Consider the following 44,953-nt stretch of genomic DNA (forward strand, 5'->3'; position numbering starts at 1 on the left):
CGGCGGCCCTCATCCACTGTCCGGCGTCCGCCTCCCCCCGATGCTCCAGCAGGTCGGCCAGCGCGTAGGCGCCGAGCGGGTGACCCTGCTCGGCGGACTGGCGCAGCCAGTACTCGGCGGCGGGTTCGTCGCCGCGTTCGCGGTGGTGGCGGCCCAGCGCATGGGCGGCGGCCGCGGATCCGGCGACGGCGGCGATCCGCCACCAGCCGGCCGCCTCCTCCGGGTAGCCGCGCTGATGCAGCAGGACACCCAGGTTGTTCGCGGCGGCCCGGTCACCGGCGGCGGTGGCCGCGCGCAGCTGGGGCTCGGCTCCGTCGAGGTCGCCACGGCGCAGCAACATGGCGCCGAGCACGCTCATCGACTCGACGTCACCCGCCTCGGCCTGGAGCCGGCGGCGCGCCTCCTCGGCGGCCTCGGCGGCCTCGTCGCGGGTCGGCTCCTCGCCCGAAGGCTGCACAAATCGCCCTGTCTCGAACAGAGTTGCCTTGTCCCCCATAACGTTCATCGTCGCACCACCTGCAACCTGGGTACACCACGTATACCGCAGACCGTGAGGTCACTTCAGCGTTTTGTCGACATGCCCACAGAACGACAAGTCAAACACATCTCGGCCAACTCCCCACAGCGGCACGGCGACCCAGTCCACCGGTACATGCGTTCGCCGCCCGTCCGGACACCGGAAGCCGTCCGGAGGGGAAGTGCTGGACCTGCCCCCGAACACACGAAGGCCCGGATCCCAAAAGGATCCGGGCCTTCGATTCCAGTAGCGGGGACAGGATTTGAACCTGCGACCTCTGGGTTATGAGCCCAGCGAGCTACCGAGCTGCTCCACCCCGCGCCGTTGTGACTCAACCGTACCACGGCGCGGAGCCGGTTCGATCATCCGCTCTGGATCACCCGCTTTTGATCATCCGTTCTTGATCATCCGCTGGGGCTGGATCTCCCGCTCGGACTGGGACCGCTGCTCACGGTGGTACTCGGACTGGCACTGGGGCTGGGGCTGGGGCTGCTGCTCGACGTCGTGCCCCCGCCGGTCTTGCCGGCCTTGGACTGTGCCTCCTCGGCCCGCCTGAGCGCGTCCTGCAGCTCGTCCTGCGCCTTGCCGTACGCCGTCCAGTCGCCCTTCTTCAGGGCCTCCTGGCCCGCTTCGAAGGCCTTCTGCGCATCGTTCAGAGCCTCTTGGACCGTGGGGTTGCCGGACGTCGGCGGTGTGGTCGTCCCGGTGTCCGAGGACCCCGTGTCCGAACTGTCCGTCCCGAACACCTTGTTGAGCGCCTCGTCGAGGGTGTTCTCGAAGGCGGTCCTGCCCTCGTAGGTCACCAGGACCTTGCGCAGCAGCGGGTACTTGACCCCGGCACCGCGTACGTAGACAGGCTCCGCGTACAGCAGGCCCCCGTCCAACGGCACGGTCAGCAGATTGCCGTACTCCACCTCGGAGTCGCCGCCCTTGAGGAGTTTGATGGCGGCGGCGATGTCCTGTTCGGAGTTGAACTTGCTCTGGACCTGTTTGGGTCCGTCGACGGTCGTACTGGTCGGCAGTTTCAGGATTCTGATCTTGCCGTAGTCCTTGGAACCGGCCTCGGAGTCGACCGACATGAACGCGCTGAGGTTGTCCCGGCCGTTGGGCGTGAACGTCGTCGACAGCGAGAACGCCTGCGAGCTCTGGTCGGGCATCTTCATGCTCAGGTAGTACGGCGGCACCGCGTCGCCCGAGTTGTTGGTCGGGTCGTCCGGCACCTGCCACACCTCGCTGCCGGTCAGGAACGTCTGGGCGTCCGTCACGTGGTAGCGGGTGAGCAGCTCGCGCTGCACCTTGAACAGGTCCTGCGGGTACCGGAGATGGTCCATCAGGTCCTGCGAGATGGCGCTCTTCGGCTGCACCGTGCCGGGGAAGGCCTTCATCCAGGTCTTCAGCACCGGGTCCTCGGTGTCCCACTGGTAGAGCTTGACCTCGCCGGTGTACGCGTCGACGGTCGCCTTCACCGAGTTGCGGATGTAGTTGACCTGGTTCTGCTGGGCGACCACCGCGCGCGAGTTGTTGGTCGCGGTCAGCGAGTCGGCCGTCGTGTCACCGAGGGTCGTACGGGACGCGTACGGGTAGCCGTTCGACGTCGTGTAGGCGTCGACGATCCACTGGATACGGCCCTTCACCACGGCCGGGTAGGCGTCGCCGTCGATGGTCAGCCAGGGGGCGACCGCCTCCACGCGCTCCTTGGGCGTGCGGTTGTACAGGATCCGCGAACCCTTGCCGATCGCACCGGAGTACAGGATCTGCGGCTCGTTGAACGCCACCGCGTACGCGGCCCGGTTGATCGGGCTGGAGAGGCTGACCCCGCTCTTGCCCTCGTAGCTGGTGGTCTTCTCGCCGTTGTCGTCGGAGTAGTCGATCTCCTTCTGGGGACCGCCGACGATCGAGTACGTGGTCGTCTTCTCGCCGTAGTAGACACGCTGCTGGTACGTGCCCAGGGAGCCCGTGGACGGCAGGTCGGACTCGGTGAAGACCGGCTGGCCCTGGTCGTCGGCCTCGGTTCCCTTGGCGGCGACCACGCCGTAGCCGTGGGTGTAGCGGAAGTGGTCGTTGATCCAGTTGTTCTTCGGGATGCCGGCCAGGTTCAGCTCGCGCAGCCCGATGACGGTGTCCTGGACCTTGCCGTCCTTGGTGTAGCGGTCCACGTCAAGGTTGGTCGGGAACGCGTAGTAGTTCCGCATCTGCTGGAGCTGCTGGAACGTGGGCGACACGATGTTCGGGTCCATGATCCGGATACTCGCCGTGGAGTCGACGTCGCCCCGGAGCTTGGTCTTGTCCGTGGTGGTGCTCTTGCCCGTGTACTCGGTGACCTGGGTGTCGTCGATTCCGTACGCCTCGCGGGTCGCCTTGAGGTTCTTCTGGACGTACGGGGCTTCCTTGGCCTGCTCGTTGGGCTGGACCTGGAACTTCTGGACGATCGCCGGGTAGAGGCCGCCGATCAGGATCGCGGACAGGACCATCAGGCCGAAGCCGATGACGGGCAGCTGCCAGGTGCGCCGCCACAGGGTGGCGAAGAACAGCAGCGCGCAGATGACGGCGATGCAGAACAGGATCGTCTTGGCCGGCAGATACGCGTTCGCGTCGACGTACCGCAGGCCGGTCCAGTTGTCGGTGGCCTTGAAGTCGCTGGACTTGACGGCGAGTCCGTAGCGGTCGAGCCAGTAGGCGACCGCCTTGAGGGCGACGAAGATGCCGAGCAGCACCGACAGGTGGCCGGTCGCGGCACCGGTGGCGCGCGCACCGGGGCTGGTGACGCGCAGCCCGCCGTACAGGTAGTGGGTGAGCGCGGCGGCGATCAGGGAGAGGATCGCGGTGGCGAAGCCGAACCCCAGCAGGAAGCGGTACCAGGGCAGGTCGAAGGCGTAGAAGGAGACGTCGAGGTGGAACTGCGGGTCCTTCTGGTGGAAGGGCACGCCGTTGACCCACATCAGCCAGGTGCGCCACTGTCCGGCCGCGGACGCGCCGGCGATCAGCCCGACGAGCGCGGTGACCGCGAGGAGCAGCCACTTCTTGTACGGCGCGATGCCCATCCGGTAGCGGTCGAGGCTCTGCTGCTCCATGGACATGGCACTCAGCGGGGGCCGCAGCCGGTGCGCCAGCCAGATGTTGAACCCCACGGCGGCCGCCATCAGCAGACCGAAGACGGAGAACAGCCCGATCTTGGTCCACAGGGTGGTGGTGAACACCGAGGAGTAGTGCACCGACCGGTACCAGAGCCAGTCCGTCCAGAAGCCCGCGAACATGGTGAACGCCATGCCGAGCACGGAAAGGACGCCCAGTGTCAGGAGCAGGGTCCGGACCCGCCGGGACGGACGTCCGGTCGCTCTGATCCGTGGCCCCGTCGGGCCTCCGCCGCGGTCCGGCATCTGGAAAGCCAAGGTGCGCACCTCGAAGTCGCTGTTGTCGCCGTAGATCTGCTGTTGATCCGCTTTTGTTCTGTCAGGCCCCCGTGTTCGGGGGCCGTCCGTGGCCCCCTGTGATCGCGGGGCCACACCTATGCAACTTACTCACGGCTTACTCGGTTCCCGATTCCGGCCATGAACGAGGCAGGATTGTGACCATGTCCAACACTCCCATGGCAGCGAACCCGCTCACCCGGGCCGTCCTCGAGATCGACGAGTACGCCTCCGGCCTCGGCTGGGACCAGCCCGCTCGCCTCTTCGCCCTCGTCGACACCGCAAGGCTGCGCACCCAGGAACCGGCCCTCGCGGCCCAGCTCGGTCTGGAGGACGAGTCCGCGACCACCGGTCTCACCCCGATCGAGCAGGACGAAGTGCCAACGGACAAGGCGCTGGACGAGTTCCTCGGCACCATCGCCTGGCCGGACGCGGTGGTCGGCTGCGCGCTCACGGTGGAGCGGCTGATGCTGCCGCCGTCCGCCGAGGCCCAGGTCCCCGAGGGGCTGAGCGAGGCCAGGCTGGCCAAGTGGGTGGCGAGCCACCCCGACCGCCAGGAGGTCCGGATGACGGTCGCCGTACTGCGCGACGGCAGCCGCGACTCGGCGGTACGCCTGCGTGAGAAGGACTCGCCGACGGAGGTCCTCACCGGCCCCGAGCTGGTCCCCGGCCTGGCGGACGCGCTGAAGGCGACGTTCGAGGACTGAGACCGGCTCGTCGAACGGCACCGGGGGCGCCCCTCGTCAGAAAGGGCGCCCCCGGCCGTGTACCCGCCGGCTCAGCCCTTGGTGGTGCACTTCGGCAGGGCGCCGGTGTCTCCGCTGCGGATGTCCTTGAGGGCACCGAGGGCGTCGTCGATGGTCTTGACCTTGACCAGGGTGAGCCCGCTCGGGGTGTCCTTGGCGGCCTCGGCGCAGTTGTCGGCCGGGGTCAGGAAGTACTGGGCGCCCTTGCTGCGCGCGCCGATGGTCTTCAGCGAGATGCCGCCGATCGGGCCGACCGTGCCGTCGTCGTCGATCGTGCCGGTACCCGCGACGAACTTGCCGCCGGTGAGGCTGCCAGGTGTGAGCTTGTCGTAGATCCCGAGCGAGAACATCAGCCCCGCGCTCGGCCCGCCGACATCGGCGAGCTTGATGTCGATGGAGAACGGGAACGTGTGATCGGTCCCGGCGGAGATCCCGACGATGGCGCGCTTCTGGCCGCTGTCGTCGGAGGTGGCGGTGGTGATGGTGACGTTCTGCGTCTTGGTGGCCGTCTTGTTCGCCTTCTCGGCGGCGGCCTGCTCCTTGACCGGGACCACGGTGAAGACGACCTTCTCGCCGGGCTTGTGCTTGGTCACCAGGGTGGCGACGTCGGCCGGCTGCTTGACCACCGTGCCGTCGACGGCCTTGATCACGTCACCGGCGTGCAGCCTGCCCTCGGAAGGCGAGCCCTTGAGGACCGTCGACACGATCACCCAGGACTTCACCGGTACGCCCAGCTCCTTCAGGGCGGCGACCTTCGCGCTCTCCTGGGACTCGCTGAACTCCTCGGCGTTCTCCTGGGTGGACTGCTGTTCCGTCTTGCCGTCCGGGTAGAGCGTGTCGTGCGGCACGACCTTGTTGTCGTGCGAGAGCCAGCCGTAGACCGCCTCGACAAGATTCATCTTGTAGTCGGCACTGGTGACCCTCACCGTGGTCATGTTCAGATGCCCGGAGGTCGCGTAGGTCTTGTGACCGGAGATCTGCAGCACCGGCTCGCCGTCGTGGTCCCCGAGCGTGTTCACGGTCGGGCCGGGAGACATCTCCGAGTACGGCACGTTGATGAGCACTCCGGCGCACAGGAGCGCGATCAGCATCAGAGTGGAGGCGAGCATCGTCGCGGTGCGGCGTGGCATGCGAAGACAGTACGGGACGGGTCTGTCAGCGCACCGTCAGGGCCACCCGTCACACGCAGCTCAGCCGCCGGAGCGGGACTTCTCCATGGCCTCGCGGAAGCGCGCGTACCCGTCGAGTTCCGGCCCGTCGCTGCGCGCTTTCCTCGTCCGGTTGGCCCAGCTGCCCCACAGACCGGCACCGACCGCCGCCACAAGCGGAATCAGCAACCAGACGAGCGCCGCCATGCCGACCTCCCAACCCCATGAGCGTCCGCGACTGACTGATCAGCAGATTAATCACCCGCACTGACAACGCTCACGCGAGGGGTAGGGTTACGCAAGCGGAGGCCGGACAGGGGCCCTTCAGCAGGCCCCGACCCATTCCTCCGTCCCATCCGAGAACTTCTGGTGCTTCCAGATGGGCACCTCGTGCTTGAGGTCGTCGATCAGCTTCCGACAGGCTTCGAAGGCGTCGCCCCGATGCGGACACGACACGCCGACGACCACGGCGAGATCACCCACCCGCAGGTCCCCCACCCGATGCACCGCGGCCAGCGCCCGCACCGGGTACTCGGCGACGACCTTCTCGGCGATCCGCCGCATCTCGCTCTCGGCACTGGGATGACACGAATACCCGAGCGCGTCCACGTCGGCGCCCCCGTCGTGATTCCGCACGGTCCCCACGAACAGCGCGATCCCACCGGCCGCGTAGTCCCCCACGGCCGCGAAGACCTCGTCCACCGAGAGCGCGCTCTCCCGAATCCCGATCAACTTCACGGGATCGACGGCGCCCCGCTCCCCAGGATGATCACTAACAGCAGCCATACCCCCCATCGTGCCGCAAGCCCACGACCACACGGAATACCGCTATCACCAAGCACACACACATACGGCTTCGGAGACTCCTACAGCACCGACGCCGACACCGGTCCGTCCCACCCCGTCCAACGTCCGAGGACGAACACCGGACGCCACCACAATCCACCCCGTCCGACGTCCGAAGACGAGAACCGGTCCGCACCCCCACCTTCTCAGCCCGTCCGGCGTTTGAGGACGAGGCCGTTCAGGCCGATGCGGGGGTGCGGGGGCGGCAGCCCCCGAAGCGGGCGGTCGAAGGGGGCCCACCCCCTGGAGGACGGGACGGGTAGGGGCGGCGGGGGCGAGAAACCCCTCAGATCCGCCGCCGCGCCTTCCGAGCCCGCCGCACCACGGCCGCCGCCCCCAGCAACGCGACCGTCGCCCCCGCAGCCCCCGCAGCCGTCGCGTCCTTACGACCGAGCCGCCGCCCGACAACGGTGTGCCGCCCAGCCACCTCCTCCAGCAACTCGGCCAGCACCTCCTCGTTCGTCCACCCCGGCCGCCACCCGGCGTCATGCAGCCGGCTCCCGCTCACCACCCACGGATACATCGTGTACGCGAGATCCCCGGCCGGCGACGGCGTCAGCCCGATCCGGTGCAGCCGTGCCGCCGCCCCCAGCGCGACCGCCGACGGCAGCTCCATCCGCCGGATCCCGCTGAGCTCCTCGACCTCCTCCTGCTCCAGCCACCCGTCACAGCCGACGGCGAGTTCCCCGTCGACCTTCTCCAGGACGGCGTACTCCAGGGCACTGCACAGATCCTCGACGTGGCAGAACTGCCAGGCGGGCCGCGACCCGGCGACGACAAGCAGGCGGGGCGACTCGAAATACCGGGTCAGCGCGGTGTCCGTCTCCCCGACGAGCACCGCGGGGCGCACGACGGTGACATTGAGCCCGGGGTGCGCGCGGGGCGCCCGGCGCGCAAGCCGCTCGATCTCCAGCAGGTCGCCCACGCCGGTGGCCTCCGCGGTGGCACGCAACTCCGCGTCCTCCGACAACGGCAGCTCGTTGTCCGGAAGCGCGCCGTAGACCATCGCGGAGGTGCACAGCACCACGCGATGCACCCCGGCGGCGGCGGCCGCGGTCAGCACGGTCTGCGTCCCCCGCACGTTGTAGGCCGTACGAGCGGCCGAATCGGTCTCCAGATCCAGGTCGAGCGCGAGATGCACCACCACATCGGCCCCACGGAGCTTGTCCGCGATGGCCGGATCCCGCACGTCCAGGATGTGCCACTGGGCGTCGGCGCACTCCCCGCGCCGCTCGTCGATGGCGATGACCTGCCTGATCTCCTCGGACGCGGCCAGCCGCTCGGTGAGCAGCGCGCCGACCCCGGTCGCGGCGCCGGTCACGGCGACGACGGGCCCGCGCACCGCGGGAGGGGTTGAATGGTTTCGCGCTGCGCGAACCTGCGGATCTGGGGAACTCACCGGGCGTCTCCAGCGGTTGTCTTCAGTACGAGCGTGCGTGACGCGTACGTACCAGGTGGCATCCATCCTGCCGCAGGCCGACTGTCGGCGAAGCACCGAGGCCCGATCGGGTCGGGGTGTCTACGCTGGGTGGTGTTGTCGGGCAGCCGCGCCGCCGGAGAGAACCGGTGGCCTTACCAGCCGAGGATTCCCGTGAGTGACACCCCATTCGGTTTCGGCCTTCCGCCGGAGGAGCCGGAAGACGGCGACGAGGGCAAGAAGAAGGACCAGCAGAGCGGTGGTGGGCAGGGACCGGCCAACCCGTTCGGTTTCGGCACGCCCGGAGCCGGCGGCTTCGGCGGCCCCGGCGCCGACAATCCGTTCGCTGCCATGTTCGGTTCGCTGAACCCCACCGACCTGGGCGCGGCCTTCCAGCAGCTGGGCCAGATGCTCTCGTACGAGGGCGGCCCGGTGAACTGGGATATGGCCAAGCAGATCGCCCGCCAGACGGTCTCCCAGGGCACCTCGGACGGCGTCAAGGACGCGAGCGTCGGTCCCGCCGAGCGCACCGCGGTCCAGGAGGCCGTCCGGCTGGCCGACCTGTGGCTGGACGACGCGACGTCGCTGCCGTCCGGTTCCGGTTCGGCCGTGGCGTGGTCCCGCGCGGAGTGGGTCGAGGCGACGCTGCCCGCCTGGCAGGAGCTGGTCGACCCGGTCGCGGAGCGCGTCGGCGCCGCGATGGGCGACGTCCTGCCGGAGGAGATGCAGGCCATGGCGGGCCCGCTGATCGGCATGATGCGCTCCATGGGCGGCGCCATGTTCGGCACCCAGATCGGGCAGGCCGTGGGCGTGCTCGCGGGCGAGGTCGTCGGCTCGACCGACATCGGCCTGCCGCTGAGCCCGGCCGGCAAGGCCGCGCTGCTGCCGGTGAACATCGAGGCGTTCGGCAAGGACCTCGGCGTGCCGAAGGAGGAGGTGCGGCTGTACCTCGCACTGCGCGAGGCGGCCCACCAGCGCCTGTTCGCACACGTGCCGTGGCTGCGCTCGCACCTGTTCGGCGCGGTCGACGGGTACGCGCGCGGCATCAAGGTCGACACCGCCAAGCTGGAGGACGTGGTCGGCCAGTTCGACCCGCAGAACCCCGAGCAGCTCCAGGACGCCCTTCAGCAGGGCATGTTCCAGCCGGAGGACACGCCCGAGCAGAAGGCCGCCCTGGCCCGTCTGGAGACGGCTCTGGCGCTCGTCGAGGGCTGGGTCGACGCGGTGGTCCACGCGGCCGCGAAGCCGCGCCTGTCGTCCGCTGACGCGCTCCGCGAGACCCTGCGCCGCCGCCGTGCCACGGGCGGTCCCGCGGAGCAGACCTTCGCCACGCTGATCGGCCTGGAGCTGCGCCCACGCCGGCTGCGCGACGCCTCCCGCCTGTGGGCCTCGCTCACGGACGCGCGCGGTGTCGACGGCCGGGACGCGCTGTGGGCGCACCCGGACATGCTGCCGACGGCGAGCGACCTGGACGACCCGGACGGCTTCGTGCACCGCGAGCAGCTGGACTTCTCCGAGCTGGACAAGATGCTCGGCGAGGCCGCGCAGAAGCCCGACCTGCACAAGAAGGACGAACAGGAAGACCAGGCAAAGGGCGACGACACCGAGTGAGCCTGTACGACGACGCGGTCCTCGTCCTCAAGGGGTACGAGGGCCAGAACGAGCTGCGCCAGGCCTATCTGGACCACCTCGCGGCACACCCGGACGGCATGTGGAAGGCCTGTCACGCCGGCCATGTCACGGCGAGCGCGCTGGTCGTCGACCCCGAGCACGGCCGGGTACTGCTGACCCTGCACAAGAAGCTGCGGATGTGGCTGCAGATGGGCGGGCACTGCGAGCCGGGCGACGCCACGCTGGCGGCGGCGGCCCTGCGGGAGGCGACCGAGGAGTCCGGGATCCCCGGGCTGACGCTGCTGCCGGGCGGCCCGGTCCGGCTGGACCGGCACCCGATCCCGGCGCCGTGCCACTGGCACTTCGACGTCCAGTACGCGGCCCTCGCCCCGCGCGGCGCCGCCCACGCGATCAGCGACGAGTCCCTCGACCTGCGCTGGTTCGACTACGACAGGGTGCCGGAGGTCGCCGACGACTCGGTCGTACTGCTGCTGGAAGGGACCCGTGCGCGGCTCTGACCTGGAACTTCTGGAGACATCGGCGCATGTGTAAGGGGCGCCCGCCGCGGCGGGCGCCCCTTACTTTCGGGCTCTCTTTCAGGGCCCTCCCGGGCCCTCAGCTCCAGACGTTGCCCTGGTTCATGCCACGCGCGCCCTGCTGGCCCATGCCGAACTGGGCGGCGATGCCCTGACCGACCTGAGCGTGCTGCGGCGGCAGCAGTTCACTCGGCTGGACCAACGCGAAGCCACTTCCCATGAAACTCAGCTCCCAGCCCTCCCCGGTGCTGCCCCGGCGCCGCCACACCCCCGAGGAGTGCGTCTGGGCCTGCATCTGGACACGCAGCCCGGTGGACCAGGCGACGATCGCGTCGGCATCGCAGTTGACGTACTTGTCGGGCGTGACCTGCATCAGCAGCGGCGCGCCCGAGGTCATCAGGGCTACCTGGCCGCGTCCGGTGATGTTGAGCTGGTACTTCCCGGACCCGGAGATGCCGTAGAGGCTGTCGACGGCGACGACCTCGTAGTGCAGCGAGGAGTCCATGGCGAGGACGTAGCCGCTGTCCACGGTCAGACCGTCCTGCTCGACGTCCAGGACGTGGATGTGCTGGGCGAGGTTGGCGAAGTAGACCGTGCCCTGCCCGTGGCAGCGCATCAGGTCCAGGCCCTCACCGGTGTACGCACGCGCGCGTGCCTGGTTGTGGCCCTGGTACTCGGCGTCGAACTCGACGAGCCCCTGGTAGGCCACCATGGTGCCCTTGCGAGCGAGGATGTCGTCGTGGCCCTCCAGGACGACCCGCAGCATCTGCTTGTTCTGCAGGCTGTAGCGGCCTGGGGCCTGGGAGTCGTTGAAGGCGAAAAGCGGGCTCTGCATGGTTTCCTGACTCCCCCTCAGCCCCGGAACCGGAGGCGGTCGGTGCTGTCCTCGCTGGGCTGGACGACGACGATGCCCTGGCCGGAGAAGGCCATCTGGTAGGCCTCGCCGCTGCCCCGGCCGATCAGCGACTGCGCCTTGAAGCTGCGCTTGCCCTTGACCTTGAGGTTCGGGGACCAGGCGACCAGCGCGTCCGGGTCGACGTACGTCTCGTCCTCGCCGCCTCCGCAGTCGACGACGATCGGCTTGCCCCGGGAGGTCAGTGCGACCCAGCCCTGCCCGGAGATCTTGGTGTTCCACAGGCCCTGACCGGCGAACTTCGCCAGCCCCTTGACCCGCTCCACACCCCACGTCAGATGTGCGTCGAAGGCGAGCAGGTTGGTGGCGTTGACGGAGATGCCGTCGCCGTTGAGGTTGATGACGACGACGTTCGCGCCGTAGTCGGCGAGGTAGAGCAGACCGTCACCGGAGCACTTCATCAGGGGCGCGCCCTCGCCGGTCATCCAGTCGCGGGCGATCTGGCGGACGGCCGGCGGGTTGGGCTCGTACTGGACGAAGCCCTCGTAGGCGACCATCGACCCCACGCGCGCGAGGAGGTCGTTCCCGGTCTGCATGGCGACCTTCAGCATGTGGTCGCCGTGGTTCTCCATACGGGCGGTGACGGGTGCGGGGGCGTAGCCCGCGAGCGGCTGGTTCATGACGGGCTCCCTCAGACCTCGTACGGCTGGACGACGATGAAGTTGCCGGGCGCGCCCCGGAACTGCAGGTTGACGCTCTCCCCGGTGTCGCCCGGGTAGGCGTTGCGGCGCATCCGCACCTGGCTGGAGACGATCACCTGGGAGGCCGCAGACCAGGCGACCACGGCGTTGCAGTCGGCGAACGTCGTCGGGGTCACGGGCAGCACGACGGGCGTGCCGTGCGTCTTGACCACGATCGTGCCGGTGCCCTGGAACTGCATCGTGAACAGCGCGCCGCCGGGGATGCCGTGCCCCTCGATCCGGCGGACCTCGTACTGGAGGCTCTCGTCGAAGGCGAGGACGCTCTCGGCGGAGACGCAGATCGCGTCGCCCTGAAGCTCGACGGGGTGCAGATGGGCGGAGTTCTCGGCGTAGAACACCTGGCCGTTGCCGGTGCAGCGCATCAGCTGCATCTCCTGGCCGGTGGCGTTGCCCACGATCCGGCCGGCGAATCCGGCGCCCTTGTAGCTGAAGTCGACCTTGCCCTGGTAGAGCACCATGCTGCCCTGGCGGGCCAGCACGGGCTGGCCGCCGATGCCGAGGTCGACACGGATGAGCTTGCTGTTCTGCGGCGTCCAGCGCTGCCCGGTGGGCGTCTCCTTGAACTTCTGGAGCGCGGCGCTCACCCCGGCACCGCCCTGCGGAGCGCCCTGCGGGACGCCGTAGCTCTGCTGACCGGGAACCTGCCCGAACGGCGCCTGCTGGCCGTAGCCCGGGGGCGGGGTCGGGGCCTGGGGCGCCTGTGGGTATCCGGGCGGCGGGGCGGGGGCCTGCGGGGGCGCCGGGGGCTGGCCGTAGCCTGGCGGGGCCGGCGGCTGACCGTAGGGCGCGGGCGCCGGGGACGGGGGCGGCACCATGCCGGGCGCCGACGGGGTCAACGGGGCGATGATGGTGGGCGCATGATGCACATTCGAAGCCGGCACCGGACCGGGGGCCGGCGGCGGGGTGAAGCCCTGGGGGGCGGGCGCGGGCGCCGGGGTGGACGCGGGCGCCGGCGCCGGCGCGGAGGGAGCTCCGAACGCCGGCGGCGCGAAGCCGGGCGCGGACCCGGTCTGCGGCTGCTGCGGCTCCGGTGCGGCGGGCGCCTCCTCCTCCGCCACCTCGCCGCCGAAGTTCTTCAGCAGCGCCTCCAGACCACCGTCGAAGCCCTGGCCGACGGCGGCGAAGCGCCACACGTCCTTCAGGTAGAAGTCGCCGAGCATCACGGCCCGCTCGGTGGAGAACTCCGAGCCGTTGAAGGAGTACCGGGCCACCTCCTCGCCGCCCGCGACGATCCGGATGTATCCGGGCGCGACCTGCGACATCTGCCCGGCGCCGTCGATGGTCGCCGTGAACGCCAGCTTCTGGATCCGCGACGGGATCCGGTCCAGCGTGACCCGGAAGGACTCCGTGTCGCCCGCCTGCGCACCCAGCAGCTGGATGGACTCCTCGGGCGACTTCGGCTGGTTGAAGAAGACGAAGTACCGGTCGTCCGACAGCCGTTCGTCCGCGTCGAGGCCGAAGCAACTGATGTCGAAGGTCAGTCCGGGGCCGGAGATCTGCACGCCTACGTACAGATCCGTGCCCGCCGTGAGGTCACTGATCCTGGCCTTGTGGCCGCGTTGGAATTCCCTGGCCATGCGTTACGACCGTCCCCCATCCCGAATGTGAGTGCGTCGCGCCAGGCTAACGGCTAACTCGGACATCGGAAGAAGTCGGTACAGACCCGGTACACAACCGCGCTCAGCGACCCCGCAGGGAGCGCTCCCGGGGTGTGTCACTCATCACGCGCGCCGGGCACATGGGGCAGCCGGTCGGCCGCGACCACCCCTTCGAGGTAGCCCCGGGCCCGCTCGGTCCGCGGGTACGCCTCCAGCAGTCGCCAGAACCCGGGGCCGTGTCCGGGCACCAGCAGATGCGCCAGTTCATGGCAGAGCACGTAGTCGACGACGTACTCGGGCATGCCCTGGAGCCGGTGCGAGAGACGGATGCTGCCCTCGGACGGGGTGCAGGAGCCCCAGCGGGTGTTCTGGTTGGTGACCCAGCGCACCGAGGCGGGGCGGGCCCGGCCGCCGAAGTACTGGGCCGACAGCCGCTCGGCACGCTCGGCCAGTTCGGCGTCGCCCAGCACTCGCTTGCTCTCCTGGGCAGCGAGTTTGTTGAGCATGACGGTCACCCAGCGTTTCTCCTCCGCCTCGGACATCCGGGCGGGAATCAGCACGACGGTGCGATCGCCCTCGCGGTACGCAGAAACGGTCCGGCGGCGGCGGGCGCTTCTGCGAACCTCGATCGCGCTCGCCCCCAAGCCGCTGGGCGGCTGGCTCGTCGTGCTGCGCTGTGGCTTTCCGGCGCGGTGCAGTGGGTCGGCGGGCACGCCCCGACGTTACCCGCTGCACATGCGGGAAGTCCCGGGTCCGGGACGGTTCGGTGCCGATCCCCCACCATGCGTTTGATTTGTACGACGAATACCCACCGCCTGTGGACAACTTTCGGCGCCCACCGGGCGGCCCGGGCATGCTGGCACTCGTCGGCGGAGCGTGACCGGCTCCACCGGCACACGGGGATGTTCTGTGACCTTTCGACAGATACGGGGGCCTGTCATGCATCCGTTGGTGAAGCCCGCGCTGCGGCGCGGCTGGCGCGATCTCAACACCGTGCAGTTCGGGATGACTCCCGCGCACGCGATGACACTGGGGCCGATGGACACGGCGACCGGGAGCTTCCTGGACCTGCTCAACGGCGCCCGGGGGCTCGCGCTGCTGCGCGAGGAGGGGCGCCGCATGGACCTGCCGGACGGGCATGTCGACGCCCTGGTGGAACGGCTGTCCCGGGCCGGGCTCGTCGACGACGCACTCGGCGGCGGGCCGGCGGCGCAGGCGTTGCGCGAGAAGAAGGAGGTTCTGGAGCGGCTGCGTCCCGACCTCGCCTCGCTCTCCCTGATCACTCCGGAGCCCGGTGGCGCGATCGGCCGGCTGGCGGCCCGGCGGGCGCTGCGGGTGCGGGTGCAGGGCGCGGGCCGGGTCGGTGTCACGCTGGCCGCGCTGCTGTCGGGCGCGGGCGTCGGCGAGGTCGACGTACGGGACGTGGGCCGCGTCCAGCCGTGGGACGTGGCGCCGGGCGGGCTGCCCGCGGAGGCGATCGGCGAGCGCCGCGACGAGGCCGCGCGCAGAGTCGTCCGCCGGGCGGCCCCGGACCGCCCGCCCCGCCGCCCGGACTCTTCGGCGGAGGAGCCGGGCCTGGCACTGGTGATCATCGCCCCGCGCGACGATGTGCTGGTGCATGCCCCGGACGCGCGCGCCGCCGAACCGCTCATGGCCTCGGGGACCCCTCATCTCTACACGGGTGTCGTGGAGGGCACGGGCGTAGTCGGCCCCCTCGTCCTGCCCGGTGGAACAGGGTGCGCCCGCTGTCTGCACGAGCACCGCACGGACCGGGATCCGGCCTGGCCGCGCCTGATCGCCCAGTGGCGGTCCGGGCAGGCCCGCCGGGTGGCCGCCTGCGATCTGACGCTGGCGACGGCCGTGGCCGGGCTGGCCGCCGCGCACGCCCTGGCCTTCCTCGACGGAGAATCGCCGACCGGCGCGGGGGCACGCTGGGAGGCGTCCGTGCCGGCTCTGCACTGGCACGCGCGGCCGGTCTGGCCGCACCCCGCATGCCCGTGTGGGGCGGCGGAGAAAGCTAAGGGGGAACACTCCTCAACCAACGGGGATCCACACGCGACAATGGTGGTGCAACGGCCGTCGGCGGAGCGAGGACAGCACGCGGACGCGGCACGGCCGACTGGGACTTGGAGGGCGCATGTCTGATCTTCCCCGGAAGGCGGTCACCCGGACCGCCAAGCTCGCCGCGCTCCCGCTCGGCTTCGCCGGCCGGGCGACCTGGGGTCTGGGCAAGCGCATCGTGGGCGAGTCCGCGGAGATCGTCGGCCGGGAGCTGCAACAGCGCACGGCGGAGCAACTGTTCAAGGTCCTGGGCGAGTTGAAGGGAGGGGCGATGAAGTTCGGGCAGGCCATGTCCGTCTTCGAGTCGGCCCTTCCGGAGGAGGTCGCCGGCCCCTACCGGGCGGCTCTCACCAAGCTCCAGGACGCTGCGCCGCCGATGCCGACCCGCACCATGCACTCGGTGCTCGCCGAGCGCCTCGGGGAGGACTGGCGGGAGCTGTTCCTGGAGTTCGAGGACAAGCCCTCGGCGGCGGCCTCGATCGGGCAGGTGCACCGGGCGGTGTGGCAGGACGGCCGGGTGGTGGCGGTCAAGGTGCAGTACCCGGGAGCCGGCGAGGCCCTCCTGTCCGACCTGGGACAACTGAGCCGCTTCGCCCGTCTGTTGGGGCCGCTGATCCCCGGCATGGACATCAAGCCGCTGATCGCGGAGCTGCGCGACCGGGTCTCCGAGGAACTGGACTACTCCCTGGAGGCGCAGGCCCAGGCGGCGCACGCGGAGGAGTTCGAGGGCGACCCCGATGTGGTGGTGCCCGCGGTGGTGCACCAGTGCGACCAGGTCCTGGTCACGGAGTGGATCGACGGGATACCGCTCTCCGAGATCATCTCGGGGGGTACGCAGGAGCAGCGCGACCGGGCCGGTCAGCTCCTGGCCCGGTTCCTGTTCTCGGGCCCGGCCCGCACCGGCCTGCTGCACGCCGACCCGCACCCCGGCAATTTCCGCCTGCTGCCCGGTGCGCCGGAGGACGAGGAGGAGTGGCGCCTCGGCGTGCTGGACTTCGGCACCGTCGACCGCCTCTCCGGCGGCCTGCCCAGCCCGATCGGCGACTCCCTGCGGATGACGCTGGACGGTGACGCCGAGGCGGTCTACGAGCTGCTGCGCGCGGAGGGGTTCGTCAAGGATTCCATAGAGCTGGACCCCGACGCCGTCCTGGACTATCTGCTGCCGATCATCGAACCGGCCCAGGTCGACGAGTTCACCTTCACCCGCAACTGGATGCGCAGCCAGGCGGCCCGCATCGCCGACCCCCGCAACCCCGCCCACCAGCTGGGCAAGCAGCTCAACCTGCCGCCGGCCTATCTCCTCATACACCGGGTGACCCTGAGCACCATCGGCGTGCTGTGCCAGCTGGGTGCGACGGTACGGCTGCGGGAGGAGCTGGAGGCGTGGCTGCCCGGGTTCGTACCCGAAGAGTTCGAGGAGCTCGAAGAGCTCGAGGAACTCGAAGAAGCCGTGGAAGCCGAACTGGAAGCCGAAGAAGACGGGGAAGTGGAAGGGACCGAGGCGGCCGTAGAGGCGCAGTAGGGGGCCGGTGTTCACCACCAGGACGAATCGAGCCTGCCCTCGATCGCTCTGAGGTTCTCCCTGGAGCAGGTGTCGCAGAAGAACTGGCGGACGCCGTTCTCCACGGAGCAGGTCCAGGTGGTGGGCTGGGGGCCGTCGGCCGGGGTGCCGCAGCGGGCGCACACGAGCGGGTGGGGCTCCGTGGTGGAGCCGCCGTGATCACTGCCTCCGGAAAGACTCGTCACCCGGTGACCATAACTCCGCGGCGCGGATCCGTCGGGACAACGCACCGCGGGGGCCGGTCCGTTCGGCCGGACCGGCCCCCGCTGGGAGCTTTCGCCTCCCGGGGTCGGGAGGCCACCGCTTCAGGTGTACTGGGTTACTGCATCACGGCCATGGCGAGCGCACGGCGGGCGCGCATCGAGGCACGCTCGGCCCGGCGCTGCATCCGGCGAGCGGTCGCCAGGCGCACGGCCCTGCGTTCCCGCTCGGCCTCGTGCAGTCGCTCGTGCATATGCGCACGAGCCAAGGCTTCTGGGATGAGTTGCATCTCTCGGGTCCTGTTCTGACGCGAGCCGGTGGCGGTACCGGCGGTGGTGAAGTCTGGGATCGCGGAGCCTGCGGGCTCGCTGGTGGACGGCTTCATCGGGGCCTGCTTCTTGGGATCGTGCGTGAGGGGGCGGTCGATCGTTCCGTGGATGTTCATGCCATGACCGGGTTCTTGCGCGGGCGGCCACGCGGCCGCTTGCGGGCGACAACGACACCCTGGACGAACAGCTCGCCACCCCAGACGCCCCAGGGCTCACGCCGCTCCTTCGCCCCGGCGAGGCAGGCCTCGATCAGCGGGCAGGTGCGGCACAGGGACTTGGCGTACTCGACGTCCGCCGGCGACTCGGCGAAGAAGACCTCCGGGTCGTAGGAACGGCAGGGGACGGGTACGCCGAGGTTCTCGATGGCGTCGTCGAGCGCGGTGAGCGCGGTGAGCGGGATCAAGGTGGAGTCCTCCGTGAGGCCGGGCGGGGGGATCGTTTCGGAAGGCGGTACGGACGGGGCGTGCGCTTCGAGTTGCACGGTTGTTCTTCCTCGTCTGGTCGTGCCGGTCGGGTTGGACCGGTTGGCGGCTGGTACCGGGTTCTGCTCTTGTCCCGAGGCCCCTTCGCTCCGCTCTCCCCGTTCGGGGAAAACAGAAGGGCCGCGGATCCCGGATGGGGTTCCGCGGCCCTGAAGGCGCCGGCCTGATCGATCAGGCTGGATCACTCCAGGGTTCTGGCCCACGGAAGGCCCACATCAGGTGATGCTGCGTCGTCTGCTTCCGGCTACCGGCACCGGCTGCCGTAAAGGCATAGGCCTGGGCCTGTGCCGCTACTGCTTCCAGTGCCTTCGTCGGTCGCTCATTGCGCTCACGGACAGGAAGACCCGCGAGAGAAACGGAGGACGCCGGACGCACGGCAGGAATGCCGGACAGACCGGTGCCCAGGTTCGAGACGCCGAGCATGCACACGGAGACGGCCGAGAGATCGGTCATTTTGGCCGCGCTGATGTTGGTCTTGATGCTGATCACTGGACTCGCCTCCTCTCGGCGTCTAGGGGACCGGTGTTGAGCCGATCCGCTCGGATATGCAAGTACAACACGGAACCGGGCCTTCGAGAAGGCCGCCGCTTCCGTGCTTAGAACCTATGGGGATTGCTGGGGCATGCGCAAACTATTTTTTCGACGAGTTCGCATCAGCCCCCCACTTCTTCTCCCTCGGGCTCCTGGCCTGCACAGATGGCCAGAACATCGGCACCGTAACGGTTGAGCTTGCGCGTGCCGACACCGGGGATGCGGGCCAACTCGCGGTCGTCGTCCGGGGCGCTCTCGGCGATGGCCATCAGCGTCCTGTCGGTGAAGACGCAGAAGGCGGGCTGACCGCTGAGCCGGGCCTGGTCCGCACGCCACTCACGCAGCCGCTCGTAGAGTCCCTCGTCCATGTCGGAGGGGCAGCCGTCGCAGCGCATCAGCTTCATCTCGCCGGCGTCGGTCAGCGTGCGGCCGCAGACCCGGCAGCGGGCGGGGGTGCGCTGGGTGCGCCGGGGTGCGGACGCGGGGCCGCCGGTGAAGCCGCGTTCGACACCTCCGCCGCCGGCGCCGCCGGCCCGGCCGACAGTGCCGGTGGAGCCGGGGCGCAGACCGTCCAGGAAGTGGCTGGGCCTGCGGCCGGGTCTGCCGCCGGGGGTGCGGGAGAGGGACCAGGAGACATGGAGCCGTTCCCTGGCGCGGGTCACGCCGACGTAGAGGAGCCGGCGTTCCTCCTCGATCTGTTCGTCGGTCTTCGCATAGGTGATCGGCATCATGCCCTCGGCGACGCCGACCAGGAAGACGACGTCCCACTCCAGGCCCTTCGCCGAATGCAGGGAGGCGAGGGTGACGCCCTGGACGGTCGGGGCGTGCTGGGCGCCCGCGCGCTCGTCGAGTTCGGCGACGAAGTCGGCGAGGGTCGCGGCGGACCGGGCGGCGGCGACGTCCTGGGCGAGGTTGACCAGAGCGGCCAGCGACTCCCAGCGCTCCCGGACCGCGCCGGAGCCGGCCGGGGGCGAGGTGGTCCAGCCCTCCCCGGAGAGAACCGCGCGCACCTGCGAGGGCAGGTCCACGGTGTCGTCGAGCAGCGCGTCGTTGCCGCCGAAGCGGGCCGCGGCGCGCAGGGCGACACCCGCCTTGCGCACCTCGGGCCGGTCGAAGAACCGCTCGGCACCGCGCAGTTGGTAGGGCACCCCAGCGTCCGCGAGGGCCTGTTCATACGTCTCGGACTGGGCGTTGGTGCGGAACAGGATGGCGATCTCGGCGGCCGGCACCCCGGCGGCGACGAGCTCCCGGATGCGGCGGGCGGCGCCCTCGGCCTCGGCGGGCTCGTCGGTGTACTCGGTGTACGCGGGCTCGGGTCCTGCGGGGCGCTGGGAGATCAGCTCCAGGCGGTGGTCGGCGGCCCGGCCACGGGCCTGGGCCAGCAGACCGTTGGCGAGGTGGACGACCTGGGGTGTGGAGCGGTAGTCGCGGACCAGCTTGACGACGGTGGCCCCGGGGTGGCGGGTGCGGAAGTCGAGCAGATGGTCGGGGGTTGCTCCTGTGAACGAGTAGATGGTCTGGCTCGCGTCGCCGACGACGCACAGGCTGTCGCGCTCGCCGAGCCACAGTTCCAGCAGCGTTTGCTGGAGCGGGCTGACGTCCTGGTACTCGTCGACGACGAAGTGCTGGTACTGGGCGCGGACCTGTTCGGCGATGTCGTGCCGGTCCTGCAGGATGCCGACGGTCAGCAGCAGGACGTCCTCGAAGTCGATGACGGCGCGGTCGCGCTTGAGGTCCTCGTAGACCGAGTAGACCTGGGCGATCTCGGCGGGGTCACGGGGGGCCTCCCGGCCGGCCTTCACGGCGGCGAGCGGATAGTCGGCGGGGACGGTCCGGGTGACCTTGGACCACTCGATCTCGGCGGTGACGTCCCGCAGCTCGCCCCGGTCGAGGCGGATGCGGCAGGCGGCGGCCGCGTCGGCGACGAGCTGGATCTTGCGGTCGACGAGTCGGGGCAGGGAGCCACCGATCGCTTTCGGCCAGAAGAACTGAAGCTGGCGTAGCGCGGCGGAGTGGAAGGTGCGGGCCTGCACCCCCTGGGCGCCGAGCTGGCGCAGCCGGCCGCGCATCTCCCCGGCGGCGCGGTTGGTGAAGGTGACGGCGAGCACGCTGGACGGCTGGAGGATGCCGGCCCGCACCCCGTAGGCGATCCGGTGGGTGATCGCCCGGGTCTTGCCGGTACCGGCTCCGGCCAGCACGCACACGGGACCGTGCAGGGCGGTCGCCACCGCGCGCTGCTCGGGGTCGAGCCCTTCGAGCACCGCGTCGGCAGAGTCCGGTACCGGCGGGAAGAGGGAGGAATGCGTTGCTGCTGTCACATGGCCATGCTGCCAGGTCGCCGGAGACGGCTGTGCCGGTTGTCCACAGGCAGCCCCACGCAGTCGTACTAATGCGGCAGGCGTCACTCGGGCCCGTGCTGCGGGAATGCTCGGGGCCCGTGCTGCGGGAATGGCGGACGGGCCGCGTACGTTCCTTTCCTGGACGACCTTCCCCGACCTGCCGAAGGAGTGCGAGCGAGATGCAGGGCACTGTGACGATGTACAGCACCACGTGGTGTGGCTACTGCCGCCGGCTGAAGAGCCAGATGGACCGCGAGGGCATCGCTTACACCGAGATCAACATCGAGCAGGACCCGGAGTCGGCCGCATTCGTGGAGAAGGCGAATGGCGGAAACCAGACGGTCCCCACGGTGCTCTTCGCCGACGGCTCGACGCTCACGAACCCGTCGCTGGCCCAGGTGAAGCAGAAGGTCGGCGCGTAGGTTTCCCGGCGCATGGCGGCTCCTGACTCATTTCAGGGGCCGCCTTCGCATGTTCGGGTCGGCTTGTCCCACACCAGCGTGTAGCGCCACAGCAGGCGGCGCCGGTACCGGCGGCCGGGGAGCCGGTGCGCGGTGGACTGCCGGACCTCTCCCCAGTGCATGGGGGAGTCTTCGACGGGCATCCCCACCGGGGCCCGCTTGCCGCCCCGCAGACGCGCGTTCAACCGACTCGCGGGGACTCCGCAGCCACTGATCACCCAGTCCAGCGGGGTGTGGTTGTACGCCATACCGACGATGACCAGCCGCCCGCCGGGCGCGAGCAGTCCCACCAGCCGGTCGATCGCATCGTCGAAAGGGGAGTGGTGGATGACGGCGACCGCGCTGACGAAGTCGTAGCCCTCCTCGTCGAGGGCGGCGCCGTCGAGGTAGTCGCCCTCCAGGAAGGTGACGTTCGCAGCGGCCCGCTTGCCTGCCAGCCTGATCATCTCCGCCGACCGGTCCACGCCGGTCACCGACTCCGCCCTGGCCGCGAGCTTGGCGGCCAGCAGGCCGTCGCCGCAGCCGACGTCCAGAGCGGTGCGGCAGCCGTCCGGTACCGCGTCCACCACCACGGGGTGGTAGTGGACGTTGTGGTTCCAGTACTCCTCTGCGCTCATGACGGCCGTCTCAGACGAAGCTCCTCGTCGGCAGCGGCTTGCCGTACCACATCTCGATCAGGCGGGCCGCGATCGAGATGCCGTACGGCGGCAGGACGTCGCCGGAGTCGAAGGCGGCGCCGAGTTCGTCGCGGGAGAACCAGCGGGCCTCGTGGATCTCGTCGCCGTCGACGTTGATCTCGGTCGAGGTCGCGCGGGCCATGAAGCCGAGCATGAGGCTGGACGGGAACGGCCAGGGCTGGCTGGCGACGTACTCGACCGGGCCGACGGTGACTCCGACCTCCTCGAAGACCTCGCGGCGTACCGCGTGCTCGATGGACTCGCCGGGCTCGACGAAGCCGGCGAGCGTGGAGAAGCGGCCCTCGGGCCAGTGGACCTGGCGGCCGAGCAGGATGCGGTCGTCCTCGTCGGTCACGGCCATGATCACGGCGGGGTCGGTGCGCGGGTAGTGCTCGGCGCCGCAGGCGGGGCAGCGGCGGATGTGGCCGGCGGCGGCGATGACCGTGCGCTCGCCGCAGCGGGAGCAGAAGCGGTGGGTGCGCTGCCAGTTCTCCAGGCCGACCGCGTGCACCATCAGGCCCACGTCGCGCGGTGACAGCAGCAGTCCGGCCTCGCGCAGGCCCGCGGGGCGCGCGGACTGGTCGATGCGGCCGGGCAGGGCGTCCTTCTGGAGGGCGAAGTAGCTGACGCCGTCCTCGTCGGTGCCCAGGAAGTAGCGGTGCGCCTCGGTGAGGGGGGCCTCGAAGGAGGGCGTCATGACGAGTTCGGTGCGGCCGTCGGGTGTCTCGTCGATGAGGACCTGACCGCCGGAGACCACGAAACAGCGGGTGTCGGGGTGGCTCCACGCCGCCGCGAGCCAGGCCTCGTCGAGCCGGTGGTGGGCGGCGCGGTCGATGCCGCTCGGGGCGGTGAGCGAAATGGGGCGGTCGGCGGTGTGGTCGGTCCAGGTGGTCACGGGTGCTTCCAACTCCCCCAGTGCAACGGATGTTTCAGCGGGCGGTTCAGCGGGACGAAGGGCGGGAGGAGACCAGGTCGGGCGGGGGCGGGCGGTGCGGTCCTTCCAGTGTGCCCCGTCGGCGGTGCCGCTCCGGACGGCGTCGGTGGCTCAGGGGGCATGGCGCCAGTTCTCGGCGAGGTCGCCCCACAGGTAGGCGCTGGTCTCGACGCCTTTGAGGAGGAGGTCCAGTTCGACCTTCTCGTTCGGGGCGTGCCAGCCGTCGGAGGGGACGGAGATGCCCAGGAAGAGGACGGGTACGCCGAGGACGTCCTGGAGGTCCGCGGCGGGCCCCGAGCCACCCGAACGGGTGAACCGGACCGGTCCCTCGAAGGCCCGGCCCATGGCGCGGGCCAGCGACTGGAGACCGGGGTGGTCGAGCGGGGTCAGGCACGGGCGCGTGGCCGGCAGGAACGTGATCTCGGCCCGGATCCCGGCGGGGATCCGCTCGGCGGCCCAGGTGCGGACGATCTTCTCGATGCGGTCGGGGTCCTGCCCGGCGACCAGCCGGAACGACAGCTTCAGCAGCGCCGAGGAAGGGATGATCGTCTTGCTGCCGGGACCCTGGTAGCCGCCGCCGATGCCGTTGACCTCGGCGGTGGGGCGGGCCCAGACGCGCTCCAGGGTGGTGTGCCCGGCCTCGCCCTCGGTGGCGTACGAATGCGCCTCGCGCAGCCAGCTGTCCTCGTCGAAGGGCAGCTCGGCCCAGAGCTGCCGTTCCCGGTCGCTCAGCTCCACAATGCCGTCGTAGAAGCCGGGGATCGCCACGCGCGCGTGCTCGTCGTGCAGCGCGGCCACCAGGCGGGCGGCGACGGTGGCCGGGTTGGGGACCGCGCCGCCGAAGGCGCCGGAGTGGATGTCCTGGTCGGGGCCGTGCAGGACGATCTCGCACTCGGCCAGCCCGCGCATGCCCGTGCACACCGTGGGGGTGTCCTCGGACCACATTCCGGTGTCGGAGACGATCACGGCGTCGGCGGCGAGCCGCTCGGCGTGCTCCTCGACGAGGGCGCGGAAGTGCGGGGAGCCGGATTCCTCCTCGCCCTCGATCAGCAGCTTCAGGTTGACCGCGGGGGCGGTGCGGCCGGTGGCGGCGAGGTGGGCGCGGACGCCGAGTGTGTGGAAGAACACCTGGCCCTTGTCGTCGGCCGCCCCGCGCGCGTAGAGGCGGTTCTCGCGGACGACGGGCTCGAAGGGGGCGCTGTCCCAGCCGTCCTCGCTGGCGGCGGGCTGCACGTCGTGGTGGCCGTAGACGAGGACCGTGGGCGCCTCGGGGTCGTCGGCGGGCCACTGGGCGAAGACGGCCGGGGCTCCCGGTGTCTCCCAGACCTCGGCGGTCGGGAAGCCGGTCTCCGTCAGTTTGGCGGCGAGCCAGTCGGCGCTGCGGCGTACATCGGGAGCGTGGTCGGGCTGGGCCGACACGGAGGGGATGCGCAGCCACTCGGCGAGGTCGTCGAGGAAGGCGGCGCGGTGCTGCTCGATGTACGTACGGACAGCGCTGTCCGGGGTCTGGCTCATGGTCACGAGCCTATCGGCCCGGACCGACATCCTCGGCGGGCGGTTCGTCACACTCGGCTTGTCCGACGATCAGTCTTTCCAGGGCGGCCCGGTCCGGCAGGCCGTCCGGTCGTTCGACCTCGCCGGTGCGTACGTGTACGAACGCGGCCGTGACCGACTCGGGCGGCACGCCTTGCTGCTCGGCCCAGCCGATCCGGTAGATCGCCAGCTGGAGCGGGTCGGCGGCACGGGTACGGCTGGTCTTCCAGTCGACGATCTCGTATGTCACCCCGGCCCCGTCCCCGTGGTCCGTCCGGTAGACGGCGTCGATACGGCCCCTGACGACCCGCCCCGCGAGGGCGAGCTGGAAGGGAGCCTCGACGCGGTGGGGCGTGCGGTGCGCGTACTCGGTGCGTTCGAAGGCCTCCTTGAGGGCTTCGAGATCGCGTTCGTCGGCGATCTCGGCATCGCTGCCGGGCAGCTCGTCGGGCTCCAGCATGGGCAGCGTGAGCTCCTCGAAGCGTGCCTCGACCCAGGCGTGGAAGCGGGTGCCCCGGCGTGCGGCGGGCTGCGGAGGGCGTGGCATGGGGCGCGCGAGTTCCTGCGCGAGCCCGTCCGGGTCCTCGGCCAGCCGCATCAGCTGGGTCGCGGACAGCGTGGCCGGCAGGGGGACATCGGTGACGTTCCGGCGGGCGCGCAGCAACTCGCCGGTGAGCGCGTCGAGGTCGCGGTCCCAGGAGGCGATGGCGCGGGCTTCCTCGGGGGTGAGGAGGGTGCGCCCGGCTTCCGGCACGCGCGCGTGCCCGTGTTCGTGATCAGGTTCGAGTTCGAGTTCGAGTTCGGGTTCGGGTTCGGGTTCGGGTTCGGGTTCGGGTTCGGGTTCGGGGGCACGCACGTGCTCCCGTTCCGGGACGCGCCCATGCACCGGCGTGCGCGGGGGCGTGCGCTCGGTGGGCGTGGCCTGGTGCGGGACCGTGGGGCGGTCGGTGCTCCAGGATTCCCAGTCGGCGGAGTCGGTGTCCGGGAAGGCGTCCTCGTAGGCGTCGGGTTCGTCGTCCTCGGGCGGCGGGGGCCAGTCCGGGTCCTCGACGACGGCCGGGTCGCGGCCGGCGGGAGCGCCTCCGTCGGCTTCGGCAGTGAGGGCGTCCAGGTGGGCGAGGACGGTCTCGGCGGCCGCTCGGCGGCGGGCCAGGGCGGCCGCGTCCAGGGGCAGCGGCCACACCTGGTCGGCGCTCGCCGCGTGCAGGGCCGGGTTCTCCTCGTCCTCCTCCGGTTCGTCGGCCCAGGCCTCGATCTCGCCGTGTCCGCCGGCGCAGTGGTCGTACAGGGCCCGGAGGAAGTCGGAGGGGCCGCGCGGCTTCTTCTGGCTGGGACCCCACCAGTGGCCGGAGCCGAGGAGCAGGGAGCGGGGGCGGGTGAAGGTGACGTAGCCGAGGCGGAGTTCCTCGGTGTGCTGGTGGTCCTTCATGGCCTCGTGGAAGGCCTTCATGCCCCGCGAGTCCCAGGCCTCGACGTCGGGCAGGGTGGCGGTGTCACCGCGCAGGGCGTGCGGGAGCACCTTGGCCTGGGCGGTCCACTTCTCGCGGCCCTGGCTGCTCGGGAAGGTGCCCTTGACCAGTCCGGGAACGGCGACGACGTCCCACTCCAGGCCCTTGGACTTGTGCGCGGTGAGGACCTTGACGGTGTTCTCGCCGCCGGGCAGGGCGTTGTCGAGGCCCTTCTCGTACTGGGCGGCGGTGCGCAGGAAGCCGAGGAAGGCGAGCAGGGTCGCCTCCTGGTCACCGGCCGCGAAGGAGGCGGCGACATCCAGGAAGTTGGACAGGGTCTCGCGGCGGCGGGCGGCCAGCGCGTGCGGGGACGCCGACAGCTCCACCTCCAGGCCGGTGACCGCGAGGACGCGGTGCAGGACGTCCATCAGCGGGTCGGACAGGGAGCGGCGCAGCTCGCGCAGCTCGGTGGCGAGGCGGGCGAAGCGCACGCGCGCGTCCGGCGAGAACGGCAGCCCGTCGTCCTCCTGGCCGCCGTCGAACGGCAGCTCCAGGAACGTGTCCAGGGCGTCCGCGAGGGATATCACCTCGGCGGGGTCGACCCCTTCGACGGCCTCGGCGAGCCTGCGGTCCGGGTCGTCGGCGTCGCCCACGCGCGCGTGGGACACCAGCCGCCGGGCGCGGCGGCCGAGGAGGGCGAGGTCGCGGGGGCCGATGCGCCAGCGCGGACCGGTCAGCAGCCGGACCAGGGATGCGTTGGCGCCCGGGTCCTGGAGCACCTCGCAGACGGCGACGAGGTCGGCGACCTCGGGCAGGTGCAGCAGCCCGGAGAGGCCGACGACCTCGACGGGGACGTCACGGGCGACCAAGGCGCCCTGGATCTCCGCGAAGTCGGTCGCCGTGCGGCACAGGACCGCGATCTCACCGGGGGCGGTGCCGGTGCGGACGAGGTGGGCGACGGAGTCGGCGATCCAGTCCATCTCCTCGGCGTGGGTGCGCAGCAGGGCGCAGCGGACCGTGCCGTCCCGCTCGGCGCCCGGGGCGGGGCGGAGGGCCGCCACGCCCGCGTGCATGGCGCGCAACGGCCCGGCGAGGCCGTTGGCGAGGTCGAGGAGGCGGCCGCCGCTGCGGCGGTTCTCGCTGAGCGCCTGGCGGGTGGCGGGGCGCCCGTCGGCGCGCGCGAAGTGCTCGGGGAAGTCGTCCAGGTTGGCGACGGAGGCGCCGCGCCAGCCGTAGATGGCCTGGCAGGGGTCGCCGACCGCGGTCACGGGGTGGCCGGTGCCGTCGCCGAAAAGGCCCGCCAGGAGCACACGCTGGGCGACCGAGGTGTCCTGGTACTCGTCGAGGAGCACGACCCGGAACTCGTCGCGCAGCAGCCGGCCCACCTCGGCGATGCCGGCCAGCGCCGCGGACAGCGCGATCTGGTCGCCGAAGTCGAGCAGGTCCCGCTCGCGCTTGGCGGCCCGGTACCGGACGACGAGTTCGGCCAGTTCACGGCGGGCGGCGGCCGCCTCGGGGACCTTGCGCAGGTCGGCGTTGCCGAGTTTGACGGCAGCCAGGGTGTTCAGCAGACCGGCGTCCCAGGCCCGCAGGTCCTCGGGGCTCACCAGGTGTTCGGCGAGCTCGGAGTCGAGGGTGAGCAGGTCGCTGACCAGGTCGGCGAAGGAACGGGTCAGGGCCGGGTAGGGGCCGGGGGCCTCGCGCAGCACGCGCGCGGCGAGCTGGTAGCGGGTGGCGTCGGCGAGCAGCCGGGAGGTCGGCTCCAGGCCGATGCGCAGGCCGTGGTCGGTCAGTAGCCGGCCCGCGAAAGCGTGGTACGTGGAGATGACCGGCTCGCCGGGCGGATTGTCCGGGTCGATGACATCGGGGTCGGTGACGCCCGCCCTGACGAGCGCCTTGCGGACGCGCTCGGCGAGTTCACCGGCCGCCTTGTTGGTGAAGGTCAGGCCGAGGACCTGCTCCGGGGCCACCTGCCCGGTGCCGACCAGCCAGACCACGCGGGCCGCCATCACCGTCGTCTTGCCCGACCCGGCCCCGGCCACGATCACCTGCGGAGCGGGCGGCGCGGTGATGCAGGCCGTCTGCTCCGGGGTGAACGGGATGCCCAGGAGCTCCTTGAGCTGCTCGGGGTCGGTGATACGGGCGGACATGAGGAAAGAGGCTAGCGGCGGGCACTGACAATCGATGAAACAACGCAATCGACGAACCGGCGCTCACTCCACCACGTGCCGCCCCTCCGGCCGCGCGCTGCACGACGCGCGGAAGGCGCAGTGGGTGCAGTGCTGGCCGGTGGTCGGCGCGAACCGTTCGTCGAGAACCTTGCCGGCGGCGGTGGCCAGCAGTTCTCCGACCCACTCCCCCTCCAGCGGCTCCTGCCCCTGCACCTTGGGCAGGGTCTCGCCGCCGTCGCGCTGGGCGGCGCCCTGTCTGAGGTGGACCAGTTCGGCGCCGCCGGGCTCGGGCCGGACGCCGTCGAAGGCCTCGTCGACGGCGCCCTCGCGGACCGCGAGCTGATAGACGGCGAGCTGCGGGTGCCTGGCCACCTCGGCCGCGCTGGGCGCCTGCTTGCCGGTCTTGAAGTCGACGACGTACGCGCGGCCCTCGCCGTCCGCCTCCACACGGTCCATCTGGCCGCGGATGCGCACCTCGTAGTCGCCCGCTCCGAGGGTGACGTCGAAGTCCTGCTCGCTGGCCACCGGGGTGCGTGCGATGCGGTCCAGGACGTGCCACTTCAGGAAGCGTTCGAGGGCCACGCGCGCGTTGTCCTTCTCCTGCGCGGACTTCCAGGGCGCGTCGAAGGCGAGCGCGTTCCACACCGACTCCAGCCGCTCCATGAGGACGGCGAGGTCGGCGGGGGTGCGTCCGGAGGCGACCTCGTCGGCGAGGACGTGCACGACGTTGCCGAAGCCCTGGGCGGTGGTGGCGGGCGCGTCGGCCTTCACCTCGCGGCCCAGGAACCACTGCAGGCTGCAGGTGTTGGCGAGCTGGTCCAGGGCACTGCCGGAGAGCACCAGGGGCTGGTCGCGGTCGCGCAGCGGCACCTTGCTCTCGGTCGGCTCGAACATGCCCCACCACCGGTAGGGGTGGGCGGACGGCACCAGGGGGCGCCCGTCCTCGTCGGCGAGCGCGGCCAGCCGGGCCAGGCGGTGGGCGGCCGCCTCCCGCAGGGCGTCGGACGCGCGCGGGTCGACGGTGGTCGCGCGCAGCTCGGCGACCAGGGCGGCCACGGCGAGCGGACGGCGGGGCCGTCCGGTGACGTCCTGGGGTTCGACGCCCAGTTCGGTGAGGAACCGGGAGGGCTGGTCGCCGTCGTCCGCGGGGGCCTTCACAGCGGTGACGACGAGGCGGTCACGCGCGCGCGTGGCGGCGACGTAGAACAGGCGGCGCTCCTCGGCGAGCAGCGCGCCCGGGGTGAGGGGTTCGGCGAGTCCGTCACGGCCGATACGGTCGGCCTCCAGGAGCGAGCCGCGGCGGCGCAGGTCCGGCCACAGGCCCTCCTGGACGCCGGCCACGACGACCAGGCGCCACTCCAGGCCCTTGGCGCGGTGCGCGGTCATCAGGCGTACGGCGTCGGGGCGTACCGCGCGGCCGGCGAGGGTGTCGGCGGCGATGTCCTCGGCCTCGATCTCCGCCAGGAAGTTCAGCGCGCCCCGGCCGCCGCTGCGCTCCTCCGCGCGGGCGGCGGTGGCGAACAGGGCGCACACGGCGTCCAGGTCCCGGTCGGCGTTGCGGCCGGCCGCGCCGCCGCGGCGGGCGGCACGCTCCAGGCGCGAGGGCCAGGGTGTGCCGTTCCACAGGACCCACAGCGCCTCCTCGGCCGTACCGCCGTCCGCCAGGCACTCCCTGGCCCGGCCGAGCAGCGCGCCGAGCCGCTGCGCCCCGCGCGCGTACCCGGGGTCGTGGACGGCCAGGCGCTCGGGCTCGGCGAGCGCCCGTGCGAGCAGGTCGTCGGACGGGGGCGGGAGCGCGTTGCCGGCCGCCCGCTCCTCGTCGCGCAGGGCACGGCCGAGGCGGCGCAGGTCGGCGGCGTCCATGCCGGCGAGGGGGGAGCCGAGCAGGGTGAGCGCGGTCTCGGTGTCGAGCCAGCGGGCGCCCGCTTCCGCATCGGGCGCCGCTTCCGCCGTCGCCACCGCCCGCAGCGCCGTCAGCAGGGGCGCCACCGCCGGTTCGTGGCGCAGCGGCATGTCGTCGCCGTCGATGTCCAGGGGGACGCCGGCCGCGGTGAGGGCGCGACGGGCCGTCGGGATGGTGTGGGAGCCGGCGCGCACCAGGACGGCCATGTCGCTCCAGCGGACGCCGTCCTCCAGGTGCGCGCGGCGCAGGATGTCGGCGATGTTGTCCAGCTCGGTGCCGGGCGTCGGGTACGTGTAGACCTCGACGCGGCCGTCGTCCCGCGCTGCGGTCAGCTCGCGGTGCGCGCGCACCTTCTCGGCGGGCAGCCGGGTCAGCGGCATCCGCTGGGTCAGCAGGCGGGTCGCGGCCAGCAGGACGGCGCCGGAGCGGCGGGACGTGCGCAGCACTTCCACGGGGGCGGGACGGCCGTCCACGCGCGCGAAGGCCGACGGGAAGTCCAGGATGCCGTTCACGTCGGCGCCCCGGAACGTGTAGATCGACTGGTCGGGGTCGCCGAACGCGACCAGGGTGCGGCCACCGCCGGCCAGGGCGTGCAGCAGGCGCACCTGGGCCGGGTCGGTGTCCTGGTACTCGTCGACGTACACGGCGTCGTAGCGGCCGGCGAGGTCCAGGGCGATCTCGGGACGGTGGGCGAGCAGCACCGCGCGGTGGACGAGTTCGGCGTAGTCCAGGACGCCCTGGAGGTCGAGGACGTCGAGGTACTCGGCGAGGAAGGCGGCCGCGGCCCGCCAGTCGGGGCGGCCGATGCGGCGGGCGAAGGCGTCCAGGGCGGCCGGGTCCAGGCCCAGCTCGCGGCTGCGGGCGAGGACCGCGCGGACCTCGTCGGCGAAGCCCCGGGTGGTCAGACAGGCGCGCAGGTCGTCGGGCCAGCGCACGTGGTTCAGCCCGAGCCGCTCCAGGTCGGGCTGGCCGGCCAGCAGGTCGCGGACGGCGACGTCCTGCTCGGGGCCGGACAGCAGCCGCAGCGGGTCCACGAACAGACCGCTGTCCTGGTGGGCGCGGACCAGGGCGTAGCAGTACGAGTGGAAGGTGGTCGCCCGCGGCGCACGGGCCGCGCCCACCCGTAGGGCCATGCGGTCGCGCAGTTCGACGGCGGCCTTGCGGCTGAACGTCAGCACCAGGATCCGCTCGGGGTCCGCGCCACGGGCGATCCGCGCGGCCACCGACTCCACCAGGGTGGTGGTCTTGCCGGTGCCGGGACCCGCGAGGACGAGGAGCGGGCCGGACCCGTGGTCAACCACGGCGCGCTGTGCGGCGTCCAGACGAGGGGGATCCACGTCGGCCGGCGGGGTACGGACCAGTCGGTAAGCGCCACGGCTCCCCTGCCGCACCGGGAGGTGCGGCAGGCGCCTGGTGGAGGAAGAGGAGCTCACGTGGTTCGCCGGTCCTGGTGGGTGTGCTGGTCGGTTCGCGGTCGCGCGTGCGCGGGGGTGGCCGCGGGGTGAGCGGGACACGCGCAGCCGACGCTACGCCGACGAACCGGACGGAAGCAGGGCTTCCGATTCTTCCCGTCCGCCCCGGGCGGCGCTCACGGCACGCGCGCCGCACATCTCACGAACGTACGTCATGCCACGGACGTCCCCGGTGTCCCTCGTACGGGCCACCGGTTCCCCTCAAGGGCCTCCGATGGCGGAAGCTGTCAGGTGTGAGCCCCCGCGTCCGCGCCGCCGTCCCACCGCGCCCGCTTCATGTCGAGCCGCGGCAGATGGCCCTCCGCGGCCCTGCTCGCCTGCTTCAGCGGGGTGCCCTCGGCGCGGTAGTGGTCCAGCGCGCCCAGCTCGTGCCCCGGGAGCAGCACCCCGTCGGCACGCACCACCCGCCACCACGGGACGGCACCGCCGTAGAGGGACATCACCCGCCCCACCTGACGCGGACCGCCCTCCTCCAGCCACTCCGCGACGTCGCCGTACGTCATCACGCGCCCGGGCGGGATCCGCTCGGCGACCTCCAGGACCCGCTCGGCGTACTCGGGCAACTCGTCCGCGTACCCCTCTCGGGTGTCCTCGGGAAGGCTCTGCTCGCTCATTCGCCCCATCCTGCCGCACCCCACCGACAACCCGCGCGGTCCGCGGCAGGCCTGCGCCTCGCCCTCTCGCGGCGCTTGGGGCAGACTGTGCGCCCCCGCATCTGCACCCTGATGCCCCCGGGTGTCGGTGGGGCATGCCACCATCGTGCGGGCGGTGACTGGTGATACGAGATCAAGAAGAGACGACCGAGCAGCAGGGCGTGCGCTCCGACGGCGGAGCCGGCACCTCTGACGCCGCCGCACGCCCGGACCCGGCGGAATCCGGCACGCAGCCACACCCGAACTCGCCCGAATCCGACACCGTGCGCCCTGACACCACACAGCCGGCCGCCGCCGCAGAACCCGACGTCACACAGCCGGACGCCGTGCAGTCGGACGCCGTGCAGTCGGACGCCGTCGAACCGGACTCCGAGCAGTGCGACGAAACGCACGCCGACGAGGTGGAGGGCGACGAACCGCTGCTCCCCGCGCGCGTGCACCGGCCCTCCGACCTCATGCGGCTCCTGGTCGGCGTGCTCGCCATCGCCGTGCTGCTCGGCATCGCCGCGTTCGCGCACGGCACCACCTCCGGGCTCGAGCAGGACATCAACAAGGGCACCGGACAGGCCCCCGACCTGCTGATCAGGTTCGCGGGGCTGGCGTCCAGCATCGCGATCCTGCTGGTACCGGTCGCGTTCGCGATCGAGCGGCTGATCAAGCGGGACGGGCTGCGCATCGCCGACGGCGTGCTCGCGGCCGTCCTCGCGCACGGCGTGACCCTCGCCACCGACCTGTGGGTGGCCAGAGCCGCCCCGGACTCGATCCAGGAGGCGCTGACCCAGCCCTCTCCCGGTGACATCCACGCCCTCACCGACCCGGTGCACGGCTATCTCGCGCCCGTCATCGCCTACATGACGGCCGTCGGCATGTCCCGGCGCCCGAGATGGCGCGCGGTGCTGTGGATCGTGCTGATGCTCGACGCGTTCTCCATGCTCGTCACCGGCTACACGACGCCGTTCTCGATCATCCTCACGGTGCTGATCGGCTGGACCGTGGCCTACGGCACGCTGTACGCCGTCGGCTCCCCCAACGTCCGCCCCACCGGCCGGACCCTGCTGGCGGGCCTCAGGCACGTCGGCTTCCACCCGGTCGGCGCGGCCCGCGAGGAGGCCCTGGACACCGAGAACGGCGACCGGGGCCGGCGCTACTTCGTCACCCTGGAGGACGGCCCGCCGCTGGACGTCACGGTCGTCGACCGGGAACAGCAGGCCCAGGGCTTCTTCTACCGCGCGTGGCGCAACCTGACCCTGCGCGGCTTCGCCACCCGCTCCAGCCTCCAGTCCCTGCGCCAGGCCCTGGAGCAGGAGGCACTGCTGGCGTACGCGGCGATCGCGGCCGGTGCCAACGCGCCCAAGCTGATCGCCACCTCCGAGCTGGGCCCCGACGCCGTGATGCTCGTCTACGAGCACACCGGCGGTCGTAGCCTCGACTCGCTGGCCGACGAGGAGATCACCGACGAACTGCTGCGCAACACCTGGCACCAGGTGCAGGCGTTGCAGTCGCGCCGGATCGCGCACCGCAGGCTCGCGGGTGACGCCATCCTGGTGGATCGTTCCGGCACGGTGATCCTCACCGACCTGCGCGGCGGTGAGATCGCGGCCGGCGAACTGCTGCTGCGCATGGACGTGGCCCAGCTGGTCACCACGCTCGGTCTGCGGGTGGGCGCCGAGCGCGCGGTGGCCTCGGCGGTCGGCGTCCTCGGCCCCGACGCCGTGGCCGACTGTCTGCCGATGCTCCAGCCGATCGCACTGACGCGCTCCACGCGCGCGACGCTGCGCAGACTGGCCAGGGAGCGCGCCCAGCGCGAGCGGGACGCGGTCCTGGAGGCGTCCCGGCAGGCCAAGCAGGCCCGCGCGGAGGAAGCCGAGAAGCCCGACAAGAAGACGGTGCGCGCGGAGCAGCGGGCCGAGAAGCGGGCCCTGGACGACGCGCTGGAAGAGGCCCGCGAGGAGGACCTGCTCACCCAGATCCGGCACCAGGTGCTGCGGATCAGGCCGCAGGCACCCGTCGAGCCGGCCCGCCTGGAGCGGGTGCGGCCGCGCACGCTGATCAGCGTCATCGCCGGTGCGATCGGCGGGTACTACCTGCTGACCCAGCTCACCCACATCGAGTTCGGCCCCCTGGTCGCGAACGCCCAGTGGGGCTGGGTGATCGCCGCGGTGCTGTTCTCGGCGCTCAGCTATGTCGCCGCCGCGATGTCACTGCTCGGGTTCGTGCCCGAACGGGTGCCCTTCGTGCGGACCGTGGCGGCGCAGCTCGCCGGTTCGTTCGTGAAGATCGTGGCGCCCGCCGCGGTCGGCGGTGTGGCCCTCAACACGCGCTTCCTGCAGCGCGCGGGCGTGCGCCCTGGGGGCGCGGTGGCAAGCGTCGGCGCCTCACAGCTGTTCTCGCTCGGCTGTCACATCCTCATGCTGCTGTCCTTCGGCTATCTGACCGGCACCGAGAAGACCCCGTCGCTGTCCCCCTCCCGCACGGTCATCGCGGGCCTGCTGACCGTCGCCGTGCTGGTCCTCGTGGTGACCTCGGTGCCGTTCCTGCGGAAATTCGTCAGCACGCGCGTGCGGTCGCTCTTCGCGGGTGTCGTGCCGCGCATGCTGGACGTGCTCCAGCGGCCGCAGAAGCTCGTCACCGGCATCGGCGGCATGCTGCTGCTGACCGCCTGCTTCGTGATGTGCCTGGACGCCTCCATCCGCGCGTTCGGCGACCAGTCGACCTCGCTGAGCATCGCCAGCGTCGCCGTCGTCTTCCTCGCCGGCAACGCGCTCGGCTCCGCGGCGCCCACCCCGGGCGGTGTCGGCGCGGTCGAGGCGACCCTGACCGTCGGCCTGATCGCCATCGGCCTCCCCAAGGAGGTCGCGGCGCCCGCCGTCCTGCTGTACCGGCTGCTGACCCTGTGGCTGCCGGTCCTGCCGGGCTGGCTGGCCTTCAACCACCTCTCGCGCAAGGGCGCGCTCTAGGGCCGTACCTCGGACGGCTCGCGCCCCGCGCGCGGGGCCGTGCACGACCCCAGGATGGGAGCATGCCGAACCCCTTCCGGATCCGTGTCGCCGCCCTGACCACCGCCCTGGCGCTGTCCTCCCTGCTGACCGGATGCAGCGACGGTGCCAAGGACGGGGATCTGGCGGCGCAGAAGCTGGACTGGAAGAACTGCCCGGCACCCGACGAGGCCGAGGGCGGCGGCGACGCACCGTCCCCGCTGCCCGGCGGCGGCACCTGGCAGTGCGCCACCATGAGGGCACCCCTGGACTGGTCGAAACCGAAGGGCGCCGCCATCGGGCTCGCGCTGATCCGGGCCAGGGCCAGCGGCGACCCGAGCAAGCGGATCGGCTCCCTGGTCTTCAACTTCGGCGGCCCCGGCGGCAGCGGCGTCACCACCCTCCCCGCGTTCGGCGAGGACTACGCGGCCCTGCGCACGCGCTACGACCTCGTCAGCTTCGACCCGCGCGGAGTCGGCCGCAGCGACCCCGTCGAGTGCGAGAGCGACGCGCAGCTCGACGACTACTTCCAGCAGGACGCGACGCCCGACACCAGCGCCGAACGCACCCAGCTGATCAACCGCACCAAGCAGTTCAACGCCGCCTGCGAGAAGAACTCCAGGGCGATCCTGCCGCAGGTCCGCACCACCGACGCCGCCCGCGACATGGACCTGATGCGCCAGGTCCTCGGCGACCGGCAGCTGCACTACTTCGGCATCTCCTACGGCACCGAACTCGGCGGCGTCTACGCCCATCTGTTCCCGAAGAACGTGGGCCGGGCCGTCTTCGACGGCGTCGTCGACCCCACCCAGGACCCGGAGCAGAGCTCGCTCGGGCAGGCCAAGGGCTTCCAGCTCGCGCTCGACAACTTCGCCGAGGACTGCACGTCGAAGACGACGGAGTGCCCGATCGGGGACACCCCGCAGGACGTGAAGGACCGTATCGCCAAGCTCCTCGTGGACCTCGACAAGAAGCCGATCCCGGGCGTCCTCCCGCGCCAGCTCACCCAGTCCGCCGCGACCAACGGGATCGCCCAGTCCCTGTACTCCAAGGACTTCTGGGAGTACCTCACCGAGGGGCTCGAGGAGGCGTACGACGGCGACGGGAGGATCCTGATGCTGCTGTCCGACTCGATGAACGGCCGCAGCCTGAACGGCGAGTACAGCAACATCACGGCGGCGAACATCGCCATCAACTGCGCCGACGAGAAGCCGCGGTACACCGCCGACTACGTCCAGCAGAAACTGCCCGAGTTCCGCGCCGCCTCCCCGCTGTTCGGCGACTACCTCGCCTGGGGGATGGTCAGCTGCACGGACTGGGCTGTGCCGGGCGCCGCCGACCACCCCGACGTCAGCGCGCCCGGCTCGGCGCCGATCCTGGTCGTGGGCAACACGGGGGATCCGGCGACGCCGTACGAGGGCGCGAAGAAGATGGTGGACGCCCTCGGGCAGGGCGTCGGGGTCGAGCTGACGTACAAGGGGCAGGGACATGGGGCGTACGACAGCAAGAACAAGTGTGTGCAGGGCGCCGTGAACGGCTATTTGCTGGAGGGGACGGTGCCGAAGGCCGGAACGGTCTGTACGTGAGGGCGCGCCGAAAGTGCCGCACCCCTCTCGGGTTGCCGTAAACACGCAGGTCGAAGGGTTATCCACAGGCTGCAACGGCCTCCGCTCGATCCGCCTACTATGGCCTGACCGCTTTCCGCGACGAACCTGCGGAGAGCCCGTGTGGGGGGTGGGCACGCATGTTGCGTTTCGTACGGTGGGCGGCTGCCGTAGCCGCCGGGCTGCTCGTGGCCGGGTGTAGCAGCGGGTCGTCAGGTGGGGGCGGGGACGAAGGGAAGGCCTCGTCCGGGCAGCCGTCTGCCGCCACGTCCGCCGCCACAGGCTCGGCGGCCCTGCCCGCGTCCCTCACCGCCCAGAAGCTCGACTGGAGCCGCTGCAAGGCCACTTCGGACTCCGCCGCACCCGGGGACGAGTGGCGGTGTGCGACGCTCAAGGTGCCGCTGGACTGGTCGAAGCCGGACGGCGAGACGATCGGGCTGGCGCTGATCCGGGCGCAGGCGAGCGGGGGTTCGGGGAAGCGGATCGGCTCGCTGCTGTTCAACTTCGGCGGGCCGGGCGGCTCCGGCGTCTCGACGATGCCGTACTACGCCTCCACCGTCTCCGCGCTGCGCGAGCGGTACGACCTGGTGAGCTGGGACCCGCGCGGGGTGGGAGCCAGTGAGGGGATCCGGTGCCGCAGCGACAAGGACATCCAGAGCGCCGAGTCGATCGACGCGACACCGGACACCGCGGCGGAGGAGACGGCGTACTTCCAGGACGCCGCCGCCTTCGGCAAGGGCTGCGAGAAGGCCGCCGGCACGCTGATCGCGCATGTCTCGACGACCGACACGGCCCGCGACATGGACCTGATGCGCCAGGTCCTCGGTGACGCGAAGATGCACTACTTCGGCATCTCGTACGGCACCGAACTGGGCGGTGTGTACGCCCACCTGTTCCCTAAGAAGGTGGGACGGCTGATCCTGGACGCGGTGGTGGACCCGACGGCCGACTCGGTCGGCCAGGAGAAGAACCAGGCCGCCGGCTTCCAGAGGGCACTGGACGACTACCTCAAGTCCACCGGCCAGGACCCGGAACAGGGCTCGCAGAAGATCGGCGATCTGCTGAAGAGGCTCGACGCCTCGCCGCTGCCCACGTCTTCCGGGCGGAAGCTCACCCAGACCCTCGCGGTGACCGGCATCGTGCTGCCGCTGTACAGCCAGGACAGCTGGCCGACGCTGACCAGCGCACTGAAGGCGGCCGAGGAGGGCGACGGCTCGGAGCTGCTGTCGCTCGCGGACCAGTACAACGAGCGGGACTCCTCGGGGCACTACGGCACCACCACCCACTCCCAGCGGGTCATATCGTGCCTGGACGACAAGGAGCGGCCGACGCTCGCCGAGACGAAGAAGCGGCTGGCGGAGTTCGAGAAGATCTCGCCCGTCTTCGGGGACTTCCTCGGCTGGGACTCGGCCGGCTGGTGCCACGACTGGCCGGTGGCGGGACAGTGGGACACCCCGGAGGTGAGCGCACCGGGCGCGGCCCCGGTCCTGCTGGTCGGCAACACCGGCGACCCGGCCACCCCGTACGAGGGCGCCCGCAAGATGGCCGACGAGCTGGGCAAGGGTGTCGGCGTCGAGCTGACCTGGAAGGGCGAGGGCCACGGTGCGTACGGCAGCGGCAGCGACTGCGTGGACTCGACGGTGAACGCCTATCTGCTGGACGGCACGGTCCCGAAGGACGGCAAGGTCTGCTCATGACGAAGGCGGGGGTCCCGGGCACCTGCCGTGCCGCCCGGAGCCCCCGCCCTTCGCGGAGCCTGTGCTCAGTAGACCGGCTTCTCGGGCTCGATCTGGTTGACCCAGCCGATCACGCCGCCGCCGACGTGGACCGCGTCCGCGAAGCCCGCGGACTTCAGGACCGCGAGGACCTCAGCGCTGCGGACACCCGTCTTGCAGTGCAAGACGATCCTCTTGTCCTGGGGCAGGCCCTCCAGGGCGGTGCCGAGCAGGAACTCGTTCTTCGGGATCAGCTTGGCGCCGGGGATGGAGACGATCTCGTACTCGTTCGGCTCGCGGACGTCGATGATCTCGATGTTCTCGCCGTCGTCGATCCACTCCTTGAGCTGCTTGGGAGTGATCGTCGAGCCGGCGGCGGCCTGCTGGGCCTCTTCGGAGACGACGCCGCAGAAGGCCTCGTAGTCGATGAGCTCGGTGACGGTCGGGTTCTCGCCGCAGACCGCGCAGTTCGGGTCCTTGCGGACCTTGACCTGGCGGTACTGCATCTCCAGGGCGTCGTAGATCATCAGGCGGCCGACGAGGGGCTCGCCGGTGCCGGTGAGGACCTTGATGGCCTCGGTGACCTGGATGGAGCCGATGGACGCGCACAGCACGCCCAGGACGCCGCCCTCGGCGCAGGAGGGGACCATGCCCGGCGGCGGGGGCTCCGGGTAGAGGCAGCGGTAGCAGGGGCCGTGCTCGGACCAGAAGACCGAGGCCTGGCCGTCGAAGCGGTAGATGGAGCCCCAGACGTACGGCTTGTTCAGCAGCACGCAGGCGTCGTTCACCAGGTAGCGGGTGGCGAAGTTGTCCGTGCCGTCGACGATCAGGTCGTACTGGCTGAAGATGTCCATCACGTTCTCGGCCTCGAGCCGCTCTTCGTGCAGGACCACGTTCACGTACGGGTTGATGCCGAGGACGGAGTCCCGGGCGGACGCGGCCTTGGAGCGACCGATGTCGGCCTGGCTGTGGATGATCTGGCGCTGCAGGTTCGACTCGTCGACCTCGTCGAACTCCACGATGCCAAGGGTGCCGACGCCCGCGGCGGCCAGGTACATCAGCGCCGGCGAGCCCAGGCCGCCGGCGCCCACACACAGCACCTTGGCGTTCTTCAGCCGCTTCTGCCCGTCCATCCCGACGTCGGGGATGATCAGGTGGCGGGAGTACCTGCGGACCTCGTCTACGGTGAGCTCAGAGGCTGGCTCGACCAGGGGTGGCAGCGACACGGGGACTCCGTTGATCGGTCAATCACTACAATTGTTCTCCCTGTAACACTGCCACGGGCTTCTTCATTCCGAGACACCTGTTCCGATCCGCGAGACGATTTCGTCCCAGTAGCCGGGCATGGTCTCCCAGGGGTCGGCCCGGCCCCAGCGATCGGTCCGGTCGGTGAAGTAGATCGTGGCGGCGCCCTGCCAGCGGGCGATGCGCAGTGCCTCGTCGAGGTGGCCGAGGGGCACACCGTGCACGAAGTGGCAGAAGCGGTCGGGTGGGTAGTCGGCGGTCCACTCGGCGACCTGGGACCAGCGGTAGTCGCTCCAGGGCCCGGCGAAGGTCACCAGCTGGTCGGCGTTCTCGGCGTAGCCCGGGTGGGGGTGGGTGCCGTGGCCGAGGACGATGTGGGGGTCGTCACCTATGGTGCGGAGCGCGGCTACCGCGCGGCGGATCTCGGGGAGCGCGGTGCGCTCGGTGGGGCAGCGGTCCAGCAGGAAGCCGTCGACGCGGTACCAGTCGTGGAATTGGTGGGCGTCGGTGAGCAGGTGACCGTGGGGGCGGGCGCCGTAGGCGGTGTCCAGGCGACCGAGGACGCGGACGCCCGCGTTGCGGAGCCGGCCGGCCGCCTCCAGGCAGTGCGGGTCGGGGCGGCTGCCGGGGCCGTTCGCCACATTCAGGACGACCCAGTGCAAAGGGGTGCCGGGGCGGGTGAGTTCGGCCCACTGGGCGGGGGCGAGGAGAGGGTGGGCGTAGCCGGGGATGCCGACGGCGGTGCGGACGCCGGTGGTCGCGGCGCTCGCCCGGGTGCTGGTCAGATGCGGCACGCCGCCTCCATCCAGATGTCCGCGAGGGACTCCTCGAGGTTGATGCGGGGCCGCCAGCCGAGCCGGTCGCGGGCGCAGCGCACGTCGGCCTGCTGCCAGCTGCCGCAGCCGTCCGGGTACGGGTACGCGACCGGGGCCGCGTGGTCGGGGTCCAGGCGGGGATGGCCGATGGGGCTGCGCAGCGGGGGGCCGGGCGGGCCGTCGAGTTCGTGCAGGGCGCCGCCGTATCCGGCGACCCGGGCGAGGACGGCAGCGGCGTCGCGGAGCCGGACGGCGCGGCCGGAGCCGATGTTGATGACGCCCTGGGCGGCGGAGAGCGAGGCCGCGTGGACGGCGCGGGCGACGTCGCGTACGTCGATGAAGTCGCGCTGGGCGCCGAGGCCGCCGAGTTTGAGTTCGCCGTCGCCCGACTGCATGGCGCGGCGCATGGCTTCGGCGAGGCGGCCGAGCGGTGAGCCGGCCGGGGTGCCAGGACCGGCCGGCGAGAAGACACGCAGGACGACGGCGTCCAGGCCGGAGCCGAGGACGAGTTCGGTGGCGGCGAGCTTGCTGACGCCGTACGGGCCGCCGGGGCGTGGCACGGCGTCCTCGGCGGTGGAGGAGCCGGGCTGGCTCGGGCCGTACTCGGCGCTGCACCCGACCTGCACCAGGCGGGCGCCGCAGCCGCTGCGGCGCAGGGCCTCGCAGACGGTGGCGACGGCGACGGTGTTGTGCCGGGTGAGTTCCCGGGCGCCGCCGCGGGTGGCACCTGCGCAGTTCACGATGACGCCCGGGTGGACCGCATCGAGGAACCGGGTGAGCGCGCCGGGGCTGCCGGTGGCGAGGTCGAAGCGGACGTCGGCGTCGTCACCGCGGCCGAGCGCGGTGAGCTGGACGGCCGGGTCGGCGAGCAGCCGGTCGGCGACGAAGCGGCCGAGGTATCCGTTGGCTCCGATCAGCAGAACCCTCATCGTGCGGCTCCCGGGGTGTGCGCTCCGGCGACTCCGGTGGCTCCGGCGCTTCCGGTGGTTCCGGACACTCCGGGTCCGGGTCGGGAGGTGGTCATCTGGTGGTCTCCTTCAAGGGGTGGTGCGGTTGCCTCCGGCGGGGTGCCGGGCGACTGCTGCCGGGACGGCTCGGCGAGACGTGCGAGGACATCGGCGGCTCTGCTCACTGCGGGTCTCCCGTCGGCGCGTGGGCCGAGGCCCGGGTGAGGGTGCGGATCGCCCGCAGCAGCAGCGCCAGGGCGGCGGCGCCGCAGACGAGGGCCGGGATGCCGCCCGCACCCCAGGCGTCGGCCAGGGCGCCGACGGGAGCGGCCAGGAAGGCGCAGCCGGGCAGCCGGCCGGCCAGGACGAGGGCCACGGCCGCCGCTTCCGTGGCGGCCGCGATGGCGAGGGTGGGCCCCTGCGGGACGTTGTGGACGGCGAGGAGGCGGGCGAGCAGGAGGAGGGCCCCGAGGGTGAGGGCCACCGGGTAGCCGGCGGGTTCGCCGAGGACGGCGCCGCACAGGGCGAGCAGGGCGGTGAGGGCGCCGAGGAAGAGGGCGAACGTGCCGAGCAGCAACGGCTGTACGGCGCCGGTGAACTCCTCCAGGCCCCGGCTGCCCGCGAGCCTGCGGCGGGCGCCCGCCGTGAGGAGGTGGGCGCTCCAGGCCGCCGGGGCGCAGGCCAGGGTGAGGGCGAGGACGGGGACCGTGGTCACCGGCCAGGGGCCGTCGGCGGCACCGGTCGGGAGGCCGTCGGGGCCGCCGTCCATGACGGCCCGCAGCAGGCCGTCGCCGAGCAGGGCGTAGGCGAGGAGCCAGCAGGTCCACACGCGCGTGCCGGTGGCGGTGTGCCAGGCAGGGGTACGGGCGGGCACGGCCAGCGGGCCGCGGCGCAGGGCCGGGCGTACGGCAAGGGCGACGGCGAGCACCCCCACGGCTGCCGCCACGAGGCGTGGGCGGCCCTCGGTGAGCCGTACGCCGGTCACGGCGGCCGCGCACACGGTGCCTGGGAGGAGTGTGAGCAGCGCCCAGTCGGCGCGTACCCGGGGCGCGGGTACCGGTTCGGGGGGCGGGCACCGGTCACCGTCGCGGGGCACGCGCGCGTAGAGCTCTTCGGCGAGCGAGAAGACGTCACGGTGCCGGAAGCGGGCGGCGGTGCGGTCGGTGACACCGTGCGCTTCGAGGCCGGCCGCGATCTCCAGGGGGTCCACGGCACGCTCGCAGAGCGCGCGGTGACGGTGCATCAGCGCCTTCACCGGGTCGGCGGCGGCGCCTCGGCGAGGGGTGGATCCGGGGCTGCCGGCGGTGTTCTCGGCAGCGGCTCGGCTCTCCGGCAGGTTCCCGCCGGGCGCCGGTGATCCGCCCCCGGGGAAGGTGTCTCCCGAGCCGGGCCCGTCCACTCCCGGGAGCCATTCCTCCGACCGCGCGTCCCAGGCGTGGGCCGCGCCGGGGCGCCCGGGCCGGTCCAGCTCCCCCAGACCGCCGTTCACCGCGCCGCCTTCGTCGCCGTTCACAGCGCCCCCTCGGTGGCCGCGAGCGGGGTGGCCCGTACCGGGGTGGGCCGCATCGCGGCGCCCAGGGCCCAGCCGGGCCCGGCGCGATGGGCGACGCGGGCCGCGGGGCCGGTCCAGCGGCCGGGCACATGGGCCTCGGCCGGGACGGCGAACGGCAGGGGCTCGCCCGCCTGGTCGAGGACGACCCGGCGCACCGGGCAGTGCGAGACGATCTCCAGGTAAATGCCGTGAAATGCCGCGATGTTCTGCTCGACGGTGAACAGTTCGAGCGCCCGGGCGCGTGCGGCGGCTCCGAGGCGCTCACGGCGTTCGGAGTCGCGCAGCAGCGCCACGCACGCCTCCGCGAGCGCCCGTGGATTGCGCGGGGGTACGACGAGCCCGGTGCCGCCGATGACCTCCACCACGGCGCCGACGTCCGTGGAGACGGTCGCCCGGCCGCAGAACATCGCCTCGACGAGTCCCACCGGGAAGCCCTCGACGACGCTGGAGAGAACGACGACCGCGCCCGACGCGTAGGCGTCGGCGAGGGTCGGTGCCTCCGGGCCGCCTATCTCCTCGAAGGAGACCGGGTTGTCGCCGACGGCGTGCACGCCCTCGGCCTCGTCCGGGAAGAGCTGTGCGGCGAGCGCCCTGCAGTGCCCCAGATAGGCCTCGCCCTCCGGCCCCGCCGGGACGCCCACGACCCGCAGTCGCGTCTTGGGCTCCTCCTTGCGGACCTCGGCGAAAGCGTGCAGCAACGACACCAGGTCCTTGGCCGGTTCGATACGGCCGACCCACACGAGGGCGTCCGGGTCGGCGCGGTCCGGGGCCTCGCCCACCTCTGCGAAGCGGGCGGCCTCCATGCCGGGATGCACGGTCCGGATACGGGCGCGGTCGGCGCCGCAGCGCTCCTGCCAGCGGCGGGTGTGCGCGTTGTCCGGGGTGATGATCGCGGCGCGGCGGTAGACCTCGGCGGCGAGCCGGCCGTGGAAGGCGGCGAGCAGCGCGCGTACGGCGGGGGCGGCCACGCCGGGGCCTGAGGCGAGGTAGTGCGAGCGCAGCCGCACGCCGTACTCGGTGACCAGCAGCGGCACGCCGGAGAAGTGCCCGGCGAGCAGGCCGGCCAGGGCGGCGGGGCCGCCGGCGGTGGCATGGCAGAGATCGGCCGCACCGAGGCCGTCGTCGCCGTACCAGTCCAGGGAGAGGGGGCGCAGGGCGCGTTCGAGGTGGGCGGCGACGGCGAGCAGATCGGGCACGCGTGCCTCGCGTGCCGTACCGAGTGCGCCGGGCGCGCGGCAGGCGCGCTCCAGTGCGCGTATGGCGGTGTCGGAGCGGAGCGCGGCAACGAGTCCGCCCTCGTCGCGAGCGAGTTCGGCGAGTCCGTGGAGCGCGCTGCCGAAACGGTCCGCCAGAGAACCGGGCACGGCACCGGAGCCGCCCGCAGCACCTGGGCCCTCCGCGCCGGTCGAGCCGTGCGGGTCCTCCGTGCCGTTCGGTCCCGGGCCGGCACACAGCACGCCCGCGAGCTCGCCGTAGCTCTCGGCGAAGCGCCGGCGCGCGCGCCGTCCGTACGTGACCCCGTCCTCCTCGCCGCTCCAGAGGGGAGCCGTCCGCACGCGGCTGACGTGCGGCGGCAGCGGCAGCCAGCCCTCGTCCTCCTGACGCCGGGTGCGGCTGAGCGCGTAGAGGTCGAACTCGTGCCGCCCGAGCCCGCGCACGAGCCGGTCGCACCAGAGCACGGCGTCACCGCTCACATGCGGATAGCCACCCTCCGTAACCAGTCCGATGCGCACGTGTGCACCCCCGATCGATCTCCCGTATGGGGAGCCACCGTGGCTCGGTGGCTCGCAGCGGGACGAACGTATGCGGACAAGGCGGTGGGGGGGGGGGGGGGGTGGGAAAGCACCCCCCACAAATAGGTCGTAGAGTGTCAAATTAAGGAAAGCTTGGCGGTTGGGTGCGCA

35 protein-coding genes and 1 tRNA gene (1 of these 36 running past the window's edge) are annotated in these 44,953 nt (G+C 71.7%); 9 read left to right on the top strand and 27 right to left on the bottom strand.

Features of this window, described 5'->3' with window-relative positions; translation table 11 throughout:
- The 3 genes from ACFWPS_RS22360 to ACFWPS_RS22370 form a co-directional block, all read right to left on the bottom strand.
- A protein-coding gene (locus ACFWPS_RS22360; RefSeq protein ID WP_383707704.1) for a sel1 repeat family protein crosses the window boundary here: on the bottom strand, window positions 1-505 show its beginning. 1,337 nt of this gene lie to the left of the window's left edge; 505 of the gene's 1,842 nt are visible here — the first part of the coding sequence; the start codon lies at window positions 503-505; the stop codon falls past the left edge of the window.
- A 259-nt stretch (window positions 506-764) separates the two neighbouring features.
- Window positions 765-838 (bottom strand) — tRNA-Met (locus ACFWPS_RS22365).
- Between the two features lie 83 nt (window positions 839-921).
- Window positions 922-3,894, bottom strand: coding sequence for a UPF0182 family protein (locus ACFWPS_RS22370; RefSeq protein WP_383707788.1), 2,973 nt, complete (start codon window positions 3,892-3,894; stop codon window positions 922-924).
- A gap of 194 nt (window positions 3,895-4,088) precedes the next feature.
- Between ACFWPS_RS22370 and ACFWPS_RS22375 the strand changes: the two genes are divergently transcribed.
- Entirely contained in the window at window positions 4,089-4,631 is a 543-nt protein-coding gene (locus ACFWPS_RS22375) for a PPA1309 family protein (RefSeq protein WP_383707706.1), read from the top strand.
- A gap of 71 nt (window positions 4,632-4,702) precedes the next feature.
- Here ACFWPS_RS22375 and ACFWPS_RS22380 read toward each other — a convergent pair whose 3' ends face one another.
- The 4 genes from ACFWPS_RS22380 to ACFWPS_RS22395 form a co-directional block, all read right to left on the bottom strand.
- A complete protein-coding gene (locus ACFWPS_RS22380) occupies window positions 4,703-5,800 on the bottom strand; it encodes a PDZ domain-containing protein (protein WP_383707708.1) in 1,098 nt (365 codons plus the stop codon).
- A gap of 60 nt (window positions 5,801-5,860) precedes the next feature.
- Window positions 5,861-6,025: a hypothetical protein gene (locus ACFWPS_RS22385; protein ID WP_383707710.1), complete on the bottom strand. Its 165-nt coding sequence runs from the start codon at window positions 6,023-6,025 to the stop codon at window positions 5,861-5,863.
- A 117-nt stretch (window positions 6,026-6,142) separates the two neighbouring features.
- Window positions 6,143-6,604 carry a molybdenum cofactor biosynthesis protein MoaE gene (locus tag ACFWPS_RS22390; protein ID WP_383707712.1) on the bottom strand — a complete coding sequence of 154 codons (462 nt, stop codon included), beginning with the start codon at window positions 6,602-6,604 and terminating at the stop codon, window positions 6,143-6,145.
- Window positions 6,605-6,950: 346 nt separating this feature from the next.
- Window positions 6,951-8,063: an SDR family oxidoreductase gene (locus ACFWPS_RS22395; RefSeq protein ID WP_383707714.1), complete on the bottom strand. Its 1,113-nt coding sequence runs from the start codon at window positions 8,061-8,063 to the stop codon at window positions 6,951-6,953.
- Between the two features lie 192 nt (window positions 8,064-8,255).
- Here ACFWPS_RS22395 and ACFWPS_RS22400 point away from each other — a divergent pair, with 192 nt between their 5' ends.
- The gene (locus ACFWPS_RS22400; RefSeq protein WP_383707716.1) at window positions 8,256-9,692 is read left to right on the top strand and encodes a zinc-dependent metalloprotease; all 1,437 of its coding nucleotides are present in this window, start codon (window positions 8,256-8,258) and stop codon (window positions 9,690-9,692) included.
- The gene (locus tag ACFWPS_RS22405; RefSeq protein WP_383707718.1) at window positions 9,689-10,210 is read left to right on the top strand and encodes an NUDIX hydrolase; all 522 of its coding nucleotides are present in this window, start codon (window positions 9,689-9,691) and stop codon (window positions 10,208-10,210) included. Before ACFWPS_RS22400 ends, ACFWPS_RS22405 begins: the two co-directional genes overlap by 4 nt.
- A gap of 97 nt (window positions 10,211-10,307) precedes the next feature.
- Here the strand turns inward: ACFWPS_RS22405 and ACFWPS_RS22410 are convergent, their stop codons facing one another.
- From ACFWPS_RS22410 to ACFWPS_RS22425, 4 genes are all read right to left on the bottom strand, one after another.
- On the bottom strand, window positions 10,308-11,063 hold the full coding sequence (locus ACFWPS_RS22410) for an AIM24 family protein (protein ID WP_383707720.1): 756 nt from the start codon (window positions 11,061-11,063) through the stop codon (window positions 10,308-10,310).
- Between the two features lie 17 nt (window positions 11,064-11,080).
- Window positions 11,081-11,761, bottom strand: coding sequence for an AIM24 family protein (locus tag ACFWPS_RS22415; protein WP_351489639.1), 681 nt, complete (start codon window positions 11,759-11,761; stop codon window positions 11,081-11,083).
- A gap of 11 nt (window positions 11,762-11,772) precedes the next feature.
- Window positions 11,773-13,419 (bottom strand): TerD family protein, encoded by a 1,647-nt coding sequence (locus ACFWPS_RS22420; protein ID WP_383707722.1) that lies wholly within the window; start codon window positions 13,417-13,419, stop codon window positions 11,773-11,775.
- A gap of 137 nt (window positions 13,420-13,556) precedes the next feature.
- Window positions 13,557-14,153: a M48 family metallopeptidase gene (locus ACFWPS_RS22425; RefSeq protein WP_383707724.1), complete on the bottom strand. Its 597-nt coding sequence runs from the start codon at window positions 14,151-14,153 to the stop codon at window positions 13,557-13,559.
- A 226-nt stretch (window positions 14,154-14,379) separates the two neighbouring features.
- On the opposite strand from ACFWPS_RS22425, the gene ACFWPS_RS22430 reads away from it, so the two are divergent.
- The gene (locus ACFWPS_RS22430) at window positions 14,380-15,585 is read left to right on the top strand and encodes a TOMM precursor leader peptide-binding protein (RefSeq protein WP_383707726.1); all 1,206 of its coding nucleotides are present in this window, start codon (window positions 14,380-14,382) and stop codon (window positions 15,583-15,585) included.
- The gene (locus tag ACFWPS_RS22435; protein WP_383707728.1) at window positions 15,578-17,023 is read left to right on the top strand and encodes an ABC1 kinase family protein; all 1,446 of its coding nucleotides are present in this window, start codon (window positions 15,578-15,580) and stop codon (window positions 17,021-17,023) included. The genes ACFWPS_RS22430 and ACFWPS_RS22435 overlap by 8 nt, the downstream gene beginning before the upstream one ends.
- Window positions 17,024-17,034: 11 nt before the next feature.
- Here the strand turns inward: ACFWPS_RS22435 and ACFWPS_RS22440 are convergent, their stop codons facing one another.
- From ACFWPS_RS22440 to ACFWPS_RS22460, 5 genes are all read right to left on the bottom strand, one after another.
- A complete protein-coding gene (locus tag ACFWPS_RS22440) occupies window positions 17,035-17,247 on the bottom strand; it encodes a hypothetical protein (RefSeq protein ID WP_383707730.1) in 213 nt (70 codons plus the stop codon).
- A 134-nt stretch (window positions 17,248-17,381) separates the two neighbouring features.
- Window positions 17,382-17,708 (bottom strand): hypothetical protein, encoded by a 327-nt coding sequence (locus ACFWPS_RS22445; protein ID WP_383707732.1) that lies wholly within the window; start codon window positions 17,706-17,708, stop codon window positions 17,382-17,384.
- Window positions 17,705-18,073 (bottom strand): WhiB family transcriptional regulator, encoded by a 369-nt coding sequence (locus tag ACFWPS_RS22450; protein WP_351489655.1) that lies wholly within the window; start codon window positions 18,071-18,073, stop codon window positions 17,705-17,707. The genes ACFWPS_RS22445 and ACFWPS_RS22450 overlap by 4 nt, the downstream gene beginning before the upstream one ends.
- Before the next feature lie 172 nt (window positions 18,074-18,245).
- The gene (locus ACFWPS_RS22455) at window positions 18,246-18,563 is read right to left on the bottom strand and encodes a hypothetical protein (RefSeq protein WP_383707734.1); all 318 of its coding nucleotides are present in this window, start codon (window positions 18,561-18,563) and stop codon (window positions 18,246-18,248) included.
- A gap of 164 nt (window positions 18,564-18,727) precedes the next feature.
- Window positions 18,728-20,923 carry an ATP-dependent DNA helicase UvrD2 gene (locus ACFWPS_RS22460; protein WP_383707736.1) on the bottom strand — a complete coding sequence of 732 codons (2,196 nt, stop codon included), beginning with the start codon at window positions 20,921-20,923 and terminating at the stop codon, window positions 18,728-18,730.
- A gap of 200 nt (window positions 20,924-21,123) precedes the next feature.
- On the opposite strand from ACFWPS_RS22460, the gene ACFWPS_RS22465 reads away from it, so the two are divergent.
- A complete protein-coding gene (locus tag ACFWPS_RS22465; protein WP_362313082.1) occupies window positions 21,124-21,366 on the top strand; it encodes a mycoredoxin in 243 nt (80 codons plus the stop codon).
- Window positions 21,367-21,398: 32 nt separating this feature from the next.
- On the opposite strand, the gene ACFWPS_RS22470 is transcribed toward ACFWPS_RS22465, so the two are convergent.
- From ACFWPS_RS22470 to ACFWPS_RS22495, 6 genes are all read right to left on the bottom strand, one after another.
- Window positions 21,399-22,022 carry a class I SAM-dependent methyltransferase gene (locus ACFWPS_RS22470; protein ID WP_383707738.1) on the bottom strand — a complete coding sequence of 208 codons (624 nt, stop codon included), beginning with the start codon at window positions 22,020-22,022 and terminating at the stop codon, window positions 21,399-21,401.
- 10 nt (window positions 22,023-22,032) lie between these two features.
- Window positions 22,033-22,977 (bottom strand): NAD(+) diphosphatase, encoded by a 945-nt coding sequence (gene nudC / locus ACFWPS_RS22475; RefSeq protein WP_383707740.1) that lies wholly within the window; start codon window positions 22,975-22,977, stop codon window positions 22,033-22,035.
- Between the two features lie 150 nt (window positions 22,978-23,127).
- Window positions 23,128-24,531, bottom strand: coding sequence for a dipeptidase (locus tag ACFWPS_RS22480; protein WP_383707742.1), 1,404 nt, complete (start codon window positions 24,529-24,531; stop codon window positions 23,128-23,130).
- 10 nt (window positions 24,532-24,541) lie between these two features.
- A complete protein-coding gene (locus ACFWPS_RS22485) occupies window positions 24,542-28,147 on the bottom strand; it encodes a UvrD-helicase domain-containing protein (RefSeq protein ID WP_383707744.1) in 3,606 nt (1,201 codons plus the stop codon).
- 63 nt (window positions 28,148-28,210) lie between these two features.
- Window positions 28,211-31,504 (bottom strand): ATP-dependent helicase, encoded by a 3,294-nt coding sequence (locus tag ACFWPS_RS22490; protein WP_383707746.1) that lies wholly within the window; start codon window positions 31,502-31,504, stop codon window positions 28,211-28,213.
- Window positions 31,505-31,770: 266 nt separating this feature from the next.
- The gene (locus tag ACFWPS_RS22495; RefSeq protein ID WP_383707748.1) at window positions 31,771-32,157 is read right to left on the bottom strand and encodes an MGMT family protein; all 387 of its coding nucleotides are present in this window, start codon (window positions 32,155-32,157) and stop codon (window positions 31,771-31,773) included.
- Between the two features lie 161 nt (window positions 32,158-32,318).
- Between ACFWPS_RS22495 and ACFWPS_RS22500 the strand changes: the two genes are divergently transcribed.
- From ACFWPS_RS22500 to ACFWPS_RS22510, 3 genes are all read left to right on the top strand, one after another.
- Window positions 32,319-35,153 carry a lysylphosphatidylglycerol synthase domain-containing protein gene (locus ACFWPS_RS22500; protein WP_383707750.1) on the top strand — a complete coding sequence of 945 codons (2,835 nt, stop codon included), beginning with the start codon at window positions 32,319-32,321 and terminating at the stop codon, window positions 35,151-35,153.
- A 62-nt stretch (window positions 35,154-35,215) separates the two neighbouring features.
- Window positions 35,216-36,757 (top strand): alpha/beta hydrolase, encoded by a 1,542-nt coding sequence (locus ACFWPS_RS22505; protein ID WP_383707752.1) that lies wholly within the window; start codon window positions 35,216-35,218, stop codon window positions 36,755-36,757.
- 158 nt (window positions 36,758-36,915) lie between these two features.
- Window positions 36,916-38,472: an alpha/beta hydrolase gene (locus ACFWPS_RS22510; RefSeq protein ID WP_383707754.1), complete on the top strand. Its 1,557-nt coding sequence runs from the start codon at window positions 36,916-36,918 to the stop codon at window positions 38,470-38,472.
- 65 nt (window positions 38,473-38,537) lie between these two features.
- Here the strand turns inward: ACFWPS_RS22510 and moeZ are convergent, their stop codons facing one another.
- The 5 genes from moeZ to ACFWPS_RS22535 all read right to left on the bottom strand — a co-directional run bounded on the left by moeZ (window position 38,538) and on the right by ACFWPS_RS22535 (window position 44,782).
- Entirely contained in the window at window positions 38,538-39,716 is a 1,179-nt protein-coding gene (gene moeZ, locus ACFWPS_RS22515) for an adenylyltransferase/sulfurtransferase MoeZ (RefSeq protein WP_383707756.1), read from the bottom strand.
- Between the two features lie 63 nt (window positions 39,717-39,779).
- On the bottom strand, window positions 39,780-40,529 hold the full coding sequence (locus ACFWPS_RS22520; RefSeq protein WP_383707758.1) for a spherulation-specific family 4 protein: 750 nt from the start codon (window positions 40,527-40,529) through the stop codon (window positions 39,780-39,782).
- Window positions 40,517-41,479 (bottom strand): NAD-dependent epimerase/dehydratase family protein, encoded by a 963-nt coding sequence (locus ACFWPS_RS22525; RefSeq protein WP_383707760.1) that lies wholly within the window; start codon window positions 41,477-41,479, stop codon window positions 40,517-40,519. Before ACFWPS_RS22525 ends, ACFWPS_RS22520 begins: the two co-directional genes overlap by 13 nt.
- A gap of 199 nt (window positions 41,480-41,678) precedes the next feature.
- Complete coding sequence (locus tag ACFWPS_RS22530) at window positions 41,679-43,010, bottom strand: hypothetical protein (protein WP_383707762.1); 1,332 nt, start codon at window positions 43,008-43,010, stop codon at window positions 41,679-41,681.
- Window positions 43,007-44,782, bottom strand: a complete 1,776-nt coding sequence (locus ACFWPS_RS22535; protein WP_383707764.1) for a DUF3492 domain-containing protein — start codon at window positions 44,780-44,782, stop codon at window positions 43,007-43,009. The genes ACFWPS_RS22530 and ACFWPS_RS22535 overlap by 4 nt, the downstream gene beginning before the upstream one ends.
- Window positions 44,783-44,953: the final 171 nt, after the last annotated feature.

Origin of the sequence: Streptomyces sp. NPDC058457 (assembly GCF_042720695.1) — a bacterium.
Lineage (GTDB): Bacteria > Actinomycetota > Actinomycetes > Streptomycetales > Streptomycetaceae > Streptomyces.

Coding starts and splice junctions, on each gene's coding strand:
- ACFWPS_RS22370 (WP_383707788.1), bottom strand. CDS start 3,894: ATGCCGGACCGCGGCGGAGGCCCGACGGGGCCACGGATCAGAGCGACC.
- ACFWPS_RS22375 (WP_383707706.1), top strand. CDS start 4,089: ATGTCCAACACTCCCATGGCAGCGAACCCGCTCACCCGGGCCGTCCTC.
- ACFWPS_RS22380 (WP_383707708.1), bottom strand. CDS start 5,800: ATGCCACGCCGCACCGCGACGATGCTCGCCTCCACTCTGATGCTGATC.
- ACFWPS_RS22385 (WP_383707710.1), bottom strand. CDS start 6,025: ATGGCGGCGCTCGTCTGGTTGCTGATTCCGCTTGTGGCGGCGGTCGGT.
- ACFWPS_RS22390 (WP_383707712.1), bottom strand. CDS start 6,604: ATGGCTGCTGTTAGTGATCATCCTGGGGAGCGGGGCGCCGTCGATCCC.
- ACFWPS_RS22410 (WP_383707720.1), bottom strand. CDS start 11,063: ATGCAGAGCCCGCTTTTCGCCTTCAACGACTCCCAGGCCCCAGGCCGC.
- ACFWPS_RS22415 (WP_351489639.1), bottom strand. CDS start 11,761: ATGAACCAGCCGCTCGCGGGCTACGCCCCCGCACCCGTCACCGCCCGT.
- ACFWPS_RS22420 (WP_383707722.1), bottom strand. CDS start 13,419: ATGGCCAGGGAATTCCAACGCGGCCACAAGGCCAGGATCAGTGACCTC.
- ACFWPS_RS22430 (WP_383707726.1), top strand. CDS start 14,380: ATGCATCCGTTGGTGAAGCCCGCGCTGCGGCGCGGCTGGCGCGATCTC.
- ACFWPS_RS22435 (WP_383707728.1), top strand. CDS start 15,578: ATGTCTGATCTTCCCCGGAAGGCGGTCACCCGGACCGCCAAGCTCGCC.
- ACFWPS_RS22445 (WP_383707732.1), bottom strand. CDS start 17,708: ATGAACATCCACGGAACGATCGACCGCCCCCTCACGCACGATCCCAAG.
- ACFWPS_RS22465 (WP_362313082.1), top strand. CDS start 21,124: ATGCAGGGCACTGTGACGATGTACAGCACCACGTGGTGTGGCTACTGC.
- ACFWPS_RS22470 (WP_383707738.1), bottom strand. CDS start 22,022: ATGAGCGCAGAGGAGTACTGGAACCACAACGTCCACTACCACCCCGTG.
- ACFWPS_RS22480 (WP_383707742.1), bottom strand. CDS start 24,531: ATGAGCCAGACCCCGGACAGCGCTGTCCGTACGTACATCGAGCAGCAC.
- ACFWPS_RS22485 (WP_383707744.1), bottom strand. CDS start 28,147: ATGTCCGCCCGTATCACCGACCCCGAGCAGCTCAAGGAGCTCCTGGGC.
- ACFWPS_RS22495 (WP_383707748.1), bottom strand. CDS start 32,157: ATGAGCGAGCAGAGCCTTCCCGAGGACACCCGAGAGGGGTACGCGGAC.
- ACFWPS_RS22505 (WP_383707752.1), top strand. CDS start 35,216: ATGCCGAACCCCTTCCGGATCCGTGTCGCCGCCCTGACCACCGCCCTG.
- ACFWPS_RS22510 (WP_383707754.1), top strand. CDS start 36,916: ATGTTGCGTTTCGTACGGTGGGCGGCTGCCGTAGCCGCCGGGCTGCTC.
- ACFWPS_RS22525 (WP_383707760.1), bottom strand. CDS start 41,479: ATGAGGGTTCTGCTGATCGGAGCCAACGGATACCTCGGCCGCTTCGTC.